The organism is Enterobacter cloacae complex sp. 2024EL-00227 (genome assembly GCF_043945315.1).
In the GTDB taxonomy this organism is placed as follows: domain Bacteria; phylum Pseudomonadota; class Gammaproteobacteria; order Enterobacterales; family Enterobacteriaceae; genus Enterobacter; species Enterobacter roggenkampii.
The window spans coordinates 230,687-288,357 of sequence record NZ_JBIMQP010000001.1; the positions used below are offsets into that span (position 1 = coordinate 230,687).

Here is a 57,671-nt window from a genome sequence, read left to right on the forward strand (position 1 = left end):
AGATAAGAACTCACTTCCACTTCCTGCGGCGCAACCTGCACGTTATCGGACACCAGCCAGGTGTTGATCCACGGGATAGGGTTAGAGCGCGTCTGGAACGGCAGGTCGAGACCGACCGCCTGCATGCGGATGTTGGTGATGTACTCAACGTACTGGCACAGGATGTCTTTGTTCAGGCCAATCATGGAGCCGTCGCGGAACAGGTAGTCTGCCCACTCTTTCTCCTGCTGAGCCGCCAGCACGAACAGGTCGTAGCACTCCTGCTTGCACTCTTCGGCGATTTCCGCCATCTCCGGATCGTCCGTGCCGCTGCGCAGCAGGTTCAGCATGTGCTGGGTACCGGTCAGGTGCAGGGCTTCATCGCGGGCAATCAGACGGATGATTTTGGCGTTGCCTTCCATCAGCTTGCGCTCGGCAAAGGCGAAGGAGCAGGCGAAGCTGACGTAGAAGCGGATCGCTTCCAGCGCGTTAACACTCATCAGGCACAGGTACAGCTGTTTTTTCAGCGCGCGCAGGTTCACGGTGATGGTTTTACCGTTCACATGGTGAGTGCCTTCGCCCAGCAGGTGCCAGTAGCTGGTCATCTCGATCAGCTCATCATAGTAATGGGCAATGCCTTCCGCGCGCTTCTGGATCTGCTCGTTGGTGACGATATCGTCAAATACCACCGCCGGATCGTTCACGATGTTGCGGATGATGTGTGTGTAAGAGCGGGAGTGGATCGTCTCGGAGAACGCCCAGGTTTCCACCCAGGTTTCCAGCTCAGGAATCGAGATCAGCGGCAGCAGCGCCACGTTCGGGCTACGGCCCTGGATGGAGTCCAGCAGCGTCTGGTACTTCAGGTTGCTGATGAAGATATGTTTTTCGTGATCCGGCAGAGACTGGTAGTCAATACGGTCGCGGGAGACGTCCACTTCTTCCGGACGCCAGAAGAAGGAGAGTTGCTTTTCAATCAGCTTTTCGAAGATGTCATATTTTTGCTGATCGTAGCGTGCCACGTTGACCGGCTGGCCGAAGAACATCGGCTCTTTGAGCTGGTCGTTTTTCGTCTGTGAAAAGGTGGTATATGCCATGAGTGTGTCCTAAAAACGTAGGCCGGGTAAGCGTAGCGCCACCCGGCATTTACATTAGATCTTACATGCGCCGCTTTCGCAGCCATCGTCCTGAATTGACGGAACCAGGTCATCCTGCGCGTCTTCCGCACCGTCACGGGTGTTGTGATAGTACAGCGTTTTCACGCCAAACTTGTAGGCGGTGAGCAGGTCTTTCAGCAATTGCTGCATCGGAACCTTGCCGGACGGGAAGCGCGTCGGGTCATAGTTGGTATTGGCAGAGATCGACTGGTCGATAAACTTCTGCATGATACCCACCAGCTGCAGGTAGCCGTCGTTGTTTGGCATTTCCCACAGCAGCTCGTAGTTGTCACCCAGCGTCTCGTAATCCGGTACCACCTGACGCAGCACGCCGTCTTTCGAGGCTTTGATGCTGACGTGGCCGCGCGGCGGCTCAATACCGTTGGTGGCGTTAGAGATCTGCGAAGAGGTCTCAGACGGCATCAGGGCAGAGAGCGTGGAGTTACGCAGGCCGTGAGTCTTGATGGACTCGCGCAGGCCTTCCCAGTCGAGGTGCAGCGGCTCGCTGACGATCGCATCCAGGTCTTTCTTGTAAGTGTCGATTGGCAGAATGCCTTTCGCGTAGGTGGTTTCGTTGAACCACGGGCACGCGCCTTGCTCTTTCGCCAGCTCGTTGGACGCTTTCATCAGGTAGTACTGAATCGCTTCGAACGTCTGGTGCGTCAGGTTGTTGGCGCTGCCGTCGGAGTAACGCTTGCCGTTTTTCGCCAGCCAGTAGGCGAAGTTGATCACGCCGATACCCAGGGTACGACGCCCCATCGCACCGCGTTTCGCGGCCGGGATTGGGTAATCCTGGTAGTCCAGCAGGGCGTCGAGCGCACGAACCGCCAGCACGGCCAGCTCTTCCAGCTCGTCCAGGCTCTTGATGGCACCCAGGTTGAACGCGGACAGCGTACACAGCGCAATTTCACCGTTTTCGTCGTTCACGTCTTCCAGCGGTTTGGTCGGCAGGGCGATCTCCAGGCACAGGTTAGACTGGCGCACTGGTGCAACCACCGGATCAAACGGGCTGTGGGTGTTGCAGTGGTCAACGTTCTGGATGTAGATACGGCCGGTAGAGGCACGTTCCTGCATCATCAGGGAGAACAGGTCCACCGCCTTCACGCGCTGCTTGCGGATGCTGTCGTCTTTTTCGTATTTGGTGTACAGACGCTCGAATTCGTCCTGATCGGCGAAGAACGCGTCATACAGGCCCGGGACGTCGGACGGGCTGAACAGGGTGATCTCTTCGCCCTTCAGCAGACGGGTGTACATCAGCTTGTTGATCTGCACGCCGTAGTCCATGTGACGCACGCGGTTGCCTTCAACACCACGGTTGTTTTTCAGGACCAGCAGGCTTTCCACTTCCAGGTGCCACATAGGGTAGAACAGGGTCGCAGCACCGCCGCGCACGCCGCCCTGAGAGCAGGATTTTACTGCCGTCTGGAAGTGCTTATAGAACGGGATACAGCCGGTGTGGAACGCTTCACCGCCGCGAATCGGGCTGCCCAGCGCACGGATGCGACCGGCGTTGATGCCGATACCGGCACGCTGGGAAACGTATTTCACGATGGCGCTGGAGGTCGCGTTGATGGAATCCAGGCTGTCACCACACTCGATCAGTACGCAGGAGCTGAACTGACGGGTTGGGGTGCGCACGCCAGACATGATTGGCGTCGGCAGTGAAATCTTGAACGTCGATACCGCATCGTAGAAACGCTTCACGTAATCCAGACGGGTGTCACGCGGATAGTTAGAGAACAGGCAGGCGGCCACCAGAATATAGAGGAACTGGGCGCTTTCGTAGATCTCACCGGTTACACGGTTCTGAACCAGGTATTTGCCTTCGAGCTGCTTCACCGCCGCGTAGGAGAAGTTCATGTCGCGCCAGTGATCGATAAACCCGTTCATCTGCTCGAACTCTTCTTCCGTATAGTCTTCCAGCAGATGCGTGTCGTATTTGCCCAGCTCAACCATTTTCACCACGTGATCGTAAAGCTTCGGCGGCTCAAACTGGCCGTAGGCTTTTTTACGCAGGTGGAAAATCGCCAGACGTGCAGCGAGGTACTGATAATCCGGTGCTTCGCGGGAGATGAGGTCCGCCGCCGCTTTAATGATCGTTTCGTGGATATCAGACGTTTTGATGCCGTCGTAGAACTGGATGTGTGAACGCAGTTCAACCTGGGAGATAGATACGTTGTTCAGTCCTTCTGCTGCCCAGTCGAGAACTCGATGGATTTTGTCCAGATTGATACGCTCGGTAGTACCGTCGCGCTTTGTCACCAGCAGACTCTGATTCATGTGGGGTTTACCTGTCCGTGAAATAAAAAAATATCCCCCGCTTATCCACAGAACCGTCTTGTGACTAACTCTGTGGATAAATACTACATATAGGGGGTTTGCGATAAGAAAAACGCTATATGGTGAGTATTCTAGTAAGGATTCTTTTCAGTACAAGGGTTGATTTTGACGTTAAATTGAGGTTGTGAAAGGGTAAAAAAGGCTAAGTCCTCGTACCGTAAGGCCTGGAAGACATGTCAATAATTAAGAAAAAAAATTCAAAATTTGATCGAGTGCTGATTTCTTCAACGGGCGGTCAGAATTGCGCAACATGATGTCGCGCAATCTTTATAAGAATAACGAATGACGTTAGTCGTTTTTGGCGGTTGTATGCAACATATAGTTAACATCAACGCCCGGTGCGAGTTTGAATTTATTGGTCAGCGGATTGTAGTGCAGGCCGGTGATGTGCTGCTCCTTGAGCCACGTCTGGTCGACCCAGCTTAACAGTTCCGCAGGCTTGATGAATTTCTTCACGTCATGCGTGCCTTTCGGCACCATGCGCAGCACATACTCCGCGCCAACGACGGCCATCAGCCAGGCTTTACCGTTGCGGTTGATGGTCGAGAAGAAGACCTGTCCACCCGGTTTCACCAGTTTTGCACAGGCGTGCACCACGGACTGCGGATCGGGAACGTGTTCCAGCATCTCCATGCAGGTCACCACATCGTACTGATGGGCATGTTTTGCCGCGTGTTCTTCCACGGTTTCCTGCACGTAGTCCACCTGTATGCCAGACTCCAGCGCATGAAGACGAGCAACCTGCAGCGGTTCAAAGCCCATATCCAGGCCCGTGACGTTCGCCCCTTCGCGCGCCATGCTTTCCGCCAGGATACCGCCACCGCAGCCGACATCGAGCACTTTTTTACCGAACAGACCGCCGGAGCGCTCCGCGATATAGCCCAGACGCAGCGGGTTAATACGGTGCAGCGGTTTGAACTCGCCTTCGAGATCCCACCAGCGGGACGCCACCGCTTCAAATTTGGCAATCTCTTCGTGGTCAACGTTGTGAGCCACCGGGGATTTTTCGGCATTCATGGGCGCTTTTACTCCTTATTTAGCAAGACGAATGAGTATATCAGGCAATCCCTGTGAATAAAGCGTATAGGTTTACCTCAATCACCTCGGCTGTGTTATAATTTGCGACCTTTGAATCCGGGATACAGTAGAGGGATAGCGGTTAGATGAGCGACCTTGCGAGAGAAATTACACCGGTTAACATCGAGGAAGAGCTGAAGAGCTCCTATCTGGACTATGCGATGTCGGTCATTGTTGGCCGTGCGCTGCCGGACGTCCGCGATGGCCTTAAGCCGGTACACCGTCGCGTACTATACGCCATGAACGTATTGGGCAATGACTGGAATAAAGCCTATAAAAAATCTGCCCGCGTCGTCGGTGACGTCATCGGTAAATATCACCCGCATGGTGATACCGCCGTTTATGACACCATCGTTCGTATGGCGCAGCCATTCTCCTTGCGCTACATGCTGGTAGATGGTCAGGGTAACTTTGGTTCAGTCGACGGCGACTCCGCTGCGGCGATGCGTTATACGGAAATCCGTATGTCGAAAATCGCTCATGAGCTGATGGCCGACCTGGAAAAAGAGACCGTTGATTTCGTCGATAACTACGACGGCACCGAGCGCATCCCAGATGTGATGCCCACCAAGATCCCGAACCTGTTAGTGAACGGTTCGTCCGGTATCGCGGTCGGTATGGCAACCAACATTCCGCCGCACAATATCACCGAGGTGATCAACGGCTGTCTGGCTTATATCGACGATGAAGATATCAGCATTGAAGGGCTGATGGCACACATCCCGGGCCCGGACTTCCCGACAGCGGCGATCATCAACGGTCGTCGCGGCATTGAAGAAGCGTACCGTACCGGCCGCGGCAAGATTTACATCCGTGCCCGCGCTGAAGTAGAAGCGGACGCCAAAACCGGCCGTGAAACCATTATTGTTCACGAGATCCCGTATCAGGTGAACAAAGCGCGTCTGATTGAAAAAATCGCCGAGCTGGTAAAAGAAAAACGCGTTGAAGGCATCAGCGCGCTGCGTGACGAGTCTGATAAAGACGGTATGCGCATCGTGATTGAGATCAAACGCGACGCGGTGGGTGAGGTTGTCCTGAATAACCTGTACTCCCAGACGCAGCTTCAGGTCTCCTTCGGTATCAACATGGTTGCGCTGCACCATGGTCAGCCGAAGATCATGAACCTGAAAGAGATCCTGAGCGCGTTCGTCCGTCACCGCCGTGAAGTGGTGACCCGTCGTACCATCTTCGAACTGCGCAAAGCGCGCGACCGTGCGCACATCCTTGAAGCGCTGGCGGTTGCGCTGGCCAACATCGACCCGATCATCGAGCTGATCCGTCGTGCGCCAACCCCGGCGGAAGCGAAAACCGCGCTGGTTTCCCGTCCGTGGGATCTGGGCAACGTCGCCGCGATGCTGGAACGTGCGGGCGATGACGCGGCGCGTCCTGAATGGCTGGAACCTGAGTTCGGCGTGCGTGACGGTCAATACTACCTGACTGAACAGCAGGCCCAGGCGATTCTGGATCTGCGTCTGCAGAAACTGACCGGCCTTGAGCATGAAAAACTGCTCGACGAATACAAAGAGCTGCTGGAACAGATTGCTGAGCTGCTGCATATCCTGGGCAGCGCAGAGCGCCTGATGGAAGTGATTCGCGAAGAGCTGGAGCTGGTTCGCGATCAGTTCGGCGACGAGCGCCGCACCGAAATCACCGCCAACAGCGCGGACATCAACATCGAAGACCTGATCAACCAGGAAGACGTTGTGGTGACCTTGTCTCACCAGGGCTACGTGAAGTATCAGCCGTTAACGGACTACGAAGCACAGCGTCGTGGCGGTAAAGGTAAATCTGCAGCACGTATTAAAGAAGAAGACTTTATTGACCGCCTGCTGGTGGCGAACACCCATGACACGATCCTCTGCTTCTCCAGCCGCGGTCGTCTGTACTGGATGAAAGTCTATCAGCTGCCGGAAGCAAGCCGTGGTGCGCGTGGTCGTCCAATCGTTAACCTGCTGCCGCTGGAAGCGAACGAACGTATCACCGCCATTCTGCCGGTACGCGAGTACGAAGAGGGCGTGAACGTCTTTATGGCGACCGCCAGCGGTACCGTGAAGAAAACCGCGCTAACCGAATTCAGCCGTCCGCGTTCTGCCGGTATTATCGCCGTGAACCTGAACGAAGGCGACGAGCTGATTGGCGTGGATCTGACCTCGGGCTCTGATGAAGTCATGCTCTTCTCTGCGGCCGGTAAAGTGGTGCGCTTCAAAGAAGACGCCGTCCGTGCAATGGGCCGTACCGCGACGGGCGTGCGTGGTATCAAACTGGCTGGCGAAGACAGCGTTGTTTCTCTGATTATTCCGCGCGGTGAAGGGGCTATCCTGACCGTCACGCAGAATGGTTACGGTAAACGTACGGCGGAAGGGGAATACCCAACCAAGTCTCGCGGCACGCAGGGCGTTATCTCCATCAAGGTGACCGAGCGCAACGGTTCCGTTGTCGGCGCGGTGCAGGTAGACGATGCCGACCAGATCATGATGATCACCGATGCCGGTACGCTGGTGCGTACCCGCGTGTCTGAGATCAGCGTGGTGGGTCGTAACACCCAGGGCGTGATCCTCATCCGTACAGCGGAAGATGAAAACGTGGTGGGTCTGCAGCGCGTTGCCGAGCCGGTGGATGACGAAGAGCTCGACTCCATCGACGGTAGCGTCGCGGAAGGCGATGAGGACATCGCGCCAGAAGCCGACACCGACGATGACGTAGCGGATGACGCTGACGAGTAATGTCTCCTGATGCAAAAAAGGGCCGGATTCCGGCCCTTTTCTTTTGCAGAAGCAGATAAGTCAACGTTGCGACCTGGCGCGTTTACCGCTACCTTAACCACATTCTTTTGACCCCGACGGCGGAGCCTCGCCCCCTTGAAATACCTCGTCTCCTTTCGTACTACGCTGAAAGTCTCTCGCTATCTGTTTAGAGCGCTGGCGCTCCTGCTTTGGCTGCTGGTGGCCTTGTTCTCGGTGTTTTACATCGTTAATGCGCTGCATCAGAAAGAAGCGGAGATCCGCCAGGAGTTTAACTTAAGCTCCGACCAGGCCCAGCGCTACATTCAGCGAACGTCTGACGTCATGAAGGAGTTGAAGTATATTGCCGAGAATCGTCTGACGGCGGAAAACGGTATTCTTGCGCTCCGCGGGCGTAACGACAAAACCGAAGTTCCGGACTTCCAGCCGCTGTTCCCGGATTCCGATTGCTCCACCATGAGCAATACCTGGCGCGGGTCGCTGGAATCGCTAGCCTGGTTTATGCGCTACTGGCGCGACAACTTCTCCGCCGCCTATGACCTGAACCGCGTCTTCCTGATTGGCAGCGAAAATCTCTGCATGGCTGACTTTGGCCTGCGCGACGTGCCCGTTGAACGTGACAATGCGCTGAAAAGCCTGCATGAACGTATTGTGAAATACCGCAATGCACCACAGGACGAGCGCGGGAATAACATCTTCTGGGTGAGCCAGGGCCCGCGCCCCGGCGTGGGCTATTTCTATGCCCTGACGCCGGTTTATCTCGGTAATCGCCTGCAGGCGCTGATGGGGATTGAGCAGACCATCCGCATGGAAAACTTCTTCACCCCTGGCAGCCTGCCCATGGGGGTGACCATTCTGGATGAAAACGGCCATCAGCTGATCTCGCTTGCCGGGCCCGATAACCGGCTGAACGTCGAACCGCACTGGATGCAGGAGCGGTCGTGGTTTGGCTATACCTCGGGCTTCCGCGAGCTGGTGCTGAAGAAGAGCCTGCCGCCTTCGTCGCTGAGTATCGTCTATTCGCTGCCGGTGGATATGGTACTTGAGCGGATACGCATTCTTATCATGAATGCGATTCTGCTCAACCTGCTGGCGGGGGGCGCGCTGTTTACGCTGGCGCGCATGTATGAGCGGAAAATCTTTATTCCCGCCGAAAGCGACGCCCAGCGCCTGGAGGAACACGAGCAGTTTAACCGCAAGATTGTTGCCTCGGCGCCGGTGGGGATCTGTATCCTGCGTACCCAGGACGGGACCAACATCCTGAGTAACGAACTGGCGCATAACTACCTGAACATGCTGACGCACGAAGACCGGCAGAGGCTGACGCAGATTATCTGCGGTCAGCAGGTTAACTTCGTTGACGTGCTCACCAGTACGCACACCAACCTGCAGATCAGCTTTGTCCATTCCCGCTATCGCAATGAAAACGTGGCGATTTGCGTGCTGGTGGATGTCTCCGCGCGCGTGAAGATGGAAGAGTCGTTGCAGGAGATGGCGCAGGCGGCGGAGCAGGCCAGCCAGTCAAAATCCATGTTCCTTGCGACCGTCAGCCACGAGCTGCGTACGCCGCTGTACGGGATCATCGGTAACCTCGACCTGCTGCAGACTAAAGAGCTGCCGAAAGGCGTCGACCGGCTGGTGACGGCGATGAACAACTCCTCCAGCCTGCTGCTGAAAATCATCAGCGATATTCTCGACTTCTCTAAAATTGAGTCCGAGCAGCTGAAAATCGAGCCGCGCGAGTTTTCACCGCGCGAGGTGATGAACCACATTAGCGCCAACTATCTGCCGCTGGTGGTGCGTAAACAGCTGGGGCTCTACTGCTTTATCGAACCGGACGTGCCGCTGACGCTGCACGGCGATCCGATGCGCCTGCAGCAGGTCATCTCTAACCTGCTCAGCAACGCCATCAAATTTACCGATACCGGCTGTATTGTGTTGCACGTCTGCCGGGCAGGGGATTACCTGAGCATTCGCGTGCGCGACACGGGGGTCGGCATTCCGGCGAAGGAGGTGGTTCGTCTGTTCGATCCGTTCTTCCAGGTCGGTACCGGCGTGCAGCGTAACTTCCAGGGCACCGGACTGGGGCTGGCGATTTGTGAGAAGCTCGTCAGCATGATGGACGGCGATATCTCCGTGGATACCGAGCCCGGCATGGGCAGCCAGTTCACCATCCGCATTCCGCTCTATTCGGCGCAATATCCGGCAAAAACCACGGTAGACGGGCTGAGCGATAAACGCTGCTGGCTGGCGGTGCATAACGCCTCGCTGAATGACTATCTGACGGCGCTGCTGACCCACTGCGGCGTGAGGGTGTGCCGCTATGAAGGTCAAACACCGGACGTTGACGATGTGCTGATCGCCGACGAGATGCAGGAGCAGCAGTGGCAGGGGAGAGGGTCGGTGCTCTTCTGCCGTCGCCACATCGGCATTCCCGTCGAGCGCGCGCCTGGGGAATGGGTACACAGTGTTGCGACGCCGCACGAGCTGTTGAGCCTGCTGGCACGCATCTACAAAGTGGAGCTGGAAGAGCGCGACGGCGCGGGCGGATTGCCGTCACCGGAGTCTCTGGCGTCGGTGAATGACGATATGATGATTCTGGTGGTGGATGACCATCCGATTAACCGCCGCCTGCTGGCTGACCAGCTTGGATCGCTGGGCTACCAGTGCAAAACCGCCAATGACGGCGTCGATGCGCTGAACGTGCTGAGTAAGAATCATATTGATATCGTGCTGAGCGACGTCAACATGCCTAACATGGACGGCTACCGTCTGACGCAGCGCATCCGGCAGCTTGGCCTGACGCTGCCGGTGGTGGGCGTAACGGCGAACGCGCTGGCGGAAGAGAAGCAGCGCTGTCTGGAGTCAGGCATGGACAGCTGTCTGTCGAAACCGGTGACGCTGGACGTGCTGAAGCAGACATTGTCGATTTACGCGGAGCGCGTGAGAAAAACGAGAATATAAAAAAGGCCCGGAAGGGCCTTTTTTTATTTGCCCGGCGACGCTGCGCTTGCGCGGGCCTGCGGGGTCTGTAGGCCGGGTAAGCGCCAGCGCCACCCGGCATTTACAGTGGAGATCAATCCTTATCCGTTGCGCTCAGCGTCACGGAGGAGAGATAGTTGAGCAGCGCAATATCATTGTCCACACCCAGTTTCATCATCGCTGATTTCTTCTGGCTGCTGATGGTTTTAATACTGCGGTTCAGCTTCTTGGCAATCTCGGTCACCAGGAAACCTTCTGCGAACAGGCGCAGAACTTCACTCTCTTTCGGCGACAGACGTTTGTCACCGTAGCCACCCGCGCTGATTTTTTCCAGCAGACGAGAAACGCTTTCAGGCGTGAACTTCTTGCCTTTCTGCAGCGCCGCAAGCGCTTTAGGCAGATCGGTCGGCGCGCCCTGTTTCAGCACAATCCCTTCGATATCCAGATCCAGTACCGCGCTCAGGATCGCCGGGTTGTTGTTCATGGTCAGAACAATGATCGAGATATCCGGGAAGTGACGTTTAATATATTTGATGAGCGTGATCCCATCACCGTATTTGTCTCCGGGCATGGAGAGATCGGTAATGAGCACGTGTGCATCAAGCTTTGGGAGGTTATTGATCAGTGCTGTAGAGTCTTCAAATTCACCGACTACATTCACCCACTCGATCTGTTCAAGTGATTTGCGAATACCGAACAGTACAATCGGATGGTCATCGGCAATAATTACGTTCATATTGTTCATGTATAAGGCTACCTTGCTACAGCAAGCTTTTGACGTAGGCGTCAATGTCGCTGATGTATTTTTCAATGCCAGAGGCATCTTTCTCACGAATTAGATGTTCCAGCGTTTCACATAACTGCTTGCCGGGAACCAGATTAAGCATGGCAAACACCCCTTTAAGCCGGTGTGCTGTCTGTGCCAGCGCTGCAAAATCATTCGCAGCGGACTCAGTATACAACCGCTTAACATCATCTGGTACTGTATCAACAAAGAGTGAATAGTATCCGCTGGCGTGAAGCTCGGCATTTTCATTACCGCCAAGCGGGGATTCCGCTATCTCTTCCTGCGCCAGCTGCTCTTCTATTAGTTGTAGTACAGCTTCCTGCATCGCATTGCTTATATTAAAGTTGACGCGCAGCTGGCCAGGGCCGATTTTCCGCACGCCTGACTCATCATCGCTTAAAAGCAAGCCGGAGGCAGTAAGATTAGACGGATTATCAGTTAAAAACAGATCAAATTCTTGACTTGCAAGTCTTTCATCCGGCGTGATGCAGGCCGCCCCCCAATTTTCTAACTGACGAACGACAATATTGCGGATCTCGTTCGAGGTCACATCGACCATCACCACGACATCATCCAGCAGACGTTCTTCATCTTCTTCCTGCGGGTTGGCCGCCATTTTCACGTGCAGAGAATAGCGGGTGCCGAGGGATTCACGGGCTTTGATATTCAGATGGCCGCCGAGCTTGCGCGCCAGCTGATCGCACAGCCAGAAGGTGAGGGCATTGGCCTTGCCGTAGCGATCGCTTTGCGTGTCGTTCAGGAACGGGAAGTGGAGATTATCAATTTCACTCGTGGTGACGCCTTCCCCGGTGTCGAGGATGCGGAACGTCAGGCGGTCTTCTGCCGACTCCTCCGTACTGACTTCGAGGGTGATCTTGCCGATCTGCGTGGTCGTCACCGCGTACTGAATAATCATCAACAGTATGCGGCGCAGCGCTTCACGATCGCCGTGGCGCTCGTCATTTGCCGGAAGATTGTTATTGATCAGCAGCTGCAACCCTTTACGCTTGATCACGGGCAGGACTTCCGGAACCACTTCATCGATCAGGTCCTGAATAGAGAAGAGGGTTGGTGTTCCTTTCCAGAAATCATTCTCCAGCATGTTCGCCAGCTGGATCTCGTCAACCATTCTGACCAGCGAGTCGGCCTGACAGGCAAGCTGGTGGCTTTCTGACGTATTTAACGCCGCCGCCTGGGTCGCCAGCGTTTTTAACGGCTGCTTAAAGGCATCGCCAATATTCTGCATAAATGCGGCGCGCCCCTGCTGGTTTTTCTCATACAGTCTTTGCGCCTGCTTGAGCTTTTTATTCACCAGCACCTCGCGATCCTGATCGCGAATGATGAAAATTTGCGTGCGGGAGGCGACCTGGCTGCGGAACTGACGGATCTCGTACAGCTCATTGTTGATGGTGGCCTGGATCACCCCCTGGTGCTGATCCGCCATGGTGGTGATGTTCTGCAGGTTAAGATGCGGCAGCAGATGGTCGGCAATTTTATTGCTCATTACCGTACGATTCGCTTCCTGATCGTGAACTAAGACCCCAAGCGGCAGCACGGAAATAATCTCTTCATTTAGCGCACGTAACACGCGCAGTTCATTGCTGGTGCCTGCCGGGACCGCAGAGGCGTCGCTCTGACGCCCCGGCTGGAAGCGGAAGGTGCTGTAGCCAAACAGCGCCAGCGCCAGCAGACCGATATTCAGCAGCAGAGGCAGCAGGATATTTTGCAGCGTGTCGAGCAGCAGCGTGCCAAACGGCACTTGCCACACCAGACGCATACCGGTCGAGTTCAGGGATGAGGCAATTTCGATTTTTGAACCGTTAAAGGAGATCGAGACGCTCTCTGCGGCCTCTTTGTCAGACGCCGCACGCATGTTCTGGGTGCTGCTGTCGGGCTCCAGACGGAAGCTATCGAGCGGCATATCCGGCGGGATTAAATCATTAATGGGTAAATCGAAGGCGACCACCGTCGCCAGATGCCCTGGCTGGTTGAAGGTAGTGCGCAGAGTAAAATAATGACCGTTTTGCCAGGCCAGGCGGCGCAGGGAAGAGAAGCTTTCACGTTCATCAAGGGCGTTCGCCTGCTGCAGCATCTCTGCCCGGCGGGAATCGACGATGCTGCCCACGGTGGTCTCTTTAAACCCGGAAGAGAGATCTTTTAACGGCAGCGTTGAGATCAGGATCATGCTGTTGTCCTGACCGTTCAGATAGTACATCGACCACGGCACCGTTTCGGCCCCCCAGAGGGTATCCAGATAGGTCGAAATACGCTGCGTCATCTCAAGCGTCGCGCTGTCGTGAGAGCCAAAAATAAGCGCCTCAGTCTTACGCTGCGGTTTTTCGAGGTAATAGACATCCTGCTTAAGCCGCGTCTCCTGAAGTCCATCTCCGGATGAGGAGGCCGGGGCGGCCGCAATATTGTCGTAAATCTGCCAGGTGGCGTAGCGCCAGGTATCGATGCGCTTATGCACGGCGTGGGTGATATCGACGACCTGATAGCTCTTATCCTTCAGCCAGGCGTTAACCGCGCTTTGTACCATCACCCCCATGGTCACTAACAGCACAACGATCAAAAGAAGAAAGAAACGGGTGATGCTCCCGGGGAGGAGGGAGAATTTGCTCGGGGCGGTGGTTTCAGTCTGACTCATTGATATCTTTAACCCGTCATGGTCATGCTCTGTGGCGATAGGGCAGTATAAAGGGTAATAACTGAATTTCCAGCGCCACCGTCCGGGAACAGGCGACTTTTTCAACGGATAATACCGGCGGCGGGTGGCGCGGTAAACATGTACAAACTCGTCCTGCGCGTACAAATAAAAAGTGCGGCTGGCCAGCAAATAGCACGAATTAACAAGAAATTAAGTTTTACATCAATTGTGTGTTAGCGAACGATCGCTGGGGAGAATTTAGTTAATAGTCGTTACAATTTCGGTGCGGTAGCACAAAAAATGAGGCGTTGCGTAAAGAAAGGTAAAAAAAAAACCGAATGCGAAGCATCCGGCTCAATTAGGGATAAACAGACATTCAAAACTGAAAGACGGTAATAAATAAAGTTAATGATGATAGCGAGAGATATTTTAGAGATTAGCTGCGATCTTGTTTTGTCATTCAGTGCTGTAACGATTTTTATTATAAGTTATTGATTACTGTATGTATGATTTTTCTTTTGATTATAAATGCTAAATTTATAAGCTATTTGTGCTTTGTAAAAGTTCCTTGATATTTACATTTTGAAACATCTTGATGGACAAATGAAACATCTTCAAAGTTTTCGTATCATATTCGCATTGGATTATTCTGTAATTTTGCGGAGAATGAAATTGCCGACTGGTTAATGAGGGTTAACCAGTAAGCAGTGGCAATTATAAGGCATATAACAGAGGGTTAATAAAATGAAAGTTAAAGTACTGTCCCTCCTGGTACCAGCACTCCTGGTGGCAGGCGCAGCAAATGCGGCCGAAATTTATAACAAAGATGGCAACAAATTAGATCTGTACGGCAAAGTCGATGGTCTGCATTATTTCTCTGACGACAAGGGTAACGACGGCGACAAGACCTACATGCGTCTTGGCTTCAAAGGTGAAACTCAGGTTAACGATCAGCTGACCGGTTATGGCCAGTGGGAATACCAGATTCAGGGTAACAAAGACGAAGGCGACAACCAGTCATGGACTCGTGTGGCCTTTGCAGGTCTGAAGTTCGCGGAAGCAGGTTCATTCGATTACGGTCGTAACTACGGCGTGATTTACGACGTGACCTCCTGGACCGACGTTCTGCCTGAATTCGGTGGAGACACCTATGGTGCCGACAACTTCCTCCAGTCTCGTGCTAACGGCGTGGCAACCTACCGTAACCAGGACTTCTTTGGTCTGGTTGATGGCCTGAACTTTGCTCTGCAGTATCAGGGCAAAAACGGCAGCGTAAGCGGTGAAAACACCGACGGTCGCAGCCTGCTGAACCAGAACGGCGATGGCTACGGTGCATCCGTGACCTATAACCTGGGCGAAGGTTTCAGCGTGGGTGGTGCGATGTCCTCCTCCAAACGTACCGCCGATCAGAACGCACTGGGCGTATACGGTAAAGGGGATCACGCAGAAGTCTATTCTGGTGGCCTGAAGTACGATGCCAACAACATCTATCTGGCAGCACAGTACTCTCAGACCTACAACGCAACCCGTTTTGGTACCTCTAACGGCAGCAACCCAACTACCGCTTACGGCTTTGCTAACAAAGCGCAGAACTTCGAAGTGGTTGCTCAGTACCAGTTCGACTTCGGCCTGCGTCCATCCGTGGCTTACCTGCAGTCTAAAGGCAAAGACATCGAAAACTTCGGCGATCAGGATCTGCTGAAATATGTTGATGTGGGTGCGACTTACTACTTCAACAAAAACATGTCCACCTACGTGGATTACAAAATCAACCTGGTTGATGAAAATGAATTCACCCGTCAGGCGGGTATCGGTACTGACGATATCGTCGCGCTGGGTCTGGTTTACCAGTTCTAATCGCGCATCGTGTGACGTAAGGGGCCTGATGGCCCCTTTTTTGTGCCTTTCTGATTCTCACAACTCACCCGTTTTGGTGTACTCTTGCCGCCCTGGCATGAGGATAATAATGAATGGACATGACTTTTTTACGCGCCAGCTTTCTGGCTATGCTTTTTTTCCTGACCGCGTGTAACGATCCCACACCCGTGGCGAAAACCGACGCACCTGCCGCGACGGTGCTCGAAGGCAAAACGATGGGCACCTTCTGGCGCGTCAGCGTGATGAACCTCGATAAAACGCGCACGGATGAGCTTCGCGGCAAAATCCAGGCACAGCTGGACGCCGACGATCAGCTGCTGTCGACCTATAAAAATGACTCGGCGCTGATGCGCTTTAACCTCTCAACCAGCACCTCTCTGTGGCCGGTGAGCGAGGCGATGGTCGATATCGTGACCGAGGCAATGCGCGTAGGTTATAAAACCAACGGGGCGATGGATGTCACCGTCGGCCCTCTGGTGAACCTCTGGGGATTTGGCCCGAATAAACAGCCGGTGAAGACGCCCGAACAGGCGGCCATTGATGACGCCCGCGCCCGGACCGGGCTACAGCATCTGACCGTCATCAACCAGTACGGACAGCAGTACCTGCAAAAAGATATCCCCGATCTGTTTGTCGATCTGTCGACGGTCGGAGAAGGCTATGCGGCGGATCATCTTGCTGCACTGATGGCGCAGGAGGGGATTTCCCGTTATCTGGTCTCCGTGGGCGGCGCGTTGGTCAGTCGGGGCATGAACGCCAGCGATAAACCGTGGCGCGTGGCGATTCAAAAACCGACGGATCGGCAAAATGCCGTGCAGGCAATAGTGGATATCAACGGACATGGCATCAGCACTTCCGGAAGCTATCGCAACTATTACGAGCTTGACGGGAAGCGTATTTCGCACGTGATTGATCCGCAGACCGGTCGCCCCATCACGCATAACCTGGTCTCGGTGACGGTCATTGCCCCCACCGCGCTGGAAGCGGATGCCTGGGATACCGGATTAATGGTTCTTGGCCCTGAGAAAGCAAAAGAGGTGGTCCGTCAGGAAGGGCTGGCGGTTTATATGATCACCAAAGAGGGCGACGGGTTTAAAACCTGGAGCTCGCCGCAGTTCAACAGTTTCCTGGTCAGCGACAAAAATTAAAAAGCAAGGTTGCGGGTTTTTTATCGGTGGCGCTCAGGCACGCTCTATGTATGCTTATACGAGGAGCCGATCATGAAAAAACCAACCTTCACTACCGATGAGGATCGCTGGCAGGCCGTGCTGGCCCGCGATCCGCTCGCTGACGATCAGTTTGTCTTCGCCGTGCAGACGACCGGTATTTTCTGCCGTCCGTCATGCCGCGCCCGCCACGCGCTGCGTAAAAATGTCCGCTTTTATCCCGATGCCCGGCACGCCGCTCAGGCGGGCTTTCGTCCGTGCAAGCGCTGCATGCCGGACAAGCGCGATCCGCAGGCGCAAAAGCTGGCAAAAGTGGAACACGCCTGCCGGCTTCTGGAGCAGGATCCTGCGCTAACTCTGGAGAGGCTGGCGGAGCAGGTTGCCATGAGTCCTTTCCATTTCCACCGCCTGTTTAAATCCGTGACCGGCATGACGCCAAAAGCCTGGCAGCAAGCGGCGCGGGGTCAGCGTCTGCGCACCGCGCTTGCGCAGGGAGACAAAATTACCGATGCCGTGCTGGCAGCGGGATTTCCCGACAGCAGCAGCTATTATCGTAAAGCCAACGATGCGTTGGGCATGACGGCGAAGCAGTACCGTAAAGGAGAGGTGGCCGTTCGGTATGCCATCGATGACTGTTCGTTAGGACGCTGTCTGGTCGCCGAAAGCGAGCGGGGGATCTGCGCGATTCTGCTGGGTGACACCGATGCTGAATTAACCGCAGAGCTTGCCACGCAATTTCCAAAAGCAACGCACGCGCCGCGGGACGACGCCTTCGTACAGCGGATCCACCAGGTCATTGCCAGTATTGATAACCGCGACGTACCGCTTGCGCTGCCGCTGGATATTCGCGGTACCGCGTTCCAGCAGCGCGTCTGGCAGGCCCTTCGCGCAATTCCCTGCGGTGAAACGGCAAGTTACCAGCAGGTGGCGCAGGCGATTGGTCAGCCCAGTGCGGTACGCGCCGTCGCCGGAGCCTGTGCGGCCAACACGCTGGCGATTGTGATCCCCTGTCATCGCGCGGTTCGCAACGACGGCGCACTGTCTGGCTATCGCTGGGGGGCGGCGCGAAAAGCGCTCTTACTGAAACGTGAGGCGAAACGCCGGGAGGGATAATGCTCGATCTTTTTGCGGATGCTGAACCCTGGCAGGAGCCGCTTGCGCCGGGGGCAGCGATCCTGCGCCGCTTTGCTCTCTCCCGTGCGGAGGCGTTGCTTGCCGGTATTGAAGAGGTCACAGCGGCTTCACCGTTTCGCCATATGGTGACGCCGGGCGGCTACACCATGTCGGTGGCCATGGCCAACTGCGGCGAACTGGGCTGGGCGACAAACGAACGTGGGTATGTGTATGCTCCGAACGATCCCACGACAGGTCGGCCGTGGCCTCCCATGCCTGCGGTTTTCCAGGCACTTTGTCACGAGGCTGCCGTGGCGGCGGATTATCCTGACTTCCGTCCTGACGCCTGTCTGATCAACCGCTACGCCGTCGGGGCGAAGCTCTCGCTGCATCAGGACAAGGATGAGCCCGATCTGCGCGCGCCTATCGTTTCGGTATCGTTAGGCCTGCCCGCCGTCTTTCAGTTTGGGGGATTACGCCGCAACGATCCGCTCAAACGCATCATGCTGGAACATGGCGATGTGGTGGTGTGGGGCAGGGAATCGCGGCTTTACTATCACGGCATTCAGCCGCTGAAACCCGGCGTTCACCCCCTCACGGGCGAGTACCGCTTTAATCTGACCTTCCGTCAGGCGGGGATGCGTAAACTAAAATAAGAATTATTCTTGATGTCCGCGCAGGGCAGTTTACACTGCTCGCTGATTTTTATTGTCCGGATTGCCTGCATGCAACTACTTCTCCTTGTCTGGCGTCAGTACCGCTGGCCCTTCGTCGCCGTCATGGCGTTAAGCCTGGCCAGCGCCGCGCTGGGTATTGGCCTGATCGCGTTTATTAACGTGCGGTTGATTGAGATGGTCGACACCTCGCTCTCCGTATTGCCGGAGTTTCTTGGCCTGCTGCTGCTGTTGATGGCGGTTACGCTCGGCTCCCAGCTGGCGCTGACCGCGCTCGGCCACCATTTCGTTTTTCGTTTGCGCAGCGAGTTTATCAAGCGCATCCTGGACACCCAGGTCGAGCGCGTTGAGCAGCTCGGCAGCGCCTCGCTGCTTGCGGGGCTGACCAGCGATGTACGCGCCATTACCATCGCGTTCGTTCGTTTGCCGGAGCTGGTGCAGGGGATCATTCTGACCTTTGGCTCGGCGGCCTATCTCGCCTGGCTCTCCAGCAAAATGCTGGCGGTGACTGCGCTGTGGATCGCCATCACCATCTGGGGCGGTTTTGTGCTGGTGTCCCGCGTCTATAAACACATGGCGGTCCTGCGCGAAACCGAAGATAAGCTCTATAACGATTACCAGACGGTACTGGAAGGGCGCAAAGAGCTCACCCTGAACCGCGAGCGCGCCGAGTATATCTTTAACCATCTCTATATTCCGGACGCGCGCGAATACCGGCACCATATCATTCGCGCCGATACCTTCCACCTGAGCGCGGTGAACTGGTCAAACATTATGATGCTGGGCGCCATTGGCCTGGTGTTCTGGATGGCGAACAGCCTGGGCTGGGCGGATACCAACGTCGCGGCAACCTACTCACTGACGCTGCTGTTTTTGCGTACGCCGCTGCTCTCGGCGGTCGGCGCATTGCCCACCTTGCTGAGTGCGCAGGTGGCCTTTAATAAACTCAAAAAATTCGATCTCGCGCCGTTTAAGCCCGAATTCCCGCGCCCGCAGGCCTTCCCGAACTGGCAGACGCTCGAGCTGCGTAACGTCACGTTCCGCTATCAGGACAGCGCCTTCTCCGTGGGGCCGCTCAATCTGACGATCCGCCGCGGCGAGCTGCTGTTCCTGATTGGCGGCAACGGCAGCGGTAAATCGACGCTGGCGATGCTGCTCACCGGGCTTTATCAGCCGCAGTCGGGCGAGATTTTACTGGATGGCAGAGCGCTGAGCGCGGAGAAGCCCGAGGATTACCGCAAGCTTTTCTCGGCGGTGTTCACCGACGTCTGGCTGTTTGAGCAACTGCTGGGCCCGGAAGGGCAGCAGGCCAATCCTGCGCTGGTGGAAAAATGGCTGGCGCACCTGCAGATGTCGCACAAGCTGGAACTTCAGGACGGCAAGATCCTTAACCTCAAACTCTCCAAAGGGCAGAAAAAACGCGTGGCGCTGCTGCTGGCGCTGGCGGAAGAGCGTGACATCATTCTGCTCGACGAGTGGGCGGCGGATCAGGACCCGCACTTCCGCCGCGAGTTTTATCAGGTGCTGCTGCCGCTGATGCAGGAGATGGGCAAAACCATTTTCGCCATCAGCCACGACGATCATTACTTTATTCACGCTGACCGCTTGCTGGAGATGCGCGACGGCAGGCTGAGCGAGCTGACCGGTGAAGCGCGCGATGCGGCCTCGCGTGACGCGGTGGCGCGCACGGCCTGATGCCCGTGTGCCGGGTGGCGGCTTCGCCTTACCCGGCCTGGGATTTTGTAGGCCCGTGCAAGCGTAGCGCCGCCGGGCACAATGATTTGCACGATATGCCGCTTTTTTCTCCATCCCGGCCCGTTGTTTATTCTTATTTACATATCCTCGCGCTATGCTTAATACCAACTTATTTCATGGATTTATGATTGATGTCGGTATTAAAGAAAAACAGCGCCAGGCAGCGTGACCAGGAACGTGCGCGACTGATCTGGCTTCTCACGACCGATAAAGCGGTCACGTCTACGCTATTAGGCAAACTGACCCTGGCTGAGCAATATGATGTCGGCACGTTAGCCGACGATATTGCTGAGGTAGGTGCGCTGGTTGCTCACTTACCCCCGCCGGATCTGGCGGACACCCTGGAAGCGCTTCCCTCGGAAGAGCGTCATGCCCTGTGGAGGCTGGTGCAGGATCACGAGCGCGGACAGGTGCTGCTTGAGGCCTCGGAAAACGTCTGGGACGACCTGATCGATGAGATGAGCGATCGGGACATCCTCGACGCCCTGCAAACGCTGGATATCGACGAACAGATTTACCTGGTTCAACACCTGCCGCGAAACCTGACCGGCCGCCTGCTGGCGTCACTGCCTGCCGATGAACGCGCGCGCGTGCGTCAGGTGATGCATTACGAGAAAAACAGCGTCGGCGCGATTATGGAGTTCGGCGTTATCACGGTGCGCCCGGACGTGACGCTCGGCACCGTGCAGCGCTATCTGCGTCGCCTGGGCAAAATGCCGGATAACACCGATAAGCTGTTTGTCACCTCCCGGGATAAAACCCTCCTCGGCGAACTGGAGCTGAAAACCATCCTGCTCAACAGCACCCAGCGGAAGGTGAGCGAGGTGATGGAAAACGAGCCGATGGTCTTCTCCCCGGAGGACGATGCGGAGAAAGCGGCGCGTACCTTCGAACGTGACGACCTCGTGAGTGCCGCCGTCGTGGACTCCGTCGGCAAACTGATGGGGCGTCTGACCATCGACGAGATCGTTGACGTCGTTTATGAAGAAACCGATAACGATCTGCGTGCGCTGGGGGGGATCAGCGCGGAAGATGACGTCCATGCCTCCGTCGGCAAGGCGGTGAAAACGCGCTGGGCGTGGCTGGCCATTAACTTGTGTACCGCGTTCATCGCTTCCCGCGTGATTGACGGCTTTGAACACACCATTTCGCAGCTGGTGGCGCTGGCCTCGCTGATGCCGATTGTGGCCGGGATTGGCGGCAACACCGGAAACCAGACCATTACCATGATCGTCCGCGCGCTGGCGCTGGAAAAAATTCAGCCCGGCAACTTCGCCTTTCTGATCTTCAGAGAGATGGGCGTAGCGCTGATCAACGGCCTGGTATGGGGCGGCATTATGGGCGGCATCACCTGGTGGCTGTATGACGATATGGCGCTAGGCGGCGTGATGATGCTGGCGATGGTGCTGAATCTGCTGGTGGCATCGATGATGGGCGTTATTATCCCGTTGACCATGACCAAACTGGGGCGCGACCCCGCGGTGGGGTCGAGCGTGATGATCACCGCCATCACCGATACCGGCGGTTTCTTTATTTTTCTTGGGCTGGCGACGATTTTTCTGCTTTAAGCCGACGCTTAATGCGGGCGGGAAGCAGCACCATGACGATTATCCCGCCCAGCACGCCAATCGCCAGATTGCCGGTTGATACCGTGGCGGCAACGGTCAGCAGCATGACGACCGTTTCTGCAATCGGGGCCGTTTTCAGCGCGGCCGGCTGAAGGCTGTGCCAGCTGAAGGTTTTAACGGCGACGATGGCCATAATGCCCGCCAGCACCGCCATCGGGATGTTGGCCATCACGTCGCTGAGCGCCGTCACCAGGATCAGCAGCACGATGCCCGCAGCGAAGGTTGAAATTCGGCTTCGGCCTTTCCCCATTTCTACGTTAACGATGGTTTGTCCGATCATCGCGCAGCCCGCAATCCCACCGTAAAATCCGGCCAGAATATTGCCGACGCCTAATCCAATGCTTTCGCGGCGTTTACTTGACGGCGTCGCGGTCAGCTCATCCACCAGCTTTGCGGTCAGCAGGGATTCCAGCAGGCCGACAAACGCGATGCTCAACGCGCACGGCCAGATTATGCTCAGCGTCTGTAGATTGAGGGGGACCAGAAGTTCGCTAAGACCCGGCAAGCCGACGCTCATGGCGCCTTCATCGCCCACGGTCGGCAGGCTTTGCCCGGTTGAAACGGTAAACAAGGTTAACAGCACAATCGCAATCAGTGGGGAAGGGATGCTTTTGAAATAGCGCGGCACCCACAGCACGATCAGTACCGTCAGCACGAACAGGCCCACAATCAGCGGGCTTCGGCTCCAGAAATGCGGAACCTGCGCAAAGAAAATCAATATCCCGAGGGCGTTAACAAACCCGGTCATGACCGACTGGGGAATAAAGCGCATCAGTCTGGCCATGCCGAGGAGGCCAAACAGAATCTGAATTACGCCAGCCATGAGCACGGCGGGAAGAATGTACTGTACGCCGTGCTCATGCACCATGGGCCCAATAACCAGCGCCACGGAACCGGCCGCGGCCGTGACCATCGCCGGGCGACCGCCCAGTACAGACAGGGCAAGACAGAGCACAACGGAAGCGATCAGGCTGACCTTCGGGTCAACGCCCGCCACAACGGAAAATGAGATGACCTCGGGGATCAGCGCCAGGGCGGTAATCACGCCAGCCAGCGTTTCACGCGTCAGCTGCTTAGGGGAACGCAGCACGCTGGCGACACGGTTTTCGGGAGAGACAGCAGAATGGGGTAGGGACATAACGTTTCGCTGGTTAGGGCAGGCTTCCGTGCGCGCGATCACAAAACGCAACATACTAGCCAGTTAAACCGCGCTTTACCAGACGCTTCGATAATTCCTCACAAACAATCCATCATTAAATTTCACAATTACAATAATTTCGTAACCTTTAAACAATATTTAAAAGTTGTTACCGTGCCCCCGCAGCTTGTTTCACCTGCACTTTCCACGCATCAAGCACTTTTACACTAAGGCATAAATTATGAAAAAAATGACTGCCATGCTCTTTTCTCTGGCCGTGGGGCTTAACACCGTCTCCATGGCGGCGAAAGCTGACGCACCAAAAGAGCAGGAAACGGACGTCCTTTTAATCGGTGGCGGTATCATGAGCGCCACGCTGGGAACCTATCTGCAAGAACTGCAGCCGGACTGGTCAATGACCATGGTCGAGCGCCTTGATGGCGTGGCGCAGGAGAGTTCGAACGGCTGGAACAACGCCGGTACCGGCCATTCGGCACTCATGGAACTGAACTATACGCCGCAGAAAAAGGACGGTTCCATTAGTATCGAGAAGGCGGTAGAGATCAACGAGGCGTTCCAGGTTTCTCGCCAGTTCTGGTCTCACCAGGTCAACAGCGGCGTACTGCACGACCCGCACTCTTTCATCAACACCGTACCGCACATGAGCTTTGTGTGGGGCGAGCAGAACGTCAACTTCCTGCGCGCGCGCTACGCCGCACTGCAGCAGAGCACGCTGTTCCGCGGAATGAAATACTCTGAAGACCACGCGCAGATTAAAGAGTGGGCTCCGCTGGTCATGGAAGGTCGTGACCCGAACCAGAAAGTGGCGGCGACCCGTACCGAAATTGGTACCGACGTCAACTACGGTGAAATTACCCGTCAGCTGGTGACGTCTCTGAAGAAAAAAGAGAACTTCAACCTGCAGCTCAGCACCGAAGTGCGCGGTTTCAAGCGCAACGCGGATAACAGCTGGAGCGTGACTGTTGCCGATCTGAAAAACAACGAAGCCGAGCACGTCATCAAGGCGAAGTTTGTCTTTATCGGTGCGGGCGGTGCCGCGCTGAAACTGCTGCAGGAGTCCGGTATTCCGGAAGCGGATGACTACGCGGGCTTCCCGGTGGGCGGTCAGTTCCTGGTGTCCGATAACCCGGAAGTGGTGAATCGTCATCTGGCAAAAGTGTACGGTCAGGCTTCCGTGGGCGCGCCGCCAATGTCTGTTCCGCACATCGATACCCGTATGCTTGACGGCAAACGCGTGGTGCTGTTTGGCCCGTTCGCGACCTTCTCCACTAAATTCCTGAAAAACGGCTCCCTGTGGGATCTGCTGAGCGCAACCACCACCTCTAACGTCAAGCCGATGATGGACGTGGGGCTGGATAACTTCGATCTGGTGAAATACCTGATTAGCCAGGTGATGCTGTCTGACGACGACCGTTTCGAAGCGCTGAAAGAGTACTATCCTGAGGCGAAGAAAGAAGACTGGCGTCTGTGGCAGGCGGGTCAGCGCGTGCAGATCATCAAGCGCGATCCGAAAGAGGGCGGCGTGCTGCGTCTGGGCACCGAAGTGGTGAGCGATAAGGACGGCACCATCGCCGCGCTGCTGGGGGCGTCACCGGGTGCGTCTACCGCTGCGCCAATCATGCTGCACCTGATGGAAAAAGTGTTTAAAGATAAAGTCGCCAGTCCGGAATGGCAGGCGAAGCTGAAGACCATTATTCCATCCTACGGCACGAAGCTGAACGGTAACGTGAGCGCGACGGAGCAGGAGCTGGAATACACCAGCCGCGTACTGCAGCTGCAGTACATCAAACCGCAGGCTGCGGATGCTGCGCCAAAAGCGGAGCTGAAGCCTCAGCCGGAAAACAAACCGGTTGCGGATATCGCGCTGTAAGGTAAAAAAGCCGGGTGGCACTGACGCCTACCCGGCGTATGTTCGGTGTTATTTTGTAGGTCGGGTAAGGCGAAGCCGCCACCCGACTTAATTTCAACGTACGACAGCCTGCTCAATCTTCTCTTCAGCTTTCCACACGCGATACTTCACTTCCACATTTTCAGGCGTATAGACCACGATCGGCAACTTGCTGTTGTAGCGCAGCAGGCTGTTGTCGCCCAGATAGGCGGTCACAAATTTCTTCTCTTTCTTGCCATCCGGGCAGGCCATCATGGTGGAGACTGGAGAGGTGACTTTATCAAAGACGTAATAGTCGTAACCCCAGCCTTCCAGCGTTTTGCTTTCCAGCTGACCACCCAGACGATGCTGGTTGCAGTCCACTTCCAGCGTCTTGCCAATTAACAGCTCCACTTTGTAGTTCGCTTCATCCTGCTGAACCGGAAGCTGAATCACCTGACGCGTCATCCCTTTATCCGCTTTCGGATACGGGGCGACTTTTTCCAGCGGCTGCTCTTTAGGTGTTTCGCTGGCGAAAGCGCTGGTGCTGACACACGCGGCGGCGATGAGTGCGATGGCAAATTTAGGTGCGTTTTTCATTGTCATTCCTTTATGTCAAAACGATCCTGCACAGGTTAACATAGCGACCGTGAATGATTGGTGTTATTTACTTACATTTTCAATATATACAGCGTAATAAACCAGCTATTTGTTATTTATGCAGGTGTTTGTACTGGCGTGGAGTCTGGCAGGCGTTTGTGTTATTTTAGACACTATATAATGTTATTCATCTGTAAAAGGGAAGAGAGATGGTTCGTGCAAAACTGAAAACGCCTGAAGGCCGCAAGTTCCTCCTGGCGCTGCTGGTCGTGTTTATGATTGCTGCCGCGTGCGTGGGGCGGGCCACGATTGTTGGCGTCATCGAACAGTACAACATTCCTCTCTCTGCCTGGACAACCAGCATGTATGTCCTGCAATCGGCGATGATCTTTGTCTACAGCCTGGTATTCACCGTTCTGCTGGCTATACCGCTGGGTATTTTTTTCCTGGGCGGACGTGAGAAGCACTAAGCACCGATTTGCGATAACTGAGCCATCCTGCGGGGTGGCTTTTTTTATGCCTGATAATTTTTATTCGCCTTTCCAGGATATTCTCTTGAGAGCACCTTTGTTTACAGAAAGCAGGAGAGGCTTAATGCAATCCCGGTTTGCCACGCTCCGCCAGATCCCAAAAGGTGTCTGGGTGGTCGGTGGAGTAAGTATGTTGATGGATATCTCTTCGGAGATCATTCACAGCCTGCTGCCATTGTTTATGGTCACGACGCTGGGCGCCAGCGTGATTTTCATTGGTTTGATTGAAGGCCTGGCTGAGGCCACTGCGCTGTTTATCAAGGTGTTTTCCGGCGCCATCAGTGACTATCTGGGCAAGCGTAAAGGGCTGGCGGTTCTGGGCTACGGTCTTGGCGCGTTGAGTAAACCGTTGTTCGCTATCGCCTCTTCTTCAGGCATGATTCTGGGGGCACGCTTAATCGACCGGGTCGGGAAGGGGATCCGGGGAGCGCCGCGCGATGCGCTGGTTGCTGACGTTACGCCGCCGGAACTTCGCGGCGCGGCCTTTGGGCTGCGTCAGTCGATGGACACCATCGGCGCATTTCTCGGGCCGCTGCTGGCAGTAGGATTGATGCTGCTGTGGAACGATGATTTTCGCACGATTTTCTGGATCGCGGTGATCCCCGGCGTGCTCGCCGTGGCGCTGCTTTTCTTCGGCCTGCATGAGCCGAAAGCGCCCGTCGAACATAAACGCACGAACCCCATCAAAAAAGAGAACCTCAGGCGTCTCGGGAAAGGCTGCTGGTGGGTGATTGGTCTGGGGGCCATCTTTACGCTCGCACGCTTCAGTGAAGCCTTTCTTGTCCTGCGCGCACAGCAGTCGGGGGTGCCGCTGGCGCTGATCCCGCTGGTGATGGTGGCCATGAATCTGCTCTATTTCCTCTCTGCCTATCCGTTTGGCAAGTTATCGGACCGGATGAGCCACACCCGGCTACTGCAGTGGGGTCTGGTGATGCTGATTGGAGCAGATATTGTGCTGGCGCTGAGCACCCACTGGGCTGGAATGCTTCTGGGCGTTGCGCTTTGGGGAGTGCATATGGGTATGACGCAGGGGCTGCTGGCGGCAATGATCGCAAAAATGGCGCCTGCGGATCTGCGCGGTACCGCCTACGGCATTTTTAGTCTGGTCAGCGGCGTGGGATTGTTAGTCGCCAGTCTGGGGGCAGGAGCCATCTGGGAAACGTTTGGGGCGGAATATACGTTTTATGCCGGGGCGGTGATTTGTCTGGTAACGCTTGTATACCTGCGCAAAACGCCGGACGAGGCGAAATAAAAAACCAGCCATAAGAGGCTGGTTTTCAATGTGTTTTTGGTCGGCACGAGAGGATTTGAACCTCCGACCCCCGACACCCCATGACGGTGCGCTACCAGGCTGCGCTACGTGCCGACGCATAGAAAGAATACTACTCGATTCCGTTTTGAATGCAAGGAAATCCGTCGCTAACTGGTTTATTATTAATCAGTTAGCGACAAAACGCTTCTCATCCGTCAGGACCTGCAGCAGCAGGCTCAGCTGCGGTTTCTGGTCTTTCAGCCGCTCACCCTGCAGGTTATACGTCTGATAATTCCCGTTGCTGTTCAGCACCAGCGTCAGCTTCGGCGTGGTCACCACCAGCGTATTATTCCCTGCCGCCGTAACCCAGTTATGGCGGCGCGCGGCGCTGAAGAGATCCTGGCCCTGCGAATACTCGTTTGCTGGCGTGCTGACGTGCAGCAGGCGTTGCATCAGGGTGGTCATCACATCTTTATGCTCGGTAAGCATAGTGATGCGCTGCGCCGGGGTGCCCGGCCAGTGAATGACCAGCGGAACCTGCAGGTTAGGGCGTGACCAGCTCATGCTCTTCGTCTCGTCACCTAACGGGACGCCATGGCCTGCCGTCACGATCACCACGGTGTTGTCCAGCTTGCCGGACTCACGTAGCGCGTCAAGCACGCGGGCAATCTGCGCATCAACATCACCCGCCGCGCGGCCGTAGCGGCGCGCGAAATCACTCTTATTGCTGTTAGCAAGCGTTGTGCCGTTAAAGGCAACCCATGAGAACCAGCGGTTATCTTCCTGGGCATAGCGCTGCAGCCAGTTTATCCATTGGCTGGCGGTCTGCGCATCGGACTGATTCTGTGCCGCCGGCAGTGAGAAATCAGACAGCAGCGCCTGGCGGTAGAGCGGGCTGTTAAAGCCATCGGATGAGAACAACCCTAACTGATAGCCCTGCTGATTCAGCCCGGTGATCAGCGCCGCAGGCGTGCGGGTAGAGAGTACGCCGTCCATGTATCCGGCTGAAATGCCATAGAAGAGGCCAAAGATGCCCGCGTCGGTTGTGTTACCGGAGCTCATGTGCTGAGTAAACGTGACGTTTTGACTCGCGAAATCGGCCAGGGCAGGCATCTGCTTCTCATAACGGGAATAGTTCAGGCCGTCGACGGTGATGAGCAGGACGTTTTGCCCGCGGCCCATATCGCGATAGCGCAGGTCGCTCAGCGGATACTGCACGCTGACGGCTTCCGGGTTACCCTGCTCGATAAGGCGGCGCTGGTACTCCTGCGCATCAAGCAGGCCATGTTTCTCGAGGAAGCGACGGGCCGTCATCGGGTACGAGAGCGGCAGGTTCGCGCGCTGCATGGTAATAGGACGATAGAAGTTCGCATCCGCCCAGATATACATGATGTGCGAACTGATAAAGGAGACGAAGAAGAGCGCGGCGACGGGCTTCGCGTAATGGCGTCGGCGGGTCAGGCTACGCAGTTTTTGCCAGCTCCAGGTGGCAAACAGCATCTCAATCAACAGGATCACCGGGACGCTGATAAACATCAGCTGCCAGTCGCGGGCCGTTTCGTTCTGGTCGGGGTTAATCACCAGCTCCCAGACGATGGGGTTGAGATGCAGGTGGAAGCGGGTGAACACTTCACTGTCGATAAGCAGCAGCGTCATTCCCACCGTCGCAAGGATGGCGGACAAGAATCGCATCAGACGCTGCGACATGACGATAAACGTCAGGGGGAACAGGATCAGCAGATAGGTGGCGAAAACCAAAAAGCTAAAGTGACCGACAACGCTTATCCAGGAGTAGATACGCCCGGTGAGCGTTGTTGGCCAGTCTGCGACAAACAGATAACGACAGCCAATGACCGTCGCCAACAGAATGTTGAACAGGGCAAACCAGTGCCCCCAGCTGACCATCTGGGAGACTTTTTCACGGTAGCGCTGACGATTCGTCACCATAAACTGTTGTTCGTATCCCTTAATGGGCCGGGTCGTTGCTAACGGACGACTGTAAAGCCTGGGCGAAAGATTTTGCGATCGCCTGACGTTGAGCCGGAGCAACGCTGGTGTTAATCAGGTTGGTGACCATATTTCCCAAAACCATCAGGGAGAGATCGGTCGGCGTTTTATGTTTTTCCAGTACGTTGACCAGCTCACTGAGCAGTTGTTCAACGTGTTCATCACTGTAGCGGGAATGTTGTGGCATAAATCAAAATCAGTTTGTTGATGAAAGGGCAACATATTACCGTAGCAACAGCTTTTTTTCCCCTTTTTTATCTGTTGTTGCACACATGTCCTGGTGGTGGTTGAATACCGCCCGGTCTAAAAGGAGAGTTTATCATGAGTCTGGAAATCAACCAGATTGCCCTGCACCAGCTTATCAAGCGCGATGAGCAAACCCTTGAAGTGGTGCTGCGCGATTCGTTACTGGAACCCACGGCGACCGTTGTGGAGATGATGGCAGAGCTGCATCGCGTCTACAGCGCCAAAAATAAAGCCTATGGGCTGTTCAGCGAAGAGAGTGAACTGGCCGATAGCCTGCGCCTGCAGCGCCAGGGTGAAGAGGATTTCCTGGCGTTTAGCCGTGCGGCAACCGGGCGTCTGCGCGACGAGCTGGCGAAATACCCGTTCGCCGACGGCGGGATCGTGCTGTTCTGCCACTACCGCTATCTGGCGGTCGAGTACCTGCTGGTTACCGTGCTGAATAACTTAAGCAGCATGCGCGTGAACGAGCAGCTGGATATCAGCTCGACGCATTATCTGGATATCAACCATGCGGATATAGTGGCGCGTATTGATTTGACCGAGTGGGAAACCAACCCGGAGTCGACCCGCTACCTGACTTTCCTGAAGGGACGCGTGGGCCGCAAAGTGGCGGATTTCTTTATGGATTTCCTCGGTGCCAGTGAAGGGCTTAACGCCAAAGCGCAGAACAAAGGGCTGCTCCAGGCGGTTGACGATTTCACAGCCGAAGCGCAGCTTGATAAATCTGAGCGCCAGACGGTGCGCCAGCAGGTTTACAGCTACTGCAACGAACAGCTGCAGGCGGGGGAAGAGATTGAGCTGGAGTCGCTGTCAAAAGAGCTGGCGGGCGTCAGCGAAGTCAGCTTCCAGGAATTTACCGCAGAGAAGGGCTATGAGCTTGAAGAGAGCTTCCCGGCGGATCGCAGCACGCTGCGTCAGTTAACCAAGTTTGCCGGCAGCGGTGGCGGGTTAACCATCAACTTTGATGCGATGCTGCTGGGGGAACGTATCTTCTGGGATCCGGCCACCGATACGCTGACCATTAAGGGGACGCCGCCGAATCTGCGCGATCAGCTTCAGCGCCGCACCTCGGGCGGTAAATAGCAGGCACAAAAAACCCCGCAGAAGCGGGGTTTTTTTCGACAGGTTTGCGATTACGCGCGAACGAAGTCGATGTGAGTCAGTTTTGGCTTGAACGCGTGACGCTGAACAGCCTGAACTTTCACTTTTTCTTCTTTACCGCCAACAACGATGGTCAGAACTTCGCTGTAGAATTCAGCTTTGGTCTGCAGGTTCCACAGTTTGTCGTGATCCAGTTCGATTGCAACTGGAGCAGCTTCGCCACCGTAAACGATAGCCGGGAACTTGTTAGCGGTACGCAGGCGGCGGCTCGCACCCTTACCCTGCACGTTACGTACTTCTGCTTCGATAGTGAACATTGATTTCTCTCTGTATTTAAAACCCTACTACAGGCGACCCAGCAGCAGGTGAGTGTTCTGCCTCACGGATGTGAAGCGGGCGGCATTTTATACTCAAATGCCCCTCACATCAATGAAAAGTCCCGCTACCCGCGCAATTCGTTGGCGCGACGGAAGCGACCTTCGTAGTCAAAGAGCTTCTCGCGCACCTGCCAGTACTGGCCTTTCTTACGGGCGACGACAAAATCCGGATGGCGCAATAGCACCTGCTGGCGCACGATATCGGCCACGGTGATCCAGCGCAGGGGCACGCCCGGGGTGCGGGTGTGCGGGCGAATAAACAGCTGTTCGAAGGCCGTTCGCTGGGCAGGCGTCTGGACCCGGAAGCGCTCGCTGACGTCCGCCCCGTCCTCGTCGTAATAGGTGATTTTCAGCCATTCGCCTTTTTCATCCGCGCCGGGCTGCAGCGCCATGCCGGAACAGCGCAGCACCAGCGCATCTTTCAGCTTTAGCGCCGCTTTCAGCATGTCGTCCGGGTCAACCAGCACCGTGTCGCACTCCCGACAGCGGCGAGCGGCTATGTCATTTTCGGTGTTGCACTGCGGGCAGTTTTTGAAGCGGAAACGAAAATCGCACTGCTCGCGATGCCCTTCATCATCTTCAAACCAGCCCTGACAGCGGCGGCCAAAATGTTCAATCAGCGTACCGTCGGCGGTGGTTTTGCCCCAGAAGGTGTTGGCAAACCCGCAGGCAGGGCAAAAGACCTGCACGGGCACGTTGTCGCTTTTTCCTTTTGGCGCGCCGACCTCAGGCGTATAGAGATCGTGCGGGTTACCGGCATAATCCAGGATCAGACAGTCGGTTTTCCCCGGCGCCAGACGCAGGCCGCGGCCAACAATTTGCTGATACAGACTGACGGATTCGGTCGGGCGCAAAATAGCGATCAGGTCGACGTGCGGGGCGTCAAAGCCGGTGGTCAATACCGACACGTTAACCAGATAGCGGAACTGCTGGGCTTTAAAGGCCTCAATCAGGCGGTCGCGCTCGGGGCCGGGCGTCTCGCCGGTGATGAGCGCCGCGTCGCCGGAGGGCAGTAACCCGGTGATTTCGCGCGCGTGCTCAACGGTGGCGGCAAAGATCATCACCCCTTTGCGCGTCGCGGCGAACTCCTCAATCTGGCTGATGATATGCGGCGTAATGCGCTTTTGCTTTTTCAGCTCCTGGTTAAGATCCGCTTCGCTGAATAACCCGTTGCTCTGCGCCTGCAGGCGGCTGAAATCATACTGCACCACCGGCATATCCAGCCGTTCAGGTGGCGTCAGGTAGCCATGTTTAATCATGTAGCGCAGCGGAAGCTCGTAGATGCAGTCGCTAAACAGGGCCTTGTCATCGCCGCGCACCATGCCGTGATAATGGTAACGATAGATCCAGCCTTTACCCAGACGAAACGGGGTCGCCGTCAGGCCCAGCAGGCGCAGGTGAGGGTTCACGTCTTTCAGGTGCGTCAGGATTTGCTGATACTGGCTGTCGTCGTCATCGCTGATGCGGTGACACTCGTCGACAATCAGCAGCGAAAATTCGCTGCGAAACAGATCCAGATTGCGGGCCACCGACTGCACGCTGCCAAACACCACCTTGCCGTGGCTCTCTTTACGCTTTAGACCGGCGGCGAAAATGTCGGCTTCCAGTCCAAGTGCACAATACTTGGCATGGTTTTGCGCGACGAGCTCTTTAACGTGCGCCAGCACCAGCACGCGGCCGCGGGCCAGACGCGCCAGCTCGGCAATGACCAGGCTTTTGCCTGCACCGGTCGGGAGCACAATCGCCGCCGGCTCGCGATGTTTACGGAACCAGGCGAGGGTGGCGTCAACGGCTTCCTGCTGATAGGGACGAAGTGTAAAAGTCATGGGGTCTCGGTTTCGTTATTCCGCACATAGTATGCCACGAAACTTTTTCCCTTGAGTGGCGCAACCAGACCATTATACTGAACCGTTCCAGACTGCTTCTATTTTCGGACCTGTTGTCCGACTTCCTGCACCATTAAGGCTAAAAAGATTTCATGCGACTTGATAAGTTTATCGCTCAGCAACTCGGCGTAAGCCGCGCTATTGCCGGGCGCGAAATTCGCGCCAGCCGCGTTACCGTGGATGGCGACATTGTGAGAGACAGCGCGTTCAAACTGCAACCTGACCATCAGGTGGAGTATGACGGCAATCCGCTGACCCAGCAGCACGGTCCTCGCTACTTCATGCTCAATAAGCCGGAAGGCTACGTCTGCTCAACGGACGATCCGGATCACCCGACGGTGCTCTATTTCCTCGACGAACCGGTGGCGCACAAGCTGCATGCCGCAGGCCGCCTCGATATCGACACCACCGGTCTGGTGCTGATGACCGACGACGGTCAGTGGTCGCACCGCATCACCTCTCCACGCCACCACTGCGAGAAAACCTATCTCGTGACGCTGGAGTCACCGGTGTCGGATGACACGGCTGAGCACTTCGCGAAAGGCGTGCAGCTGCATAATGAAAAAGATCTGACTAAGCCGGCGGTGCTTGAAGTCATCACCCCGACGGAGGTCCGTCTGACCATCAGCGAAGGGCGCTACCATCAGGTGAAACGTATGTTTGCCGCGGTGGGGAACCACGTTGTTGGCCTGCATCGCGAACGGATTGGTGCGATTGAACTCGATCCCGACCTTGCGCCAGGCGAATACCGTCCGTTAACGGAAGAAGAGATCGCCAGCGTCGGTCTGCCTTCGCACTAATTTCAGGAGAACCCTGTGACCACCAGGCCACACTCGTCGTTCAAAATCGTCTTCATTCTTGGCCTGCTGGCCATGCTGATGCCGCTGTCTATTGATATGTACCTGCCCGCGCTGCCGGTGATTTCCGCGCAATTTGGCGTTCCGGCGGGCAGCGCACAGATGACGCTCAGCACCTATATTCTCGGCTTTGCCCTCGGCCAGCTGTTTTATGGCCCGATGGCGGACAGCCTTGGACGCAAGCCCGTCATTCTGGGCGGGACGCTGGTCTTTGCGGCCGCTGCGGTTGCCTGTGCACTGGCCCAGACCATCGATCATTTGATCATCATGCGTTTCTTCCACGGTCTGGCGGCGGCAGCGGCAAGCGTGGTGATTAACGCCCTGATGCGCGATATCTACCCGAAGGAAGAGTTCTCCCGCATGATGTCGTTCGTGATGCTGGTGACGACGATTGCGCCGCTGGTGGCGCCAATGGCGGGTGGTGCGGTGCTGGTGTGGTTCAGCTGGCATGTGATTTTCTGGATCCTGGCCCTGGCCGCGCTGCTGGCCTCGGCAATGATCTTCTTCTTTATAGATGAAACGCTTCCCGTCGAGCGCCGCCAGAAGTTTCACATCCGTACCACCATCGGCAACTTTGCCTCGCTGTTTCGCCACAAGCGCGTGCTCAGCTATATGCTGGCAAGCGGGTTCAGCTTTGCCGGAATGTTCTCTTTCCTGAGCGCCGGGCCGTTTGTCTACATCGAGCTTAACCACGTGTCGCCGCAGCACTTCGGCTACTACTTTGCGCTTAACATCGTCTTCCTGTTCATCATGACCATCATCAACAGCCGCTTTGTCCGGCGGGTGGGGGCGCTGAACATGTTTCGCGCGGGGCTGTGGATCCAGTTTGTGATGGCGATCTGGCTGGTGGTGAGCGCGTTTCTGGGCGTGGGCTTCTGGGCGTTGGTGGTCGGCGTAGCGGCCTTTGTCGGCTGCGTGTCGATGGTGTCGTCCAATGCGATGGCGGTGATTCTGGATGAGTTCCCGCACATGGCGGGGACCGCCTCTTCCCTGGCGGGGACGTTCCGCTTCGGCATCGGCGCTATCGTGGGGGCGTTGCTTTCGATGGCCACCTTTACGACGGCATGGCCCATGCTGTGGGCGATGGCTTTTTGCGCAACCAGCTCGATACTCTTCTATCTTTACGCCAGTCGACCGCGAAAAGCGGCCCACTAAAACACAGAGAAGGCCCGCCAGGGCCTTTTTTTTGATGCATATCAACCAAACCCCCGTTCGTTTATGCCGTGTTTGTTTATTTTATGTAAAATCTATTTGTGTAAAAAGTCACATCATTGTATTCAAAAAGGTTGAGTTAGATCGCAGAAACGGGTACATATAGCGCCGACGCGAGCCTGAATACCGATAAAAAAGTGCTGAATAGTGCAGGCTGGCGATCATGTGTTACTATAAATGTAAATAAATTGTGAAGTAAATTTTGCTTCCGGGGAACGAACGTGAATACATTACAACTTTCTATTGTCCATCGCTTGCCCCAGAGCTATCGCTGGTCGGCGGGTTTTGCTGGTTCGAAAGTTGAACCGATTCCGCAAAACGTCGCGGGCTGTGAAAACTGCCTGGTGGCGCTCAAGCTGCTGAGCCCGAGCGATGAAAATGCATGGCGGGTGATGGAGCGTCTCAGTCAGGCCCTGACGGATATCGAAGTGGACAGCTCCGTGCTGGAATGCGAAGGGGAGCCGTGCCTGTTTGTGAAAAGCCAGGACGAGTTTGCTGCCACCTGCCGCCTGAAAAATTTTGGCGTTGCTATTGCAGAGCCTTTCTCCGGCCAGTATCCATTCTGAGCGCTAGTCTGACGACAACAGCTGGCGCGTGTAGCGCTGCGTTGGCGCGCTAAATACGCGCTGGCAATCACCCTGCTCGACCACCTCTCCCTGTCGCAACACAATCACCTGATGGCATAACGCCCGCACCACCTGCAAATCATGGCTGATAAAGATATAGGCCAGCCGGTGCTTTTCCTGTAGCCCTTTAAGCAGCGCCAGGATCTGCGCCTGTACGGTCCTGTCCAGAGACGACGTCGGTTCATCCAGAATAATTAGCTCTGGTTTCAGGATCAGCGCGCGGGCAATGGCGATACGCTGGCGCTGCCCGCCGGAAAATTCCGCAGGATAGCGGTGGCGCGTCTCGGGATCTAAACCCACTTCGGCCATGACCCGCATGACCTCCTGCTCGCGCTGCTGCGCGCTCAGGCCGGGCTGATGGACGCGCAGGCCCTCTTCGACAATCTGTAACACGCTGAGCCGCGGGTTAAGCGAGGAGTTGGGATCCTGAAAGACCACCTGCATGCGAGGACGTACGGGCAGCATCTGCCGCCGGTTCCAGCGGTGCAGCGGCATGCCGTCAAACAGGATTTCGCCCTGTGAGGCAATTAAGCGCAGCAGCGCCAGACCGGTGGTGCTTTTACCCGAGCCGGATTCGCCCACCAGCCCGAGGGATTCGCCCGGGCGCAGCGAGAAGCGGATATTTTTTAACACCGGGTTGCGATCGACAATGCGGCGCAGAATACCTTTGCGGATCGGGAACGAGACGGACAGATCCTCAACGCGCAGCAGCGGCGTGCTGTCAGCGTCGAGGGGAACCGGGTCGCCGGAGGGTTCGCTGTCGAGCAGGCGCTGCGTATAGGGGTGTTGCGGCGCGCTCAGCAGCGTGGACGCCGCATTCTGTTCAACACAGCGGCCGTTTTGCATCACCGCGACGCTGTCGGCCAGCTTTCTCACAATGCTCAGGTTGTGCGTGATAAACAGCAGGCTCATGTTCAGCTCGTCACGCAGGTTCCGCAGCAGCGTCAGTATTTGCGCCTGTACCGTCACGTCCAGCGCCGTTGTGGGCTCGTCGGCAATCAACAGCTCGGGGCGCGTCAGCAGCGCCATGGCGATCATCACGCGCTGGCGTTCGCCGCCGGAGAGCTGATGCGGAAAATCATTCAGCCGTTTGGCCGCATTGCGTATGCCTGTGCGTTCAAGACAATCCAGAATTTCTCCCCGCGCGGCCTCTTTGCGCATCCCACGGTGCAGGGAGAGCACTTCATAGAGCTGTTTTTCCAGGCTGTGCAGAGGGTTAAGCGACACCATCGGCTCCTGGAAGATCATCGCGATTTTGTTGCCGCGAATGCCGCGCAGGGTCTGTTCGTCTGCGTGCAGCAGCGAACGGCCGTGAAAAAGGATATCCCCTTGCGGGTAGCTCACCGGCGGAGAAGGCAGCAGCCGCAGGATGGAGAGCGCCGAAACGCTCTTGCCTGAACCCGACTCACCCACCAGGGCCAGCGTTTCACCTCGCTGGATCTGCAGCGTCAGGTCGCTGACCACGGTGCGCGTCTCGTCCTGTTTTGAAAAGGCAATCGACAGGTTATCAATACGGAGCAGGGGCTGGGTCATTTTAAACCGCCTTGTTCGGATCAAAGGCATCGCGCACGGCTTCGCCAATAAAAATCAGCAGCGACAGCAGCACGGCCACGGAAAGAAAGGCGGCGATGCCTAACCACGGCGCCTGCAGGTTGTTCTTGCCCTGCAGCAGCAGTTCGCCGAGCGACGGGGAACCCAACGGTAGCCCGAAACCGAGAAAATCCAGTGAGGTGAGGGTGGTGATGGAGCTGCACAGAATAAACGGCAGGAAGGTGAGCGTTGCCACCACGGCGTTGGGCAGCATATGGCGGAAGATGATCCCGCGGTCGCTCACGCCAAGCGCCTGCGCGGCGCGAATATAGTCGAAATTACGGGTGCGCAGAAACTCGGCCCTGACCACACCGACCAGCGCCATCCAGCCGAACAGGACGGTAATGCCTAATAACCACCAGAAGTTGGGCTGTACGACGCTGGAAAGCAGGATGATCAGAAAGAGCGTCGGCATGCCTGACCAGACCTCAATCACCCGCTGGCCCCAGAGGTCAATTTTCCCGCCGTAGTAGCCCTGAATGGCGCCCGCCACGACGCCCATCACGCTGGAGAAGATCGTCAGCATCAGCCCAAAGAGAAGCGAAATACGCGTGCCATACAGGATGCGCGCCAGCACGTCGCCGCCGTTTGCATCCGTTCCCAGCCAGTTTTGCGCGGAGGGCGGGGAAGGGAAGGGGGTCGTGGTGGCGAAGTTAATGCTGTTTGCGCCAAAACGCACCGGCGCCCAGAGCGCCCAGCCGTGCTGCTCAATCTGCTGGCGAAGCCACGGGTCCTGATACTCCGCCGGCGTCGCAAACGGGCCGCCAAAGTCGCTTTCGCTGTAATTGGCGATGACCGGCACGTACCAGCGGTCGTTAAAATGCACCAGCAGCGGTTTATCGTTAGCGATCAGTTCTGAAAACAGGCTTAAGACAAACAGCACGGCAAAAATCCACAGCGACCAGTAGCCGCGGCGGTTGTGGCGAAAGCGGGCCCAGCGGGCCTGGTTGACGGGGCTTAAACGCGGCATCATCGGCCCTCAAAATCGATTCGGGGATCGACCAGCGTATAGCTGATATCGCTGATGATATTCAGCAGCAGGCCAATCAGGGTGAAAATATAGAGCGTGCCGAACATTACCGGATAATCACGCGACACGGTGGCCTCATAGCCCAGCAGGCCCAGACCGTTAAGCGAGAACATCACCTCTATCAGCAGCGAGCCGGTAAAAAACATACTGATGAACGTGGCCGGAAATCCGGCGATCACCAGCAGCATGGCGTTGCGGAACACGTGCTTCCACATGATCTGCTTCTCGCTCACGCCTTTAGCGCGGGCCGTAACGACGTACTGTTTACGAATTTCATCGAGAAAGGCGTTTTTGGTCAACATGGTCAGGGCCGCAAACCCGCCAATGACCGTGGCCAGAACCGGCAGCGTGATATGCCAGAGGTAGTCGGTGATTTTCTGGTACCACGGCAGGGAGCTGAAATCGGCGGAGACGAGCCCCCGCAGCGGGAAGAGATCAAAATAACTGCCCCCGGCAAAAAAGACGATCAGCAGAACGGCGAACAGAAACGCCGGGATGGCATAGCCGATAATGATGAACGTGCTGCTCCAGATATCGAACCGGCTGCCGTTGTACACCGCTTTGCGGATCCCAAGCGGTATAGAGACCAGATAGATGATCAGCGTACCCCACAGCCCGAGCGTGATCGAAACCGGCAGGCTTTGCTTGATCAGCGTCAGCACTGACGCACTGCGAAACAGGCTATCGCCAAAATCAAAGCGGATGTAATCCCAGAGCATCTTGAAATAGCGCTCGTGAATCGGTTTATCAAAGCCGTAGCGGTGGGTGATCTCGGCGATCACCTCCGGATCCAGCCCGCGTCCGCCGCGGTAATGGCTTTCGCTGATATTCCCTACGCCAGTTCGCGCATGGCTGGCGCCCATCCCTTCACCGCCGCCGCCCGGCATGCCGCCGCTGTTGCCAAATTCAATGGCGGCAATGGCCTGATCGACCGGCCCGCCGGGAGCGATTTGCACGATAAAAAAGTTAATCGTGATGATGGCCCACAGGGTGGGGATGACCAGCAGCAGACGGCGGAGAAGATAGGCACCCATGATAATTCCTTATCGCCGCTCAGCGGGAAGTCTGGCGGCTTTGTTAACGTCATACCACCAGGTGTCAAAGCCCAGAGAATAGACCGGGCGCACGGCAGGCGCGGAGAACTTATCCCAGCGCGCAAGGCGATCTTCGCCCATATACCACATCGGCAGCATGTAGTAGTTCCAGGTTAAGACCCTGTCGAGGGCGCGCCCGAGCGGCACGAGCTTGTCTTTATCCCCCTGCGCCGCCACGATTTTCGCAATGAGCGCATCAATCGCCGGGCTTTTTACCCCCGGCGCATTGTACGAGGAGTCGATGTAGCTGGAGGCCCAGGAGATTTGCAGGTCCGAGCTAGGCCACGGCTGCGCGGGCCACAGGCGCTGCATCATGTCGTAATCACGGCTGCGCATGCGGCTGGTGATCTGCGCGTTATCAACCTGGCGAATGTTCATGGTCACGCCCAGCCGCTCAAGGTTGTGCTTAAACGGCAGCACCCACTGGTCGTTGCCCCCGGACGTGAGCAGCAGTTCAAAGCTGAGTGGCTTGCCCGTTTTGGCATCCACACGTTTTTGATTCTTCAGGTGCCAGCCTGCGTCATCCAGCAGCTTGCTGGCTTTGAGCAGGTTGTCGCGGTCGTAACCGTCACCCTTCGATGCGGGCGGCTGAAACACCGTTGTAAACACCTCTGGCGGTACCTCTGCTTTGAGGGGGGCCAGCAGAACCAGTTCGTCGGCTTTCGGATAATCACGCGCGGCGTATTCGGTATTCTGAAAATAGCTGTTGGCGCGGCTATAAGCCCCGTAAAACAGCGCTTTGTTCATCCACTCAAAATCAAAGGCCAGGGAGATGGCTTCCCGCACCCGGCGGTCATTAAATACCGGACGCTGAATATTAAACGCCAGCCAGCGGGTGTCCTGGGCAGATTCATTTTTGTGTTCGTCTTTGACGATATAGCCTTTGGCGAAATTTTTGCCGATATAGCGGGTCGCCCAGTTTTTAGCGCTGCTCTCGACGCGCAAATCGAATGCCCCGGCTTTGAACGCTTCAAACGCCACGTTATCGTCGAGGTAGTAATCATAGCGAAGGGTGTCGAAGTTCCAGCGTCCGCGGTTGACCGGCAGATTGGCCGCCCAATAGTCTTTGACGCGGGAATAGACGACATATTGCCCCATTCGCCAGTCGGTAATGCGGTAGGGGCCGCCAGCCAGCGGAGGCGTTGAAAGCGGGTCGCTCAGCTTATGATTTTTCCAGAACGATTCCGGCATCACCGGCAGCGAGAACAGGCTGAGCATATTCTCTTTGTTCGGTTCGCTCAGCTCAATGCGCACAGTGAGCGGCGCGATGGCTCTGACCGACGCGCCTTTATACACGATGCGGAACTGGGGGACGCCTTCGGTCATGAATTTATGGAAGGTGAACGCAACGTCGCTGGCCTTCACCGGTGTGCCATCGTGAAAACGTGCCCGCGGGTTCAGCGAGATTTCCGCCCAGGCGAAGTTATCGGCGTAACGCACGTTCTCGGCAATCAGCGGATAGTAGCTGCCGGGCTCGTCATCGGAGGTGACAAAGAGCGTATCGTAAAGCGATTCCGTACGCGCGGCCGCCACGCCGCGCAGGGCGTAGCGGTTGAAGTTGTCGAAGGTTCCCGTGGCGGAAAGCGTGACCTTACCGCCTTTTGGCGCGGCTGGGTTGACGTAATCGAAGTGCGTAAAATTGACCGCGTATTTCGGCTCGCCAATCACCGCGAAGGCGATATTCTCTTTGATGGTTTGCGCCTGGCTGGACAGGCTCGTGAATGCCAACATCAGCAACATAAAGCGCATAAGCATCTCGCGGCAGCTCCCTCTCTACAGACCGGCTCGGTTAAGCTGAATAATAAGTGACGTCACGGGCAATGTGAAATTAATCGCCTTCGGGCGAAATATCAGGCCGCCATTCGCGGAACTGCGCCAGCGGCATCGGGCGGCTAATCCAGTATCCCTGCAGGAAGTTAACGCCGTGTTCGCGCAGCCAGGCCGCCTGTTCCGGCGTCTCTACCCCTTCGGCGACGGTCGACATATTCAGTCGTCTTGCCAGCGTCAGAACGGCATCCAGCACCGGCGACGTCACGGTCTCGGTACCGATCGCATTAACAAAACCACGGTCGATTTTGAGGTAGTCCATGGTGAAATGCTCAAGGTAAATCAGCGCGCTGTGGCCGGTACCAAAATCATCAATGGCGATTTCAAACCCTTCGTTATGCAGCCATTCGAAAAGGGTGTTGGCTTCCCGATGGTTGAGCATATCGCGCTCGGTAATTTCCAGCACGATCTGGAAGTAATCCGGCGGCAGCAGGGCTTTGAAGGTGCGCATATCGTCCTTGAAGCTTTCCGCATGCAGATGCCCCGGTGCAATGTTAATACCCACCTTTGCGCCCGGAGGTAACAGCGTTTGTAACACGGGCGCATCGTGAATGATAAGGTCAAAGAGATGCAGCGTCAGCGGGACAATCAGCTTCTGTGCTTCGGCAAAATTGATAAACGCGTCCGGCGGAATTTCCCCCATTGTCGGGTGTTTCCAGCGCATCAGGACTTCAAGCCCGGTCATCCTGAGCGATTTGGCATCGACGACGGGCTGATAAACCACATAAAACTGACCGCGCTTGATAGCGCTTAAAATTTCTTTACCCGGGTTGAGCCGAATGCTGAGGATGTAGTAGTTAAGCGATCCGGCACAAATCCCGCATACCAGCCCGAAGAACAGCGCGTAGAGAATTTCATCGCTGGTCCATGCGTCCGCATACAGGTTGATGGTCAGGGGGAGGTCTTTCAGCGTCGCCGTGCGGACCGGGATGTCATGCAAGTCGCGGGTATGAACCAGCGTGCTGGAGCGCGTCGACAAGGCGTTATCGCCGATAATGATAGCGATACCCGCGAACTCGTCCTGGCGCTCAGTATAGAGCAGGTAAGGCGTCAGATTAATATTCACAGAAGTGAACACCCCGCCGTCCTTCACTAATGGGTTGCGGTACCAGATCGCAATCGCAGGTTCATCAGGCAGCATGGGGGTACCCGGAAGCAACGCCATATCGATCTGTTTATTGATGTTCAGCTCAGGTATGAGCGTCTCCATCGGGGCATTCATCGGGCCTGTTGCCGAGGAGCAGAATGCCATCTTGTCCCGGACCAGCAGGAAGGCGCGAACGTTAATGCTGAAGGCCGCGCGTGAGGTGAGTTCCTGGTTGACGTCCTGGCACGTGTTCAGCGTGAGAGGCTGGAGGACATTGACCGCTTTTTTTAGGTCTTCGAAATAGCTCCCCATGTAGGCGCTCACATCATTCACCAGGGTGTCGAATTTGACTTCCCGCTTGTGGTAACTCCACGAAAATTGCAGGGAACCCAGGAGCAGGGCGGTGATGAGACCCGTGATAATACTGAGGATCAGTATTTTACGATTACTGGAGAAGTAGCGGGTGAGCATAGACGTCGTGATTCCTGAAAAGCCGCTTGATGTATTCAGTGTAACGGGCAAAAAAAAACACTGCCGAAGCAGTGCTTTTTTTCATCATATCGCCAGCCAAGGGATAACCAACGATACAATAGTTATATTAACTGCGGGTCAGTACGCGGCGCGCTTCGTTATAACGCTTCTTCCAGTACGGTTCGTTCATGCTGGAAATGGTCACACCGCTACTGGTGGAGGCATGTACGAACTGGTCATTACCAATGTAGATGCCAACATGTCGACCTGTAGACCCCGCGCGGAACAGAACTAAATCGCCGGTGCGCAGTTTGGTACGTGAAATCGACTTGCCCATCTCCTGTTGTTCATAGGTTGAACGCGGAAGATCTAACCCAAATTGCTCGCGGAACGTACGCTGTACAAAACCGGAACAATCAATACCTGTTTTCGTGCTGCCGCCAAGACGATAACGCACGCCTTTCCAGTCAGCATACTGGTCCATAATGCGGGACTTCACGTCCAGATTACGTACCATATTTTCAAATTCATCCTGAGAGGCTTGCAGTGAAGAGGAATCTTCCATTCCCACAACACGCGTCTCAGGATGCATATTCTTCGCGGTGTTCGATGTACTACATGCAGATAACAGTACCGCGACTGCTATCGCCGGGATCCCCCGCAAGATATATCTCAGAAACGGTTGAGATTTGACCATTTTGTTTATTTTCCCTTGAAGTCCTTAACGACAAATATCGTTATAAAAATGCCAAACGTGACGAGACTAATTATCTGTTCACATCGAGACAATTCTTTCTGGTCACATTTGTGGCATAGCGCACAAAATTATTCACCATCGAAATAATTATCCCTATGGGGCAAAACGAGTTCGAGATTAACCGATTGCCAGGGGTATTGCGAGTAAAAAAAGCCTTTTTTTTATAAGAAAATGTGATACAGAAAGTAAAAATCCGTAATTGCTTAAAATGCGGTCAGATCCGACGCGTGATCGCGCAATTGCTTCATTTTTATCATGAATGTGATGACAGGAATATGACAGAGGGAAAAGATCGTGGCGGGAAGGCTATCGGGGATCATGTCGATCCCTGATAGCTCACGTTAATTTAGGTTAGTTATTTGTTTAATTGTTGTTGCGCCTTACCGGGAAGATAGCGATCGAACAACGCTATTATCCTGTCGCTCAGCGGGGTCATTAAACACCACGGCAGCGCAATCAGCGCAACGGAGAGCGAACCGACAGCAATATCGGTGAACCAGTGAGCGCCAATCATTACGCGCGGGAAGGCAAAAACCACAAAAATAATCAGGGCTATGGCAAACGCTTTTCGGCCGAAATAGCGAAGCATGACTGCGGAAAAAATGAGCAGCATCATGCCGTGATCGCCGGGGAAACTGTCCTTCGACGCATCTTTTGTTGGAATATGCAGCAGCTCACTGACGCGATAAATATCGGTGAAAAAGAGCGTAGGGCTGGAACGCTTAACCGGAATAATCGCGGTAGCCAGCTGATTAACGACGACAGCAAACAGCAGCATTACCAGACCGATAATCAGAATACGCCGACGTCCCGCTTTATCCTCTTTCAGCCAGAAAGAGAGCATCAGGCAGCCCATGGCCAGCAGCGAGAAGCCGTCGAAGGCGCGGTTGTTGGTGATGGCCACCAGCCACAGGAATGCGTCGCTCTTCACCAGCGCCTGGTTGAAGAAGTGAAAGATGCCAGAATCCAGGGGGAACCAGAAACCATGATTCACCGGGATATACCAGGAGAAGAAAAGCGCCAGACCGGCGACATTAAGCAGTAATATCAAGGGAAATCGAGTTGTCATAACGTTCTGCATAGAGTGAAAACTGGGGCAACGTTAGCCGCCCGAACTTAAACGAATCCTCAACAGGCTGGACTGGAGGGCATTCCAGTCGGCGTTAACCGCACTAATTAACTCTATTCGGCTGTCAGGCGGCGCCACGTTCTGCGTTTCAATGAAGAAATCGTCGCCCTGGCGGTTGATCCGCACCAGTCCGTCCGGCGTGCGCATGATCCCTTTCACGCGATCGACGGGCGCAAGGCGGGCCCACTCCAGAATCCCGATAGTATCGAAAACGGTCTCAGCATCGAAAATCCATCCGCAGGCCTGGTATCCCTGGCCGCTGTTCAGGTTACGACGCCAGCGCTGGTGCTCCGGCAGGCTCAGGGCTGCCAGACCCTGCTTAACCGGATGGCTGTGCGCATGATCCGCGCTGGCAGGCAGCTCGGTGAGGTTCAGACGAGGCAGGTCAAGCAGGGTGCTATCAATATTCCCCTGGGTGGTCTGCACCCGCGTGCGATTGCCGCCAAAATGTTGCCACCACGCCTCCAGCGCGGCCTGGCTTTCAGGCGTGGCGCGATCTTCCTTGTTGGCGACGATAACGTCCGCCGAGGCGAGCTGATCGCGGAAGTTCTCGTTGGCCACCGCCTTGTCATCCAGAAGCTGACGCGGATCGAGCAGGCACAGTGTGGCGCGCAGATCGATCCACGGCTCGTAAACCGGGGCGGTCAGTAAATCGAGGATCTGCTTCGGGTGGCCCAGCCCGGTGGGCTCAATCAGCAGGCGGTCGGGTTTGCCCTGACGCAGCAGGGTATTGAGCCCCACCTGCATCGGCAGGCCATTGACGCAGCACATGCATCCGCCGGGGATCTCTTTAATCATCGCGCCGCTGGATGACAGTAACGCGCCGTCAATGCCCACCTCGCCAAATTCATTGACCAGCACGGCCCACTTCTCGGCCGGATCTTTATTCGCCAGCAGGTGGAGAATTGAGGTGGTTTTACCGCTGCCGAGAAAACCGGTGATGAGGTTGGTTTTGGTCACGTGCGCTCCGGATGAGAATGATGATGCGATAACACTGTTCTCTATCCTGGCGAAAAACGTGACCTGTGAGAAGGGGAAGGGCGAACGGAGGCTTTATCCGTTCGCGTTAAGCGCAACAATCGTTAAATATTTAACGTTTCGATAACAGCCTGACTTGCGCCGTGACGGGTGATGCGCTGATAGGCCTGGCTAACAGCCTCAACAAAAACACGATTGTGCGCGAGATCGTGACCAAACACTTCGCTCAGCCCCAGCAGCGCGGGGACGCGGTCGATGTCGCTGCTGGCGTTGACGATCGTGCGGATTTTATCGCTGAGGGGATCGCGAACGTCAATCGCGTTGCCGCTCTCGTCGGTGCCGCTGACGTAGCGTATCCAGCCGGCCACGCCCAGGGCCAGCAGCGACCACGGCGTGTTTCGCTCAAGATGAACGCGGATCCCGTCCAGCATTCTTTGCGGAAGCTTCTGGCTACCGTCCATCGCGATTTGCCAGGTCCGATGCTGGAGGGCCGGGTTGGCAAAGCGTTCGATCAGGCTATCGGCATACGCGGTGAGGTCGACATCCTTAATCCGTAACGTGGGGGCCTGCTCGTTCAGCATCAGCCGACGGGCGGCTTCCCGGAACGCTGTGTCCTCCATGCATTCATTAATATGCGCGTAGCCGGCAAGATACCCGAGATACGCCAGGAAAGAGTGGCTGCCGTTGAGCATGCGTAATTTCATCTGCTCCCACGGCAGAACATCCTGCACCACCTGGACACCCGCCACTTCCCACTCGGGACGGCCGGCGACAAAACTATCTTCTATTACCCACTGAATGAACGGCTCGCAGCTGATGGCGCACGGATCTTCCACGCCGAGCGCGTCGGTGATTGCCGCCAGCGAGGCCTCCGTCGCGGCGGGAACAATCCTGTCGACCATCGTTCCGGGGAAGCTTACGTGGGTATCGATCCATTCAGATAACCCTGCGGAACGTTTTTGCGCCATGCCCAGCACGGCGTTTTTCACCACGTGCCCGTTGTCCGGGATATTGTCGCAGGAGAGCACGGTAAAGGCGGGCAGGCCGCGCTCGCGGCGGCGGTGCAGGGCTTCGACCAGGATCCCAGGGGCGGAATGTGGCTCTGAGGGGTTTTCAAGGTCTTGGACGATCCGGGGGTTATTCAGGTCGAGCTTCCCGGTCGCGGGATCGATGCAATAGCCTTTCTCTGTGATGGTGAGCGATACAATCGCGACCTGAGGCTCGCAAAATTTCTCAATAATGGCGGGCAGGGAGTCCAGCTTTGCGTTCAGGCATTCATGGACGGCACCGACGAAAATGGCCTCATTTCCTTCAGCCCCTTTTTCCAGCACGGTGAACAGATGATCCTGCGCGCGCAGCTGGCTCATCAGCACATCGCCGCTGAAGAGGCTAATCTCACAAATCCCCCAGTCGCCGCCTTTTTCATTCAGCACCCGATTTGTTAACAAGGCCTGGTGCGCACGGTGAAACGCGCCAAAGCCAAAGTGGACGATGCGGGAGCGTAATGACTGGCGATCGTAGCGCGGTTGCTGAACCCGGGCAGGAAGGGTGGTGGAGGCAATTGTCTTCATGAGATACACCTGATTAACCATTAATTAACAATGTCAGTGTAAAGTTATATGACAGCAAATAAAATTGGTGAGCCGTAAATATCCCCGTTATGTGAGTTTGATCAATCAATGTGTGGCGGTGTATTGACCCTTAGCGGTAAACATGTATGGTAGTCGTCATTGTAGTAACGCATATTGGTATAACAACTTAAGAGGGTGAGGCAATGGAACAAACCTGGCGTTGGTACGGGCCGAACGATCCGGTTTCTCTTGATGATGTGCGTCAGGCTGGCGCAACGGGTGTCGTCACGGCGCTGCATCATATTCCTAACGGTCAGGTCTGGCCGGTAGAGGAAATACAGACGCGTCAGGCGCTGCTGGCGGAGAAGGGATTAACCTGGTCTGTGGTGGAAAGCATTCCGGTTCACGAAGACATCAAAACCCATTCCGGCGAGTATCAGACCTGGATTGCCTACTATCAGCAGAGCATCCGTAACCTCGCGGCCTGCGGTATTGATACCGTTTGCTACAACTTCATGCCCATTCTGGACTGGACGCGTACAGACCTCGAATATCAAATGCCGGACGGCTCAAAAGCGCTGCGTTTCGATCAGATTGCCTTTGCGGCATTCGAACTGCACATTCTGAAACGCCCTGGCGCAGACGCGGATTACACCGCGGAAGAGCAGCAGCAGGCGCTCCAATGGTTCAATGCCGCCAGCGACGCGGATATCGAAAAGCTGACCCGTAATATTATTGCGGGCCTGCCGGGTGCCGAAGAGGGGTATACGCTGGATCAGTTCCGCGCCCGCCTGGCGGAGTACGGCAATATTGATAAGCAGCAGCTGCGTGAAAACATGGCGTATTTCCTGCGCGCAATTGTGCCGGTTGCGGAAGAGGTGGGGGTTCGCCTGGCGGTACATCCGGACGATCCACCGCGTCCTATCCTCGGCCTGCCGCGTATCGTGTCTACGATTGAAGATATGCAGTGGCTGAAAGAGACGGTCGACAGCATCCACAACGGCTTTACCATGTGTACCGGCTCCTACGGCGTACGGGCCGATAACGATCTGGTGCGGATGATTGAAACCTTCGGCGATCGTATTCACTTTACGCATCTGCGTGCGACCTGCCGTGAAGAGAACCCAAAAACCTTCCACGAGGCGGCGCACCTGGGCGGCGATGTGAATATGGTCGCGGTGGTGGACGCTATTCTGGCGGAAGAGGCGCGTCGTAAGCAGGCTGGCGATGTGCGTCCTATCCCGTTCCGTCCGGATCACGGACACCAGATGCTGGACGATCTGCGTAAGAAAACCAACCCGGGCTATTCGGCGATTGGCCGTCTTAAAGGGATGGCGGAAGTGCGCGGCGTTGAGCTGGCGCTGAAGATGACGAAGTATCCGGAGCTGCTGTAACCGGAATTGCCGGGTGGCGGCTTCGCCTTACCCAGCCTACAAAAACACAAAAACCGGCTTCAGGGCCGGTTTTTTCGTAGGTCGGGTAAGCGTAGCGCCACCCGACAAACGCCGCAATCAGTCAGCGCGACCCATATAGCGTTTTTCTTCGATATGGATGCGGATTTTCTCGCCAGCAGAAAGGTATTCCGGCACCTGCACAACCAGGCCGGTGGTCAGGGTAGCCGGTTTGTTGCGGGCACTGGCGGATGCGCCTTTGATGCCTGGTGCGGTTTCAACGATTTCCAGATCGACGGTCTGAGGCAGTTCCAGCGCCAGCAGCACCCCGTCCCAGGTCAGAACCTGCATATCAGGCATACCGCCTTCCGGGATGAACAGCAGCTCTTCTTCAATCTGGTCTTTGGTGAAGATATACGGGGTGTAATCTTCTTTGTCCATGAACACATATTCGTTGCCGTCGATGTAGGAGAAATCAACATAGCGACGGGTCAGGGTCACGGTATCGACGATATCGTCACCTTTAAAGCGCTCTTCCACCTTCAGGCCGGTACGCACATCGGCGAAACGCATTTTGTACAGCGTAGCTGCACCACGGGCGCTTGGTGCCTGAATATCGATATCTTTCACAATCAGCAGTTTGCCGTTGTAATTCAGTACCATACCTTTCTTAATTTCGTTCGCTCTTGGCATTGCAGTAATCCTGTTTACGGGAGGTAAAAAATATCGCGCCAAATTACTCGCGCGCGGCCTTTCAGGCAAGAGGAATTCGTGGCTTTTGCTATCAATACACAAAAGGTGTTACTGTGCGCGCGATGCCCGACCGTACGGGCATTCGCCAGCGGAAGAGAGCATTTATGGATTGTCGTCCCGATTGTGGCGCGTGCTGTACTGCACCGTCCATTTCAAGCCCCATTCCAGGAATGCCCGAGGGCAAACCTGCCAATACCCGCTGCGTTCAGCTCTCGGAAACGAACCTGTGCATGATCTTTGGCTCACCGTTGCGCCCGAAGGTCTGCTCCGGGCTTCAGCCTACGGCTGAAATGTGCGGCAGCACGCGAGAGCAGGCGATAACGTACCTTCTTGAGCTGGAAGCGCTCACCGCGCCTTAAACGTCTTTAATCCTCGCCAGGCAGCCAATCGTCAGCGTACACATCACCAGCGCAATCCAGAACACCGTGTGATAGTTCCAGATTTCGGCCACGACACCGGCCATTGAACCGGCAATAATCCAGCCCACGCGGGTGGTATTAGTATAAAGGGTGGTGGCGGAGCCTGCCTGGCCCGGCATCAGATCCTGGAAATAAAGCATGCCTATCCCGGCGAGAATACCAATATAGATAGCGTTCAGCAGCTGTAACGCCAGCAATAGCCCAGGCGTATGTACCGTCAGCATGCCGAGATAGAACAGCAGACCGGCGACGGCGGCGATGCGCATTAAAAAACGTTTCCCGAAGCGCCTGGCGTAATAGCCTGCGATGAGCATGGTCGGGATCTCAAGCCCGGCTGCGGTGCCCATCATGATCCCCGCCAGCTTCTCCGGCAGGTGCAGTTCATTAATGATAAACAGCGGCATATTGATGATATACAGGCTGTTGGTGCCCCACATCAGCGTGCAGATCGCGAACAGGAGCAGGGCATCGCGGCGGTTACGGCGCGGCGCTTCCAGCACACCCGTTGCCACCTTGGGCTCTTTGCGCATGGACGGCAGGAAGAACCACACCAGCGCGCCGCACGCCACAAACGCGACTGCCGCGCTCAGGTACATCACCGTAAAGCCAAAACCCATCGCCAGCGCGTAGGCCAGCGGCGGGCCAATCACCCACGCCAGCGACACCTGTGCACGCAGGACAGAGCTGAACATCACCGCTTCACGTCCGGTATGGTCGGCGTGTTCGCGGGCAAGCGCAAACAGCTGTGGGTTAGCCGTCGAGCCAAAGCTGCTCAGGAATACCCCGACGAAAAGCAGAATGAAGTAGTTGCGGTTCCAGGCAAACAGAACGCAGGCCATGACCCCCAGCAGGCAGCAGAAAACGATCAGGCTTTTACGATCGCCTTTTCTGTCGGATCGCCCCGCCAGAAACTGACTGACAAGGATGCCGATGATGGCGCTTCCGGTAAAAAAGAAGCCAACCAGCGCCGGACGAACATGAACCTCATTGGTCAGAAATAAGCTCAGCGTCGGCGTCTGTAATGCACCGGCAATGCCCGTGAAAAAGGCAACAATCAGGAAGGCCGCTGAGGTCAAGTCAAAGGGCTTTGGCGAGGCAGCCGCAGGGGTGTTATGCATGTTTTATAATTAGCGAGTAGCAGAGAGGGGCGGAGTGTACGCCGTCAGCTAAAAAATAAACAGTGGGTGCGGTCAATGATGCCACGAAAAATCAAAATGGCATTTCAACTTGCATCTCACGCTGCTGACCTTAGCTGAAACTGACTTGCTGAACTTCAGCAAAATTCAGCTCAATGAAGAAGAAATGTGCTGTATCTCTAAATTCTGATATCAGAAAGACGAGTTTACTTGCAAGGCACAGCAGAAAGCGCAAGACTTTTTGAAACGTTTCAGCGCTATCTTGTTTTAACAAACGGAGCAGGCTAGCGCATTTTTTCTCATTAAAGCTGAAACGATTCAAGTTCAGCAGGAGTGGAGAACCATGTTCCAGTTATCTGTTCAGGATATCCACCCGGGCGCTCAGGCCGGGGATAAAGAAGAGGCTATTCGCCAGGTTGCCGCTGCGCTTGTGCAGGCGGGTAACGTCGCGGACGGCTATGTCAACGGCATGCTGGCCCGCGAGCAGCAGACTTCAACCTTCCTCGGCAATGGCATTGCCATTCCGCACGGTACCACCGATACCCGCGATCAGGTGCTGAAAACCGGCGTTAAGGTGTATCAGTTCCCGCAGGGCGTGCTCTGGGGCGACGGTCAGGTGGCCTATGTGGCCATCGGTATCGCGGCCAGCAGCGATGAACATTTAGGTCTGCTGCGTCAGCTGACGCATGTCCTGAGCGATGACGCGGTGGCTGAACAGCTTAAATCCGCCACCACCGCGGAAGAGCTGCGCGCCTTGCTGATGGGCGAAAAACAGAGTGAAGCGCTGAAACTGGATAATGAAACGCTGACGCTGGATGTGGTTGCTTCCGATCTGGTGACGCTGCAGGCGCTGAACGCGGGTCGTCTGAAAGAAGCCGGCGCGGCGGATGCCACCTTTGTGACGCGCGTGATTAACGATAAGCCGTTGAATCTGGGTCAGGGCATCTGGCTGAACGACAGTGCTGAAGGCAACCTGCGCAGTGCGATTGCCGTGAGCCGTGCTGCCTCGGCGTTTGAGGTAGAAGGCGAGCGCGCAGCCATGCTGGTGACCGTCGCGATGGCTGATGAACAGCCGGTTTCCGTGCTGAAGCGTCTTGGCGATCTGCTGCTGAACAACAAAGCTGAAAAACTGCTGAACGCTGATGCGTCCACCGTGCTGGCACTGCTGACCAGTGATGATGCGCTGACGGATGACGTGCTAACCGCGGAGTTCGTGGTGCGTAACGAGCACGGCCTGCATGCCCGTCCGGGCACCATGCTTGTGAATACCATTAAACAATTTGAGAGTGAGATTACCGTGGCGAATCTTGACGGCACGGGCAAACCGGCCAACGGCCGTAGTCTGATGAAAGTGGTCGCGCTGGGCGTGAAGAAAGGCCACCGTCTGCGTTTCACCGCGCAGGGTGCCGATGCTGAACAGGCGCTGAAAGCGATTGGCGATGCCATCGCGGCGGGTCTGGGGGAGGGCGCATAATGAGCAGACGTGTTGCGACTATTACGCTGAACCCGGCTTATGACCTGGTGGGGTTTTGCCCGGAAATTGAGCGCGGCGAAGTTAACCTCGTGCGTACCACCGGCCTGCATGCTGCGGGCAAAGGGATTAACGTCGCGAAAGTGCTCAAGGATCTCGGTATCGATGTCACCGTGGGCGGATTCCTCGGTAAAGACAACCAGGATGGTTTCCAGCAGCTGTTCAGCGAGCTGGGCATTGCCAATCGTTTCCAGGTTGTTCAGGGCCGTACCCGTATCAACGTTAAGCTGACGGAGAAAGACGGTGAAGTGACCGATCTGAACTTCTCTGGCTTCGAAGTGACGCCGTCAGACTGGGAACGCTTTGTCAACGACTCGCTGACCTGGCTGGGCCAGTTCGACATGGTGTGCGTCAGCGGCAGCCTGCCGTCCGGCGTTAGCCCGGAAGCGTTTACCGACTGGATGACGCGCCTGCGCAGCCAGTGCCCATGCATTATTTTTGACAGCAGCCGTGACGCGCTGGTCGCGGGCCTGAAAGCCTCTCCGTGGCTGGTGAAGCCAAATCGCCGCGAGCTGGAGATCTGGGCGGGCCGTAAGCTGCCAGAATTAAAAGATGTGATTGACGCTGCCCATGCGCTGCGCGAGCAGGGTATCGCTCACGTGGTGATCTCTCTTGGTGCAGAAGGCGCGTTGTGGGTTAACGCGTCTGGCGAATGGATCGCCAAACCGCCGTCAATGGAGGTTGTGAGTACCGTTGGCGCAGGGGATTCCATGGTTGGCGGACTGATTTATGGTCTGCTGATGCGGGAATCCAGTGAACATACTTTACGTCTTGCCACTGCCGTTGCTGCCCTGGCCGTCAGCCAGAGCAATGTCGGTATTACCGATCGTACCCAGTTAGCCGCGATGATGGCGCGCGTTGACTTAAAACCTTTTAACTAACAGCAGGAGAGGAATAATGAAAACGCTGCTGATCATTGACTCCGGTCTCGGACAGGCACGCGCCTATATGGCGAAGACCTTGCTGGGAGCGGCGGCGAACAAAGCACATCTCGAGATGACTGATAACCCGGGCGATGCCGAACTGGCCATTGTCCTGGGCGACAACATCCCGGCTGACAGTGCGCTGAACGGCAAAAAAGTGTGGCTGGGCGATATTAATCGCGCGGTGGCACATCCGGAACTGTTCCTGAGCGAAGCGAAAGGCCACGCGTCTGTCTACAGCGCGCCTGTAGCGACGGCACCGGCTGCGGCCACGGGCCCGAAACGCATTGTGGCGGTGACGGCCTGCCCGACGGGGGTGGCTCACACCTTTATGGCGGCTGAAGCCATTGAAACCGAAGCGAAAAAACGCGGCTGGTGGGTAAAAGTTGAAACGCGCGGCTCCGTCGGTGCCGGCAATGCGATCACCCCTGAAGAAGTGGCGGAGGCCGATCTGGTGATTGTGGCGGCGGATATCGAAGTGGACCTCGCGAAATTTGCCGGTAAGCCAATGTACCGTACCTCCACCGGCCTGGCGCTGAAAAAGACCGCGCAGGAGTTTGATAAAGCGCTGGTGGAAGCGAAGCCGTATCAGGCAACCGGCGCGCGCCAGACCGCGACGGAAGGGAAGAAAGAGTCCGCAGGCGCCTATCGCCACCTGCTGACCGGCGTGTCTTACATGCTGCCGATGGTGGTCGCGGGCGGTCTGTGTATCGCGCTCTCGTTCGCGTTTGGTATCACCGCGTTTAAAGAACAAGGTACCCTGGCGGCAGCGCTGATGCAGATCGGCGGGGGCTCAGCCTTCGCCCTGATGGTGCCGGTACTGGCGGGCTTTATTGCCTTCTCCATTGCTGACCGCCCGGGTCTGACCCCGGGTCTTATCGGCGGTATGCTGGCCGTGAGCACCGGTTCTGGCTTCATCGGCGGTATCATCGCGGGCTTCCTCGCCGGTTACGTCGCGAAGCTGATTAGCTCGAAGCTGAAGCTGCCGCAGAGTATGGAAGCGCTGAAGCCGATCCTGATCATCCCGCTGATTTCCAGCCTGGTGGTCGGCCTGGCGATGATTTACCTGATTGGTAAGCCGGTTGCGGGCATCCTGGCGGGTCTGACCCACTGGCTGCAGACCATGGGCACCGCGAACGCGGTTCTGCTGGGTGCAATCCTCGGCGGCATGATGTGTACCGACATGGGGGGGCCTGTGAACAAAGCGGCGTATGCCTTTGGTGTGGGCCTGCTGAGTACCCAGACCTACGCGCCAATGGCGGCGATCATGGCGGCAGGCATGGTGCCTCCGCTGGCGCTCGGCCTGGCGACGATTATTGCCCGTCGTAAGTTCGATAAAGCGCAGCAGGAAGGCGGTAAAGCCGCGCTGGTGCTGGGTCTGTGCTTCATCACCGAAGGCGCGATTCCGTTCGCGGCGCGTGACCCAATGCGTGTGCTGCCGTGCTGTATCGCAGGTGGTGCCGTGACGGGGGCGATCTCCATGGCGATTGGTGCAAAACTGATGGCACCACACGGCGGTCTGTTCGTGCTGCTGATCCCTGGCGCCATCACCCCGGTACTGGGTTACCTGCTGGCGATTGTTGCCGGTACGCTGGTGGCGGGCCTCTCTTACGCGGTGCTGAAACGTCCGGAAGCGGAAGTTGTGGCGAAAGCAGCGTAAGCGATAAACAACAAAAAAGCCGGGTCGCATTACGCACCCGGCTTTTTTTATGCCGCCTGTTCAGCGGTTTGCTGTGCCTTCAGCCAGGCAATCTCTTCTGCCCAGATGTCCGGATTGATGGTTTCAAGCACCATCGGAATACCGTCGAAGCGGGCGTCCTGCATGATAAAGCGGAACGCATCGTGGCCAATGTTGCCTTCGCCCAGGCTGTGATGGCGGTCAACGCGGCTACCAAAGGCGCTTTTCGCATCGTTTAAGTGCATTCCACGCAGATATTTAAAGCCCACAATGCGCTCGAACGCATCAAACGTGTTTTTTGTTGCCTCGGTGGTGCGCAGGTCATAACCGGCGGCAAACGCGTGGCAGGTATCAATGCACACGCCGACGCGGGATTTGTCCTCCACGCCGTCGATAATCGCCGCCAGATGTTCGAACTTAAAGCCGAGGTTGCTGCCCTGACCAGCGGTGTTCTCAATCACCGCCGTCACGCCTTTGGTTTTATCCAGAGTGATGTTAATGGACTCTGCAATGCGCGCCAGGCAGGCATCTTCGTCGATCTGCATCAGATGGCTGCCCGGATGGAAGTTCAGCAGCGTCAGCCCCAGCTGTTCGCAGCGCTGCACTTCATCCAGAAACGCCTCGCGGGATTTTTCCAGCGCTTCTTCAACCGGGTGACCGAGGTTGATCAGGTAGCTGTCGTGGGGGAGGATCTGGCCGGGCCCGTAGCGGTATTTCTCACAGGCGGCTTTGAAATCATCAATCACCTCAGCGGTGAGCGGTGCGGCGCGCCACTGGCGCTGATTTTTGGTGAACAGGGCGAAAGCGGTCGCCTCAATTTCGGCGGCACGAATGGCGGCATTGGCAAGGCCACCTGCAGCGCTAACGTGCGCTCCAACATATTTCATAAAGGGACTCCTGTTAACCCGAAATGCCTATGATAGCGGGTTAACAGGAGAAGGATGTAGTGGTTTATGCCATCAGGCTATGGACCGCGAGGTTAATTGCGCCACCGCCGACAATCAGCCAGATGAAGAGCACCAGCGCCATCAGCAGCGGTTTCGCACCGGCTTTTTTCAGCGCGCTGACGTGCGTGGTCACCCCCAGCGCCGCCATGGCCATCGCCAGCAGTACGGTATCCAGCGTCACCAGCATATCCACCACCGCTTTCGGCAGCAGGTGGAAGGAGTTAAAGATAGCGACCACGATGAACAGGATCGCAAACCACGGAATGGTGATTTTGCTCTTCTCGCTGCCGCCTGCCGGTGCCAGCTGTTTAACCCGTGCCGCCAGGAAAATCAGGAACGGCGCCAGCATCATCACGCGCAGCATTTTGGCAATCACCGCCGCGTTTTCGGCGTCCGGGTTAATGGCGTGTCCTGCTGCGACCACCTGGGCCACTTCGTGCATGGTCGAGCCGATATAAATGCCGTAGGTTTCCGGGCTAAACCAGTGGGCGACCAGCGGATACATGGCCGGGTAGAGGAAAATCGCCAGCGTACCGAAGATCACCACCGTCGCGACGGCAACCGTTACCTTGCTGGCTTCGGCTTTCACGACCGGCTCCGTTGCCAGCACCGCCGCAGCGCCACAGATACTGCTCCCGGCACCGATCAGCCAGCTGGTTTGCCTGTCCAGGCCAAACACTTTCTGGCCGATAAAGCAGGCCAGTAAAAAGGTGCTGGTCAGGGTCAGAACGTCGATGGCGATCCCGCTCGCACCCACATCCGCAATCTGCGAAAAGGTGAGACGAAAGCCATAAAGAATGATCCCAAGACGCAGCAGATGCTGCTTGGCAAAAATTACGCCGCCGTCGCAGGATTTCCAGATATGTGGATAAACGGTGTTACCCACGACCATGCCGAGCAAAATGGCGAGCGTCAGCGCGCTGAAACCTGCGCCTGCGATGGCCGGGATGCTGCCGCCCCATAGCGCGACGGCGGTCACTGCGGCGCTGAGCGCAAGACCCGGCACGAAGTGCCACACTGTACGATGATGTTGTAAGGTGATTTCTGACATAACCTTCTCCTTTGTCTGGCTAAAGGTTACGGCGGTCTGGCTTAAAAATAAAATTGATTATATACTTATAATCAATCTATATAAGTGGTAAGCAACCATGCACATTACTTTGCGTCAGCTGGAAGTGTTTGCCGAGGTGCTGAAAAGCGGCTCGACGACCCAGGCGTCACAAATGCTGGCGCTCTCGCAGTCTGCGGTCAGCGCGGCGTTGACCGATCTTGAAGGACAGCTGGGCGTTCAGCTTTTCGACAGGGTAGGGAAGCGTCTGGTGGTCAACGAACACGGTCGTCTTCTTTATCCACGCGCGCTGGCGCTGCTGGAGCAGGCTATCGAAATCGAACAGCTGTTCCGCGAAGATAACGGCGCGATCCGCGTCTACGCCAGCAGCACTATCGGGAACTACATTCTGCCGGAAGTGATTGCCCGCTACCGCCGGGATTTTCCCACCCTGCCGCTGGAGATGAGCGTGGGCAATAGCCAGGACGTCATCAACGCGGTGATCGACTTCCGCGTGGATATCGGCCTCATCGAGGGGCCCTGCCACAACGTCGATATCATTGCCGAGCCCTGGCTGGAAGACGAGCTGGTGGTGTTTGCATCCCCGGCCTCGTCGTTATTGCAGGGCGAGGTGACGCTGGAGCGGCTGGCGCAGGCGCAGTGGATCCTG

General features: G+C 56.1%; 45 protein-coding genes and 1 tRNA gene (2 of these 46 running past the window's edge). 21 read left to right on the forward strand and 25 right to left on the reverse strand.

What is annotated here, in order from left to right; all coding sequences use genetic code 11:
• The 3 genes from nrdB to ubiG form a co-directional block, all read right to left on the reverse strand.
• Positions 1–1,073, reverse strand: the 5' portion of a protein-coding gene (nrdB, locus tag ACHH0Z_RS01065) for a class Ia ribonucleoside-diphosphate reductase subunit beta (RefSeq protein ID WP_008500235.1). The gene continues 58 nt to the left of window position 1, outside the view; only the first 1,073 of its 1,131 coding nucleotides appear in the window; the start codon lies at positions 1,071–1,073; its stop codon lies beyond the left edge, outside the window.
• A gap of 54 nt (positions 1,074–1,127) precedes the next feature.
• Positions 1,128–3,413 (reverse strand): class 1a ribonucleoside-diphosphate reductase subunit alpha, encoded by a 2,286-nt coding sequence (gene nrdA / locus ACHH0Z_RS01070; RefSeq protein WP_008500237.1) that lies wholly within the window; start codon positions 3,411–3,413, stop codon positions 1,128–1,130.
• 348 nt (positions 3,414–3,761) lie between these two features.
• Complete coding sequence (gene ubiG / locus ACHH0Z_RS01075; RefSeq protein ID WP_021241539.1) at positions 3,762–4,490, reverse strand: bifunctional 2-polyprenyl-6-hydroxyphenol methylase/3-demethylubiquinol 3-O-methyltransferase UbiG; 729 nt, start codon at positions 4,488–4,490, stop codon at positions 3,762–3,764.
• Positions 4,491–4,636: 146 nt separating this feature from the next.
• Between ubiG and gyrA the strand changes: the two genes are divergently transcribed.
• Positions 4,637–7,273, forward strand: a complete 2,637-nt coding sequence (gene gyrA, locus ACHH0Z_RS01080) for a DNA topoisomerase (ATP-hydrolyzing) subunit A (protein WP_008500239.1) — start codon at positions 4,637–4,639, stop codon at positions 7,271–7,273.
• A 135-nt stretch (positions 7,274–7,408) separates the two neighbouring features.
• The gene (gene rcsC / locus ACHH0Z_RS01085; RefSeq protein ID WP_045407685.1) at positions 7,409–10,255 is read left to right on the forward strand and encodes a two-component system sensor histidine kinase RcsC; all 2,847 of its coding nucleotides are present in this window, start codon (positions 7,409–7,411) and stop codon (positions 10,253–10,255) included.
• A 112-nt stretch (positions 10,256–10,367) separates the two neighbouring features.
• Here rcsC and rcsB read toward each other — a convergent pair whose 3' ends face one another.
• Together rcsB and rcsD are read right to left on the reverse strand one after the other, a co-directional pair.
• On the reverse strand, positions 10,368–11,018 hold the full coding sequence (rcsB, locus tag ACHH0Z_RS01090; protein ID WP_003859405.1) for a response regulator transcription factor RcsB: 651 nt from the start codon (positions 11,016–11,018) through the stop codon (positions 10,368–10,370).
• Between the two features lie 16 nt (positions 11,019–11,034).
• Positions 11,035–13,707, reverse strand: a complete 2,673-nt coding sequence (rcsD, locus tag ACHH0Z_RS01095) for a phosphotransferase RcsD (protein WP_008500241.1) — start codon at positions 13,705–13,707, stop codon at positions 11,035–11,037.
• A 744-nt stretch (positions 13,708–14,451) separates the two neighbouring features.
• Here rcsD and ACHH0Z_RS01100 point away from each other — a divergent pair.
• From ACHH0Z_RS01100 to mgtE, 6 genes are all read left to right on the forward strand, one after another.
• Entirely contained in the window at positions 14,452–15,564 is a 1,113-nt protein-coding gene (locus ACHH0Z_RS01100) for a porin OmpC (protein WP_008500242.1), read from the forward strand.
• A gap of 113 nt (positions 15,565–15,677) precedes the next feature.
• Positions 15,678–16,733 carry an FAD:protein FMN transferase ApbE gene (apbE, locus tag ACHH0Z_RS01105; protein WP_045407681.1) on the forward strand — a complete coding sequence of 352 codons (1,056 nt, stop codon included), beginning with the start codon at positions 15,678–15,680 and terminating at the stop codon, positions 16,731–16,733.
• A 72-nt stretch (positions 16,734–16,805) separates the two neighbouring features.
• Entirely contained in the window at positions 16,806–17,864 is a 1,059-nt protein-coding gene (gene ada, locus ACHH0Z_RS01110; protein ID WP_045407678.1) for a bifunctional DNA-binding transcriptional regulator/O6-methylguanine-DNA methyltransferase Ada, read from the forward strand.
• Positions 17,864–18,520, forward strand: a complete 657-nt coding sequence (alkB, locus tag ACHH0Z_RS01115; protein ID WP_045407674.1) for a DNA oxidative demethylase AlkB — start codon at positions 17,864–17,866, stop codon at positions 18,518–18,520. Before ada ends, alkB begins: the two co-directional genes overlap by 1 nt.
• Before the next feature lie 69 nt (positions 18,521–18,589).
• Positions 18,590–20,233, forward strand: coding sequence for a multidrug ABC transporter permease/ATP-binding protein (locus ACHH0Z_RS01120; protein WP_025913168.1), 1,644 nt, complete (start codon positions 18,590–18,592; stop codon positions 20,231–20,233).
• A 191-nt stretch (positions 20,234–20,424) separates the two neighbouring features.
• Positions 20,425–21,861, forward strand: a complete 1,437-nt coding sequence (gene mgtE / locus ACHH0Z_RS01125; protein WP_045372658.1) for a magnesium transporter — start codon at positions 20,425–20,427, stop codon at positions 21,859–21,861.
• Here mgtE and ACHH0Z_RS01130 read toward each other — a convergent pair.
• Entirely contained in the window at positions 21,824–23,113 is a 1,290-nt protein-coding gene (locus ACHH0Z_RS01130) for a SulP family inorganic anion transporter (protein ID WP_047722553.1), read from the reverse strand. The two genes, mgtE and ACHH0Z_RS01130, sit on opposite strands and share 38 nt — an antisense overlap.
• Before the next feature lie 187 nt (positions 23,114–23,300).
• Here ACHH0Z_RS01130 and mqo point away from each other — a divergent pair, with 187 nt between their 5' ends.
• Positions 23,301–24,950: a malate dehydrogenase (quinone) gene (gene mqo, locus ACHH0Z_RS01135; RefSeq protein WP_023325740.1), complete on the forward strand. Its 1,650-nt coding sequence runs from the start codon at positions 23,301–23,303 to the stop codon at positions 24,948–24,950.
• A 93-nt stretch (positions 24,951–25,043) separates the two neighbouring features.
• Here the strand turns inward: mqo and eco are convergent, their stop codons facing one another.
• Entirely contained in the window at positions 25,044–25,547 is a 504-nt protein-coding gene (eco, locus tag ACHH0Z_RS01140; protein WP_039024004.1) for a serine protease inhibitor ecotin, read from the reverse strand.
• 209 nt (positions 25,548–25,756) lie between these two features.
• Here eco and ACHH0Z_RS01145 point away from each other — a divergent pair, with 209 nt between their 5' ends.
• Together ACHH0Z_RS01145 and ACHH0Z_RS01150 are read left to right on the forward strand one after the other, a co-directional pair.
• The gene (locus ACHH0Z_RS01145; RefSeq protein ID WP_008500962.1) at positions 25,757–26,017 is read left to right on the forward strand and encodes a DUF2534 family protein; all 261 of its coding nucleotides are present in this window, start codon (positions 25,757–25,759) and stop codon (positions 26,015–26,017) included.
• 124 nt (positions 26,018–26,141) lie between these two features.
• Positions 26,142–27,329, forward strand: coding sequence for an MFS transporter (locus tag ACHH0Z_RS01150; RefSeq protein ID WP_045407671.1), 1,188 nt, complete (start codon positions 26,142–26,144; stop codon positions 27,327–27,329).
• A 37-nt stretch (positions 27,330–27,366) separates the two neighbouring features.
• Here ACHH0Z_RS01150 and ACHH0Z_RS01155 read toward each other — a convergent pair.
• The 3 genes from ACHH0Z_RS01155 to ACHH0Z_RS01165 form a co-directional block, all read right to left on the reverse strand.
• A tRNA-Pro gene (locus ACHH0Z_RS01155) sits at positions 27,367–27,443 on the reverse strand.
• Positions 27,444–27,515: 72 nt separating this feature from the next.
• Positions 27,516–29,276 (reverse strand): LPS biosynthesis-modulating metalloenzyme YejM, encoded by a 1,761-nt coding sequence (gene yejM, locus ACHH0Z_RS01160; RefSeq protein ID WP_039024005.1) that lies wholly within the window; start codon positions 29,274–29,276, stop codon positions 27,516–27,518.
• A 19-nt stretch (positions 29,277–29,295) separates the two neighbouring features.
• Positions 29,296–29,523: a YejL family protein gene (locus tag ACHH0Z_RS01165; RefSeq protein ID WP_008500958.1), complete on the reverse strand. Its 228-nt coding sequence runs from the start codon at positions 29,521–29,523 to the stop codon at positions 29,296–29,298.
• 134 nt (positions 29,524–29,657) lie between these two features.
• Between ACHH0Z_RS01165 and yejK the strand changes: the two genes are divergently transcribed.
• The gene (gene yejK, locus ACHH0Z_RS01170) at positions 29,658–30,665 is read left to right on the forward strand and encodes a nucleoid-associated protein YejK (RefSeq protein WP_008500957.1); all 1,008 of its coding nucleotides are present in this window, start codon (positions 29,658–29,660) and stop codon (positions 30,663–30,665) included.
• A gap of 50 nt (positions 30,666–30,715) precedes the next feature.
• Here the strand turns inward: yejK and rplY are convergent, their stop codons facing one another.
• Positions 30,716–31,000, reverse strand: coding sequence for a 50S ribosomal protein L25 (gene rplY, locus ACHH0Z_RS01175; protein WP_008500956.1), 285 nt, complete (start codon positions 30,998–31,000; stop codon positions 30,716–30,718).
• A 125-nt stretch (positions 31,001–31,125) separates the two neighbouring features.
• Positions 31,126–32,886, reverse strand: coding sequence for a DEAD/DEAH box helicase (locus ACHH0Z_RS01180; RefSeq protein ID WP_045407669.1), 1,761 nt, complete (start codon positions 32,884–32,886; stop codon positions 31,126–31,128).
• A gap of 152 nt (positions 32,887–33,038) precedes the next feature.
• Here ACHH0Z_RS01180 and rsuA point away from each other — a divergent pair, with 152 nt between their 5' ends.
• The 3 genes from rsuA (at position 33,039) to ACHH0Z_RS01195 (ending at position 35,581) form a co-directional block, all read left to right on the forward strand.
• Positions 33,039–33,746, forward strand: a complete 708-nt coding sequence (gene rsuA, locus ACHH0Z_RS01185; protein ID WP_021241522.1) for a 16S rRNA pseudouridine(516) synthase RsuA — start codon at positions 33,039–33,041, stop codon at positions 33,744–33,746.
• Between the two features lie 15 nt (positions 33,747–33,761).
• On the forward strand, positions 33,762–34,958 hold the full coding sequence (locus tag ACHH0Z_RS01190) for a Bcr/CflA family multidrug efflux MFS transporter (RefSeq protein WP_008500953.1): 1,197 nt from the start codon (positions 33,762–33,764) through the stop codon (positions 34,956–34,958).
• Positions 34,959–35,236: 278 nt separating this feature from the next.
• The gene (locus ACHH0Z_RS01195; protein ID WP_008500952.1) at positions 35,237–35,581 is read left to right on the forward strand and encodes a YejG family protein; all 345 of its coding nucleotides are present in this window, start codon (positions 35,237–35,239) and stop codon (positions 35,579–35,581) included.
• A 3-nt stretch (positions 35,582–35,584) separates the two neighbouring features.
• On the opposite strand, the gene yejF is transcribed toward ACHH0Z_RS01195, so the two are convergent.
• The 9 genes from yejF to ACHH0Z_RS01240 form a co-directional block, all read right to left on the reverse strand.
• Positions 35,585–37,174, reverse strand: a complete 1,590-nt coding sequence (yejF, locus tag ACHH0Z_RS01200) for a microcin C ABC transporter ATP-binding protein YejF (protein WP_045407667.1) — start codon at positions 37,172–37,174, stop codon at positions 35,585–35,587.
• Between the two features lies 1 nt (position 37,175).
• Positions 37,176–38,201: an ABC transporter permease gene (locus ACHH0Z_RS01205; protein WP_032652768.1), complete on the reverse strand. Its 1,026-nt coding sequence runs from the start codon at positions 38,199–38,201 to the stop codon at positions 37,176–37,178.
• Complete coding sequence (locus ACHH0Z_RS01210; RefSeq protein ID WP_008500949.1) at positions 38,201–39,295, reverse strand: microcin C ABC transporter permease YejB; 1,095 nt, start codon at positions 39,293–39,295, stop codon at positions 38,201–38,203. Before ACHH0Z_RS01210 ends, ACHH0Z_RS01205 begins: the two co-directional genes overlap by 1 nt.
• A gap of 9 nt (positions 39,296–39,304) precedes the next feature.
• The gene (locus ACHH0Z_RS01215) at positions 39,305–41,110 is read right to left on the reverse strand and encodes an extracellular solute-binding protein (protein ID WP_045407665.1); all 1,806 of its coding nucleotides are present in this window, start codon (positions 41,108–41,110) and stop codon (positions 39,305–39,307) included.
• Between the two features lie 73 nt (positions 41,111–41,183).
• Positions 41,184–42,740, reverse strand: a complete 1,557-nt coding sequence (locus ACHH0Z_RS01220; RefSeq protein ID WP_008500947.1) for a cyclic di-GMP phosphodiesterase — start codon at positions 42,738–42,740, stop codon at positions 41,184–41,186.
• A gap of 127 nt (positions 42,741–42,867) precedes the next feature.
• Positions 42,868–43,437, reverse strand: coding sequence for a bifunctional murein DD-endopeptidase/murein LD-carboxypeptidase (gene mepS / locus ACHH0Z_RS01225; protein WP_008500946.1), 570 nt, complete (start codon positions 43,435–43,437; stop codon positions 42,868–42,870).
• A gap of 415 nt (positions 43,438–43,852) precedes the next feature.
• Positions 43,853–44,566 (reverse strand): phosphatase PAP2 family protein, encoded by a 714-nt coding sequence (locus ACHH0Z_RS01230; protein WP_164725115.1) that lies wholly within the window; start codon positions 44,564–44,566, stop codon positions 43,853–43,855.
• Positions 44,567–44,599: 33 nt separating this feature from the next.
• The gene (locus ACHH0Z_RS01235) at positions 44,600–45,586 is read right to left on the reverse strand and encodes a GTP-binding protein (RefSeq protein WP_008500943.1); all 987 of its coding nucleotides are present in this window, start codon (positions 45,584–45,586) and stop codon (positions 44,600–44,602) included.
• Positions 45,587–45,708: 122 nt separating this feature from the next.
• Positions 45,709–47,175, reverse strand: a complete 1,467-nt coding sequence (locus ACHH0Z_RS01240; RefSeq protein WP_045407660.1) for a mannitol dehydrogenase family protein — start codon at positions 47,173–47,175, stop codon at positions 45,709–45,711.
• 203 nt (positions 47,176–47,378) lie between these two features.
• Here ACHH0Z_RS01240 and uxuA point away from each other — a divergent pair, with 203 nt between their 5' ends.
• Complete coding sequence (gene uxuA / locus ACHH0Z_RS01245) at positions 47,379–48,569, forward strand: mannonate dehydratase (RefSeq protein WP_045407658.1); 1,191 nt, start codon at positions 47,379–47,381, stop codon at positions 48,567–48,569.
• A gap of 117 nt (positions 48,570–48,686) precedes the next feature.
• Here the strand turns inward: uxuA and yeiP are convergent, their stop codons facing one another.
• Positions 48,687–49,259: an elongation factor P-like protein YeiP gene (yeiP, locus tag ACHH0Z_RS01250; RefSeq protein ID WP_008500940.1), complete on the reverse strand. Its 573-nt coding sequence runs from the start codon at positions 49,257–49,259 to the stop codon at positions 48,687–48,689.
• 164 nt (positions 49,260–49,423) lie between these two features.
• Here yeiP and ACHH0Z_RS01255 point away from each other — a divergent pair, with 164 nt between their 5' ends.
• Positions 49,424–49,678 (forward strand): YkgJ family cysteine cluster protein, encoded by a 255-nt coding sequence (locus ACHH0Z_RS01255; protein WP_021241515.1) that lies wholly within the window; start codon positions 49,424–49,426, stop codon positions 49,676–49,678.
• Here ACHH0Z_RS01255 and setB read toward each other — a convergent pair.
• Positions 49,675–50,856, reverse strand: a complete 1,182-nt coding sequence (setB, locus tag ACHH0Z_RS01260; protein WP_023325676.1) for a sugar efflux transporter SetB — start codon at positions 50,854–50,856, stop codon at positions 49,675–49,677. The two genes, ACHH0Z_RS01255 and setB, sit on opposite strands and share 4 nt — an antisense overlap.
• Positions 50,857–51,217: 361 nt before the next feature.
• Here setB and fruB point away from each other — a divergent pair, with 361 nt between their 5' ends.
• Genes fruB through fruA form a run of 3 tightly spaced genes read left to right on the forward strand, consistent with a single transcriptional unit; the run spans position 51,218 to position 54,988 of the window.
• A complete protein-coding gene (gene fruB, locus ACHH0Z_RS01265; protein WP_008500937.1) occupies positions 51,218–52,348 on the forward strand; it encodes a fused PTS fructose transporter subunit IIA/HPr protein in 1,131 nt (376 codons plus the stop codon).
• Positions 52,348–53,286, forward strand: coding sequence for a 1-phosphofructokinase (gene fruK, locus ACHH0Z_RS01270; protein WP_008500936.1), 939 nt, complete (start codon positions 52,348–52,350; stop codon positions 53,284–53,286). The genes fruB and fruK overlap by 1 nt, the downstream gene beginning before the upstream one ends.
• 16 nt (positions 53,287–53,302) lie before the next feature.
• Positions 53,303–54,988: a PTS fructose transporter subunit IIBC gene (fruA, locus tag ACHH0Z_RS01275; RefSeq protein ID WP_021241512.1), complete on the forward strand. Its 1,686-nt coding sequence runs from the start codon at positions 53,303–53,305 to the stop codon at positions 54,986–54,988.
• 47 nt (positions 54,989–55,035) lie between these two features.
• On the opposite strand, the gene nfo is transcribed toward fruA, so the two are convergent.
• Complete coding sequence (gene nfo, locus ACHH0Z_RS01280; protein WP_045407656.1) at positions 55,036–55,893, reverse strand: deoxyribonuclease IV; 858 nt, start codon at positions 55,891–55,893, stop codon at positions 55,036–55,038.
• Positions 55,894–55,957: 64 nt separating this feature from the next.
• Positions 55,958–57,004, reverse strand: a complete 1,047-nt coding sequence (locus tag ACHH0Z_RS01285; protein WP_023294037.1) for a YeiH family protein — start codon at positions 57,002–57,004, stop codon at positions 55,958–55,960.
• Between the two features lie 97 nt (positions 57,005–57,101).
• On the opposite strand from ACHH0Z_RS01285, the gene yieE reads away from it, so the two are divergent.
• Positions 57,102–57,671, forward strand: the 5' portion of a protein-coding gene (gene yieE / locus ACHH0Z_RS01290; protein ID WP_008500932.1) for a DNA-binding transcriptional regulator YeiE. It continues 297 nt past the right edge of the window; the window shows 570 of its 867 coding nt (coding positions 1–570); it begins with the start codon at positions 57,102–57,104; its stop codon lies beyond the right edge, outside the window.

Excerpts from the sequence above, each read along its gene's own strand:
- fruA (WP_021241512.1), top strand. The coding sequence starts at position 53,303 with ATGAAAACGCTGCTGATCATTGACTCCGGTCTCGGACAGGCACGCGCC.
- rsuA (WP_021241522.1), top strand. The coding sequence starts at position 33,039 with ATGCGACTTGATAAGTTTATCGCTCAGCAACTCGGCGTAAGCCGCGCT.
- fruB (WP_008500937.1), top strand. The coding sequence starts at position 51,218 with ATGTTCCAGTTATCTGTTCAGGATATCCACCCGGGCGCTCAGGCCGGG.
- ACHH0Z_RS01150 (WP_045407671.1), top strand. The coding sequence starts at position 26,142 with ATGCAATCCCGGTTTGCCACGCTCCGCCAGATCCCAAAAGGTGTCTGG.
- ACHH0Z_RS01145 (WP_008500962.1), top strand. The coding sequence starts at position 25,757 with ATGGTTCGTGCAAAACTGAAAACGCCTGAAGGCCGCAAGTTCCTCCTG.
- ACHH0Z_RS01120 (WP_025913168.1), top strand. The coding sequence starts at position 18,590 with ATGCAACTACTTCTCCTTGTCTGGCGTCAGTACCGCTGGCCCTTCGTC.
- setB (WP_023325676.1), bottom strand. The coding sequence starts at position 50,856 with ATGCATAACACCCCTGCGGCTGCCTCGCCAAAGCCCTTTGACTTGACC.
- ubiG (WP_021241539.1), bottom strand. The coding sequence starts at position 4,490 with ATGAATGCCGAAAAATCCCCGGTGGCTCACAACGTTGACCACGAAGAG.
- yeiP (WP_008500940.1), bottom strand. The coding sequence starts at position 49,259 with ATGCCAAGAGCGAACGAAATTAAGAAAGGTATGGTACTGAATTACAAC.
- ACHH0Z_RS01130 (WP_047722553.1), bottom strand. The coding sequence starts at position 23,113 with ATGTTGCGTTTTGTGATCGCGCGCACGGAAGCCTGCCCTAACCAGCGA.
- ACHH0Z_RS01255 (WP_021241515.1), top strand. The coding sequence starts at position 49,424 with ATGGATTGTCGTCCCGATTGTGGCGCGTGCTGTACTGCACCGTCCATT.
- ACHH0Z_RS01285 (WP_023294037.1), bottom strand. The coding sequence starts at position 57,004 with ATGTCAGAAATCACCTTACAACATCATCGTACAGTGTGGCACTTCGTG.
- rcsB (WP_003859405.1), bottom strand. The coding sequence starts at position 11,018 with ATGAACAATATGAACGTAATTATTGCCGATGACCATCCGATTGTACTG.
- eco (WP_039024004.1), bottom strand. The coding sequence starts at position 25,547 with ATGAAAAACGCACCTAAATTTGCCATCGCACTCATCGCCGCCGCGTGT.
- uxuA (WP_045407658.1), top strand. The coding sequence starts at position 47,379 with ATGGAACAAACCTGGCGTTGGTACGGGCCGAACGATCCGGTTTCTCTT.
- ACHH0Z_RS01220 (WP_008500947.1), bottom strand. The coding sequence starts at position 42,740 with ATGCTCACCCGCTACTTCTCCAGTAATCGTAAAATACTGATCCTCAGT.
- fruK (WP_008500936.1), top strand. The coding sequence starts at position 52,348 with ATGAGCAGACGTGTTGCGACTATTACGCTGAACCCGGCTTATGACCTG.
- ACHH0Z_RS01180 (WP_045407669.1), bottom strand. The coding sequence starts at position 32,886 with ATGACTTTTACACTTCGTCCCTATCAGCAGGAAGCCGTTGACGCCACC.
- ACHH0Z_RS01205 (WP_032652768.1), bottom strand. The coding sequence starts at position 38,201 with ATGCCGCGTTTAAGCCCCGTCAACCAGGCCCGCTGGGCCCGCTTTCGC.
- ACHH0Z_RS01240 (WP_045407660.1), bottom strand. The coding sequence starts at position 47,175 with ATGAAGACAATTGCCTCCACCACCCTTCCTGCCCGGGTTCAGCAACCG.
- ada (WP_045407678.1), top strand. The coding sequence starts at position 16,806 with ATGAAAAAACCAACCTTCACTACCGATGAGGATCGCTGGCAGGCCGTG.
- mqo (WP_023325740.1), top strand. The coding sequence starts at position 23,301 with ATGAAAAAAATGACTGCCATGCTCTTTTCTCTGGCCGTGGGGCTTAAC.
- mepS (WP_008500946.1), bottom strand. The coding sequence starts at position 43,437 with ATGGTCAAATCTCAACCGTTTCTGAGATATATCTTGCGGGGGATCCCG.
- ACHH0Z_RS01230 (WP_164725115.1), bottom strand. The coding sequence starts at position 44,566 with ATGACAACTCGATTTCCCTTGATATTACTGCTTAATGTCGCCGGTCTG.
- mgtE (WP_045372658.1), top strand. The coding sequence starts at position 20,425 with ATGTCGGTATTAAAGAAAAACAGCGCCAGGCAGCGTGACCAGGAACGT.
- ACHH0Z_RS01100 (WP_008500242.1), top strand. The coding sequence starts at position 14,452 with ATGAAAGTTAAAGTACTGTCCCTCCTGGTACCAGCACTCCTGGTGGCA.
- ACHH0Z_RS01215 (WP_045407665.1), bottom strand. The coding sequence starts at position 41,110 with ATGCTTATGCGCTTTATGTTGCTGATGTTGGCATTCACGAGCCTGTCC.
- alkB (WP_045407674.1), top strand. The coding sequence starts at position 17,864 with ATGCTCGATCTTTTTGCGGATGCTGAACCCTGGCAGGAGCCGCTTGCG.
- rplY (WP_008500956.1), bottom strand. The coding sequence starts at position 31,000 with ATGTTCACTATCGAAGCAGAAGTACGTAACGTGCAGGGTAAGGGTGCG.
- yejK (WP_008500957.1), top strand. The coding sequence starts at position 29,658 with ATGAGTCTGGAAATCAACCAGATTGCCCTGCACCAGCTTATCAAGCGC.
- yejF (WP_045407667.1), bottom strand. The coding sequence starts at position 37,174 with ATGACCCAGCCCCTGCTCCGTATTGATAACCTGTCGATTGCCTTTTCA.
- gyrA (WP_008500239.1), top strand. The coding sequence starts at position 4,637 with ATGAGCGACCTTGCGAGAGAAATTACACCGGTTAACATCGAGGAAGAG.
- ACHH0Z_RS01165 (WP_008500958.1), bottom strand. The coding sequence starts at position 29,523 with ATGCCACAACATTCCCGCTACAGTGATGAACACGTTGAACAACTGCTC.
- rcsD (WP_008500241.1), bottom strand. The coding sequence starts at position 13,707 with ATGAGTCAGACTGAAACCACCGCCCCGAGCAAATTCTCCCTCCTCCCC.
- nfo (WP_045407656.1), bottom strand. The coding sequence starts at position 55,893 with ATGAAATATGTTGGAGCGCACGTTAGCGCTGCAGGTGGCCTTGCCAAT.
- nrdA (WP_008500237.1), bottom strand. The coding sequence starts at position 3,413 with ATGAATCAGAGTCTGCTGGTGACAAAGCGCGACGGTACTACCGAGCGT.
- yejM (WP_039024005.1), bottom strand. The coding sequence starts at position 29,276 with ATGGTGACGAATCGTCAGCGCTACCGTGAAAAAGTCTCCCAGATGGTC.
- apbE (WP_045407681.1), top strand. The coding sequence starts at position 15,678 with ATGGACATGACTTTTTTACGCGCCAGCTTTCTGGCTATGCTTTTTTTC.
- ACHH0Z_RS01210 (WP_008500949.1), bottom strand. The coding sequence starts at position 39,295 with ATGGGTGCCTATCTTCTCCGCCGTCTGCTGCTGGTCATCCCCACCCTG.